This is a genomic window from Neisseria sp. 27098_8_112 (genome assembly GCF_041433235.1).
GTDB lineage: Bacteria > Pseudomonadota > Gammaproteobacteria > Burkholderiales > Neisseriaceae > Neisseria.
The window spans coordinates 1-56,777 of record NZ_JAPWBB010000015.1 but is presented as its reverse complement, the minus strand read 5'-3'; the positions used below and the strand labels follow the sequence as shown (position 1 = coordinate 56,777).

Sequence of the window (56,777 nt, the reverse complement as noted above, 5' to 3'; positions counted from 1 at the left end):
GCCTTCTTTATTTGGGGCAAACAACTTATGTTTGCCTCACTCCATGGCCGCGATGCAGACATGCTGTCTTTTCAAGCTCAACTCCAAGTCAGTAATGAACGGCTGGGTTTTAGACAGCCGGGGGAAGTTTTAACCTGTCCCCGACTGACAACCGCCGAGTATTGCTTAAATCTGAGTAAATACATGACGAAATATCAGACTCTTAATTATGGTCCGGTCACGCACATGTTTTTGCATTCAGATATTCTGATTCAACCTAACTTCGATAGTAAAACAGGTTGGGTTATGTTGGATGATGTTACAGCAGACTTGGATAAGGCAGCTTGGCAACTGGTGCAGCAACTCTCCGATATACCGTTATTGGAACATTGGCAGAATGCTGTTTTATCAGAACTTGAGGCTGATAAATCCATCATGCGGTTTACTCCTCGTATAGATGAAGAGTATGCAGCAGTTGGAGTTCAAGCTGTACGAGTAGATATTCCGGAAGATTTTGATGTTCGGTTGACCGCTATGCTACAAAGTGGTCGCTTGCATACTTAATCTGAAGCCCCTAGCGGGCTTTTTCAGACGGCCTTTCAAAGGCTCTCTAAAAAAGTCTGTTACACAAGAGTTTTACACAGATGACGGACTGTATATTCCGTTGATGGATACTGCTGCTGAGATTGTCCTCCCATATTCGTATGGTTGCAGCATTTTTTTAAACAAGCGGTATTACCGTATTTATTTAAACCCTGACGGGAACGTTTTCCCGTTTGGGGAAACTGTTTCCTGTCCTAATTGAAAGGAAACATAATGTCTCAACTGATCGAAATCATTGAAAATGCTTCGAAACACTTTAGTAGTATTGAAATATTTAACCCAAAGGGCAGAGATCTGATCTTTAAAGGAACTGAGTTGGTAAGGCTCACCAGTTCATCTGAAAATCCTATCCAAGGTTTGCCGGAAGGTGAATACATAAGCATTTATATGACTGACAAAAATAAGTTTATTGTTTTTGATAGTCGAAATAATGAAATGGAAGGACCTTTGGTCATTAATGATCGGCATAATTTAGAATTTGGGTTCTATGGATACGATCGTGTCGCCAAGGCCCTTTATCGCCTGCTTACGATTGATGCTTACAACTATGTCTAATTGATATTACCGTTTCAGGTAAGAATACTGCTAGAAAGTTGCTATTATTGAACCCGAAGGATGACCGTTTCCACGCGTTATCCTCTTTAGAAGGAAAACTTATGCTTGATTATGAAGAATACCCTGATTACGAATGGGAAGCCGAGCAGGATGCCAAAGCCGGTTACGTCCGACCGGACGAGTTGGAAGGGACGGAGCATGAAGACAACCCATATTTCGGTATGGCAAAGTCTTTTGTATTCCTGCAAATTTGGCTGGAGGATCTCAGAGGCTGGATACCGTCACAAAGTGATTTGAAACCCGCTTGGGATGGTAAGATGGCAGGTACGGATGATGATTTCGATATTGCCATGTCCGACGGCTCCAAGGTTTGCGTCCAGCGTTCGAAAGAGCAAATGGAAGCGGTTTCTCAAGCCGGCGAGGTGCTTGCAATCTTTTCAGTCGGTAGAGTAAAGGAAGAGCTGTGAATAATTTGACAATTGTGTTGATGATTGTTCTGGCATCGGCCTTTTAAGCAACCCATTATCCCACCTCAGTTTATTCTGCCGGTGGGATTCTTATCACTTCTCACTCAACCCTGTGGGGATACGTCTCCTGCTGGGGATGTTTTCCCCTGTTTTTGGAGACTGTCATGATAGTTTGCAACAACATTTACGAACAAACTGCTTATTCTCGCACATGTGATTTTCGTGCAGAATTTCTTTTTGAAGATGAGGAAACTCGTCGAGAAACTCGTGTTCTTTTACCCGAAGCTCGTTTTGGACGCTATGCTCATCTTTCAGGTAAATGGTTCTTAGAAGATGCCAGTGTGTCAACCAAGTTGACCATGGAACTCAGACTGCCCATTGCCTGGAAAGACCTCGGTTATGACGAATTTAGGCAAGCTGTAAGTCAAATGGCAACTGACTGGCTGGAACAACGTATTTGTGAATTGGAAAATGATTTTACAAAAGTCATTTACGATCCTGATACAGTGTTTCAACAGCAAGATGTCCGCCAAATACTGCTTGGATCGTGCAAATACGGTGACGCTTGGATTTTGCAAAATATAGTCCGTTCGTTCTATAAACGCGAACCTGTTGAGCTGTGCATGGTAATACAACTGGATCGGAAGCATTTTCAGATTTTCCAAGCCATACTTGCACATTGTCGCAAACACCGTGTAAGTGGAAAACTTCACGAGATAGTAGATGAAATGAACCAAGTCGAAGCTGAAAAGGCATCAGCTTATAAAGCTGCCAAATTATCTGATAATGATGTGCCTTTTTGAGTTTGAAAAAATGAATCTAATACCTTATACCTCTTCGAGGTACGATGTACCTTTTATTTTACCTGCCATTCGGCAGGTATTTTCAGGCGACTTTAGTAAGGCCGTCTGAAAATATCTGTCTTTACAGGCTGACAGACCTTATCTGTCTTGTGTCCTGCCGTTAAACATGACACGCATCCTTCGGGATGTACGGCATTTTCTTTTACTAACCCTATGGGGATACATCTCCAATAGGGGATATTCCCCTATTCTTGGAGATTGTTATGAAGTTTGATAAACACAATGCTTGTGCTGATGGTATTTATAGTCCTGATACTGTATTTCAACAGCAAGATGTACGCGAAATTTTGCTTGGCCAGTACAGTTATGGTGGTTCCCAGTTATTGCGAAATATAGTTAGATCACTCTATAAGGGAGTTCCAGTTGAGTTATACCAAGTTACTCAGCTTGATCAAAAACATTATGCAATTTTTGAAGCAATACTTGCTCATTACCGCAAATATCGCGAAAGCGAGCAATTGCGACAAATAGTGGTCGAGATGAACCGGAAAGCCAGCTAAAAAGGAGATAACTATGACTATCATGAGACCTGAGCAAGAAGACTTGCAAGCAGCGTTTGAGTTTGTAGGTATGATGACAGCAGTTGCTCGACATGAACTCAATCCACTTGAAAAAGATGAGTTTGATGAATTGAGATTTTTGGAAGACGAGGACAAAGCTAAGGTTTTAGATGCTTTGTGTGAGAAATTCAACAACTGTGATTTGGATTGGTTGATGATGGCCTTAGCCCATTTACTCTCTCCGGACAGAGGGGTAATTGATCAGGATTCGGACATTTTGACCATAAATCCAAATCTTCTTGGTGCCACTGATAAAAGTAGTTAGCTTTACAAGAGTAGCACTGTATTTTTAATCCTGCTGTTTGTACAGATGCAGACAGTTCAATCTACCCATGCAGGGATACCGTACCCTGCTATGGGAATGTGTACCCCTGCCCTTTATAGGAGTACACCAATGCAATATTTAAACGAAAAAACCCTAGAAATTAGAATCTTGGTAACAGATGGCTTATACGGCTGCGATGTATTCGATACAGAAGGTAAGCCTCTGGCCGGCGTGATGCCTGAATATAAAAGTCAGGTTGAGGCTGTTGCCGCTGCTTTAGATATACCCGAAGTCGGACTATTTACAGATACTAAACAACGGCCAAAACAAAAGTTGGTTGCAGTAACAGATGCACTGGCTTTGAAATATGGTTTGAATTTCAAGAATCATGGCGGTTTCTATCGTAAGCATGACAACAGTCACGCGTGTTTGAATAAAAACGGTAGAAAAGGATTTGTTCTTTTTTTTACAGCAAATGAAAAATTTCTGACTTTACAAGGTTCTACCGCTATCGAGCCAGAAATTCTCTATCAGTTTGATATTTATGTCGATAATGATTTTATTGTTGAGAAAGTGTCTATGCTGATAGGTTCTTAAACAATAAGTCCGATTATTTGGATATGTTTTACCTGCTTGCGAGCAGGTATTTTTAGACGACCTTCAAGAAAGGCCGCCTAAAAATACCTGTCTTTACAGGCTGACAGACCTTATCTGTCTTGTGTCCTGCCGTTAAACATGACACGCATCCTTCGGGATGTACGGCATTTTCTTTTATCAACCCCGTGGGGACCGTGCCCATGGGGAACGGTATCCCATTTTTTTTGGAGCAATACCGTGAATGCGTTGCCATTAATCCGAGAATATAGTGAAACCAAAGTTAAACCCTCTTTACAGGAGGGAAAAACTTTGGACATTGAAATGGTGTATAAAAAGGGTAGTAATACCGATGATAGAGGGTATTACTTATCTGTCAGAGAAGTAAAAAAGGAAGGATGTTTTGTAAGTTTTACATTATTCGGATCACCTAACTTACAGTTACAACTGAATACGGTAAAACGTAAATCAGTAAAAGCTGAAGAAGAGGCTTTCGGTATTTTGAAAAGCTTACTCAAAACAGATCAACTTGTGCCTCTTTTAGAAAAGAATGGATTTACCTGTTGATTATCCTTTTGGGAATCTACTCCCTATGTGTGTAGAGAAGCCTAAGCTTTGGAGATATACCATGTTTCTTTTGCCTCTTATGTCAGCTTCACTGACTGTTTATACTTACTCTTCTGAAACTCCTCTTAAACAAGTGGATATTAATCTACCTTGTTCAATTGGTACGGTTCGTATCACTGCGCAGGCAGAGATGGATGAAGAAGGTAATATTATTTCCGACTCTCTGCGAATTACAGACTTACAAACTTCTGAGCTGTTATCAGACACAGGAGAAGTAATAGAGCTACCTAGGCTTTGTAATAAAGACTATAACGAGGCTGTTTTTTTGGCCTCTAAATTGGTTGCCGAGTATGGTTTGGAAACTTTACCTATCGAATATCTGTAATAGATAGGCAATTTTAACCCCTGACGGGGCAATCCCCGTCATCGGGGTTTGCTCCGTCTTTTTTTAGGAGCATATGATGTATAACCCCGTATCAAAAATAGACGAACTCTTCCCGGATTTTGCAGAACTTGATCAAACTGTGGCCGAGATGCAGGAACGTCAGAATCAAATAATCACTGATTTCAACTTTATCATCCGTCAAGTGGCTGAGACTGCCAAAAAAAGTACGGAAGCTGCCGTATTGCCGGTGGAATCTCCGGAACCTGAGCTGCCGGATTCAGACATGCCTCTGACGCAGTTTCTTGCTGAGTTTGGGGACAGTCTCTTTAATGCAGTTACTGAGCAAAACCAGCCTGTCTATCAGGGACAAACTTACCCTAAACTTGAAGAAGTGCTGGATAACCTGGAACGTCCTTTGTTTACGGCACAGCGAGAAGTTGTACGCGCCGTATTACAGCAATTGGTGGTAGAGGACAAACCCGCAGCCATTATTAATGCCGAAATGGGTACTGGTAAGACCATGATGTCGATAGCAGTTGCTGCTGCCACGCATCAAGCAGGCTTGCACCGTACCTTGGTATTAAGCCCACCGCATTTAGTGTACAAATGGCGACGTGAAATCCTCAAAACAGTACCCAATGCCCGCGTATGGATCCTTAACGGAGCTGATACGTTGGCTAAGCTATTGCGAATCCGTGCCCTCGACCGAAAACCCGAAGTTCCGGAGTTTTTTGTGATGGGGCGTGTTCGGATGCGCATGGACTACCATTGGAGACCTTCGTATGCCGTTCGTCGCCGCTGGATACCTTCTGAAGGTGCTTCTAAGGGATTTGCCGTTTCCGAGTATTACTGTCCTAAATGTGGCTGTGAAATCTTGGATGAGGAAAACAAGCCTTATAACACTGAAGGTGGTCTGAAAAATGCCCTAGCTAAAAACCGCCGTTTTTGCAAAGGTAATCAACATGGCAAACCGTGTAAGGAACCGCTTTGGACCTTGTGCCGCAAGGAACAGAGTGAAGATAGGGTTGTGAGCACAGTGTACGACCGTGTACTTAAAACCATGACCACCCTACCCGGCATCGGTCCTAAAACCGCAGCAAAAATCATCGGGATGTATGGTGAGCAGTATCTGGCCGAAATCTTGGAAAACAACATTCAGGCGTTTTCCAATTTGATGGATGAAAACGGAGAATTTCTATTCGACGACCGTCAAGCGGCGCGTATCGACCGAGACTTAGGCAAAGCAGAATTTAGCCTGGGACGAGGCGGGTATCAGCCGACCGAGTTCATCAAACGCTATTTACCGAAGAATTTTTTTGGATTGTTGGTGGTAGATGAAGGTCACGAATACAAAAATTACGGAACTGCGCAAGGACAGGCGATGGGTGTTCTTGCTCGTTGCTGCAAAAAGATCCTGTGTCTAACCGGTACGCTGATGGGTGGCTATGCGGAAGACCTGTTCTTTCTATTGTGGCGACTTTGGCCGCAAATGATGATTGAAGACGGTTTCAGTTACAACAAAGGGAATACCTTGGGATCGGCGAGCATGGCGTTTATGCGTAAGCATGGCGTGTTGAAGGATATTGTCCGCCATCTTGGAACTGAATACAGCAATGGCGCATTCAGTAGCTCAAAAGCGGAGCGTAACAGCGTTCGTACCGCCAAAGCACCGGGATTTTCCCCTTTGGGCATCATGCGTTACGTTTTGCCTATTACCGTATTTCTAAAATTGCGTGATTTGGGTGAAGGCGTTTTGCCTGACTATAAAGAAGTTTTCCGGCCAGTTGAAATGACTGAAGATCAACATGCAGTCTATAAAAATATGGAGGGTGTCTTGAGACAGCATTTGAAAGCGGCATTAAGGAATCGTGACAATACCCTTACCGGCGTTGTTACGAGTGCCTTGCTGTCATGGCCGGATTGTTGTTACAAAGCTCAAGATGTTTACTGGCGCAGACAAAACAAGATCCTTTTCCATACCGAACCCCAGTTTGATGAGGAAGAAATCTCGTCTAGAGAAGCCGATATGCTGGAAGTTGTTAAAGACAGTCTGGCTAAAGGACGTAAATGTCTAGTCTATACCGTTTATACCGATACCCGTGATACGACAGGCCGTCTGAAAGAGATTTTCAAGCGGCACGGTATCAAGGCGGCGGTAATGAAGGCGACGGTAAAGGCTGATCAACGTGAAGATTGGGTTGAAGACCGGCTGGCAGAAGGAGTACAGGTGGTTATCTGTAATCCGGAGCTGGTCAAAACCGGTTTGGACTTGTTGGCATTTCCAACCATCTACTTTCTGCAAACAGGATATAACGTTTATACCCTGATGCAGGCCGCCCGCCGTTCTTGGCGTATTGGGCAGAAGGACGATGTGGAGGTGTATTTCTCCGGCTACAGCGATACAGCACAGCAAATTTGCCTTGAACTGATGGGGCAAAAAGTTGCTGTTACTCAGTCAACCTCCGGTGATATGCCCGATTCGGGCTTAGACATTCTGAACCAGGCTGAAGATTCAGTTGAAGTTCAGTTGGCCAAACGCTTGGTTGAACAACAAGATTGATGCAATTTCTGCATCTAACCCACGTTTAGTGGGTTTTTTCAGACAACACTCTGGAGAGGTTGTCTAAAAAAACCTATTTAACAGAAAAAAGGAAGGAAAATCATGAAAAACGATATTGGCTGTTATGTTTCGGATTTAAAAGTCATGCAATCCAACGCCGGTTACTATGTTGGTCGGGATTATTGGGAAAAAGCATACCCTGAAATTAAAATGCCCTATTCTCGCGAATCCGATTATTTCGCCACCCGCGAACAGGCTCATAACTGTCTGCAGATCATGAAACTGGAAATGTCCTTGGAAGGTTCCTGATTCAACTATTTATACGCTGACAGTCGTTTTACTGTCTGGATGCTGCCGTTAAACATCATCAACCGTAAATTTGCGGACACGGCTTTTTATTAACCCGGCCTCTGGCCAAATATCCCACTGTTTCGTATGTTCTATACGGCAGTGGTTTTTTTCTAAGGAAACGTTTATGAAATACAGTTCCAATAAAGATTTCCAAGTCTATATTGCCAGTTTGGTTGCGAGCAAAAAATGGATTTATAAAAAAAACAAACGTGGCAGACATGCCTCGCTGTTACATATCAACGGGCAGAAATTACCCGTGCCGAGTTCTCCCGGTGATTACCGTGCCCTTCGAAATTTCAAGACGGGAATCCGGAATATTGCCAGGCAAGAATAAACCATAATTTTTTAACCCCTTGGGGATACTGTCCCCTTTGGGCACGGTATCCACCTTACTTTTGGAGATTACCATGTCCATTAACCATCTGATGCACCCCCGTGTTGCGCATAACCACCGTGACAACGGATACTTCCCCACTGACCAAGCTACATTGGCCCGCATAGCCGCTTACCTTGATATTCCAGCATCCGCTGGAGGTTTGTTACGCATATTTGATCCTTGCTGTGGAACAGGAGAAGCCCTGGCTACTCTAGCTTCTACTTTGCAATCGGAAAAAATAAGTTGTCAAACTTACGGGATTGAACTGGAGAAAGACCGAGCTGAAGAGGCAATGAGTCGTCTGACCAGTGTCATTAAATCCGATGTGGAAAACTGCACCATGCAGGGTTCGGCAGTCGGCCTCCTGTTTCTGAATCCTCCTTACGGCTTTACCGCCAAAGACAATCTATCTAATCAAAGAACCAAACGGCTTGAAGAACTTTTCTTTGCGCGTACCTTCGGTACTTTGCAGCCTGGCGGAGTATTGGTGATGATTGTTCCGGAAGCCGCTCTGACGGAGCACCTAACCGGCGAAATCGCTTCCCACTGTACGGATGTCCGTATGATAAGGGCTGCGGTAGATACCTACAAACAACTGGTCATCTTCGGCATACGACCGAAAAACAAAGCCTCTATCAGCAAAAAACAGGCAGATGCCCAACAAAGGCTCCTACTTGATTTTGAAAATGCCCCTGAGACTTTACCGGCCGGTACGCCTGCATACTGTGTGCCTATTGCACCCAATAAGGTCTTTCGCCCAAGAAGCTTTAAATTGGAGCAGGATATATTGGAACGTGAACTGGGACAGCAGCAATCCCGCACGTTATGGCCATCATTTTCTCAACATTTCGGCACCAGTGCCGTTATAGCCGAAAAACGCCGGCCTTTATGTGCTCTGGGTCAGTGGCATGCTGCTTTAGCATTAGCCGCAGGCCAAGTTAATGGCGTTGTCACCTCAACCAATGGTCGAAAGCTGTTGGTTAAAGGTTCAACTCATAAAACCAAAGTAGAAACCAAATCGGAAGAGTACGACAACAAGGATAGACTTGTGGTCACGATTACCTCAACTGACCGGTTTTCTCCAAGCATACGGGCAATTGATTTGACCGAGGGATCGCCGGATTTTGGCCGAGTCCTGACAATCAAATAAATAGATTGGCCTATTCAATTTTTAAACCCTGCCGGGTACTTCCCGCAGGGGTGTATCCGGCTTTCTTTAAGGATACACCTAATGGAACAACTTGATCTGGCGGCTATGGCTGCATGTGATTCCCCTTCTTTGTTTTACCTTGGCCGAGTGTCTATGACGGCAACAGTAGATAACTGGGCAAAAGAGCACCTGCCTGCACAACTGTATGACAATAATCTTTATGCCCAAATATTGCTTGAGGCCCACCGCCGTGGCATATGGGGAGATCTTCCCCCTGAAGATGCAAAGTTGAATCAGCAGGCACTCAAGCCAGGTGAAGAAGGCAGAATAATGTCTTCTTACAAGATCGGGGACCAAAGAATTTGGGTCATTACAGAATGGGACAGAAGTCTTACCACACTCCTGTTCCCAGAAGATTACTGACCTTGCAATCGTTATATACCTCACCTGCCTTCGGGCAGGTATTTTCAGACGACTTTAGTAAGGCCGTCTGAAAATACCTGTCTTTACAGGCTGACAGACCTTATCTGTCTTGTGTCCTGCCGTTAAACATGACACGCATCCTTCGGGATGAACGGCATTTTCTTTTATCAACCCCGTGGGGACCGTACCCCTGGGGAACGGTATCCCAGTTTTTTAGGAGCAATACAGTGAATAATCAATACGAAACCTACATTGTCTGGTTTAAACAGGAGTATGAAGTTGCGGGTAAGGCCGCAGAGCTACTCAACGGCCAGACTATTCGTCAACCATGTAGCCGTGAAAACATCACAGATGTCATCGGTAGCAGACTGTCCGACTTTGGGTATTCCGCATCGATGATCAAAGGCGTGATTCCTGTAGACGAATACCTCAGATTGGAAAACCAAGCAGGTGCCGTACCCAATAAAGCCGATAATTACCATACCGCAGCAGTCTTCGTACCTACCATGTACGGTCATGAGGAATGGACAGAAATCTTGCATCAACCCGGCTTTATCGAAAGCCTGACTGATAACGAGGCAGAAGAGATTTTTGGCCGTGTTATGTGCGGGCGCAGTGTTGGATATGCTATGTTGGTCAAAGCATTGTCCGATTCAGGTATGGACGATAATGACAGTTTCTTGTTGGTTCCTGTTCCGAATATAGGAGGATATGACGACATCGCCTATCTTATGAAGGATATAGAATATGGATCAACCAACTTTCGTGAAAATTTAGAACGAGTTGTAACAGAGAAAACTGCTTCCTGGCTGTACGAACGTAATATGGGAACAATATCCTATTGGCTGTATTCTTCTGGTCTGATCTGGGAGGATTTTATCGATCCTGAATTGGATTATCCAGAATCAGAAGGCAGAATCATACAGAAAATTGTTAACTGTTGGGCTTGTTCTACCGTTGATCGGTACCTGAAATCATTGCCGAACGATTAATTCTAATCTTTTTGCTGGAATAAACCTTTATTTTTAACCCCAAGGGGCATTCGTCCTTTGGGGCGGGTTCCCTTTTTTAGGAGTAACTCAATGAAAACTTATATTATTAGTATGAATGTAGATGAAGAGCTTGCAGAAGATGCAGCCTTGGCTCTGAATGGTCAGGTTTTTACTTTAAGCAATAAGTGGTCAAACCTTTTAGCTCAGGTATCAGAATTTTTGTCTAATAAAGGCTTTCCGCTAGGGATTGCAGTCGAATTTTCTGAAGTATCAGAGTATTTCGCCCATAACCTTCTATCAGAAAATTGGCCTTATAGAGATGGTAATGTTTTTGCTGCTTCTGTAACAGTTAATGAGCCTGAGATCAACAAAGGATGTGCTGATTTGCTGCATCTTCTTAAAGAAAAAGTGTGTGTGGAGTCAAATTTCGGATTGTATGTCGACTATTTGACCGGCAAGGATCTGCAATGGCTTTATAGTCGTAACAAGGATGAAATCAATCTTTGGTTGGCAGAAAGTCGTACAGACTTATTTGAATTATTGGAGTCAGATAGAAATGTAGCCGATATTGTAACGGTGTCATGGGCCAAAGATGAACTGGGTAAATATTTTAAACAGTACGGAAGAAACCGCAAACCTGACAAACCAATTGTTCTTTAATTAATTTAGTCTTCTTTAAACCCCACGGGGATACGTTCCCCGACGGGCGCGTATCCCTCTTTTTATCCTGAAAGGAAATCTCGTGTCCGTTTCAAAATATTTCATGCTTCGCCCGTCCGCTTTGGACTGGGACTTTATCGAAAAACACTATCCCAATTACTACCGCAGCAACGCCATCCTCAAATCGGACGATATGAGTTACTGTCTTGGGGATATGGGGGATGTTCCCCGCGATACAGTAATTACAGAGGAAAGTTATAAGGCATTTGAAGAATATGCCGAAGACCTTGCCTATCGTGTCGAAAACGGCTTTGCCGACTTTATCGGCAGCGGTCTGACGTTTGGCCAGGCAGCCGATTATTTCGACGATTGGCTTTATGCCGTCGCCGTTCTCGAAGGAGAAGGCTGTATTCAGGTCAGCGAAGCGGTGCGCCTTTGGGCTGAAAAAGTCTTCAACACACCTGCAGAAAAGCGCAGGCAGTGGTACGCAGGCAGACTGTCGTCTGATCCCAAGCCGTCTGATGCCGAACGTCTGTTGATTGAAGTGGCAAACTATATTGCCCTGAAATACGGTTTGGTCTTTGGCGAAAACGGCGAATCGGTTTTGGATGTTTCCGAAAACATCCTTCAGGCTCATTTGTACCGTGACGCAGAGCCCGGCTTTTCCTTTTTCCTCAAACCCAATCAGTTTGGCCTGTCTGTGTTTGGCTCAAGCAGGTATTTTCCGTTGCAGAGTATCATGATCGGCAACGAGATACCCATTTCAGCTGCACAGACACTGATTGACATTCTGATTTCCGGAAGTGCCCCGAATACGGTGGATTCTGATTGAAATTGCACCTCTCACCTGCCTTCGGGCAGGTATTTTCAGACGACCTTCAATCAAGGTCGTCTGAAAATACCTGTTTACAGACCGGCAGACCTTATCTGCCACCCGCGTATTGCCGTTACCCATTGCGCACGTCCTTCGGGACGGACGGCTATTTTTATTAACCCCGTGGGGAACACAATCCCTTCGGACTGTGTTCCCCGTTTTCTTTTTAAGGAGCAACATAATGCAAAACTTTATTGTATGGATGAATCCCGATCGGGAAGAATCGGCAGCTGCGGCAGCTAAATTAAACGGTGCGGTTTTGACCGCCCACACGGATGGTGCCATGGCCGCTATTAGACGTGAACTGAAAATATTGGGATTAGGGGCTGATTTGGCCATCTTTGCCCAAACCTGTGAAGAGTTTGCCAAACAGGCTAATGCCGACATGGTTTGTATCAGCAGTAGCAATGGTGATGCTGTTGCAGCCGTCACTTACCTTGAGGACGGATACGCCGGTGAAGGCGTATCCGCCGTTGCCGACATGCGCTATCTGATGTCTGCCTATCGGCAGTATTTTAACCGTCCTGACAAAATGGTTATTTTTCAGGTGGCATTGCAGTATTTATCAGATGAAGACATCGCCTGGATTTTCCGCCGCCACAGCAATGCCATCATTGAGTGGCAGTCGAATGAAGGGCTAGGACTGTACGAGTTCGGTTTCAGTCTATCCGATGTTCTGCCTGATGGCTGCCGCCATGTGCTACGCGAAGTCGTCACCGGCTGGCTGCACCGTGAAATCCTGCCCGAACTGTACGCAGAGTCGGCATAACTTCCGTGCTTCTTTTCCAAACCAGCGGGACCGTCGTTCCGCTTCCTGAAGGCAAAGTTACCGTTTCGGTTTCTTTGCCTTTTATCTAAAGCACCTGTCGTCTGAAATGTGCTCCGGATTCCCGGTGGCGACTCTTTTATCAACCCGGGCGCATGCCCATTAACCTGCGGGTTTCCTTATCCGCAGGGATAGGGATTCCTGCTTAGGAGCTTTATATGCCTAATTGGTGTAGTAACAGCCTTCATTTTGAAGGCAATCCCCAACGTATCGCTGAAGTTGCGGAACAAATCTTGATCAAAACCGACGATGGGTATCAATTTAGCTTTCAGCATATTGTACCCATGCCGGAGGAGCTGATTCTTCCTGAAGTGCCTGATAGTTACATGCAGCTGACCTGGCTTCAAATTGCTCAACAACCTGAAAAGAAGTTGATCAATTTGGAACAGGAAATGCTGGAACAGAGCGATAAATCCTTTTGGTCCGTTCAATATAGATTGCCGGATGAACTTTTCTCCGAATTAAAGCAATATTTTTCGGAAAAATTTGATTGGGACAATCTGACTGTTGGTGAAGTATTTACCCATTTTGAAGATAACGCTGAAGTCGCATCTCGTTTTCGTTACGATCAACAATTTGCCAAGCGTATTGCGGAAAACATCCGCCAATACGGTCATAAGGATTGGTATGACTGGCGAATGGCTAACTGGGGCTGCAAATGGGACGTAGATCCCGACTGCACTTTTGTGACGGTTGGGAAAAGCGACATCTGGATCAGCTGTGACACTGCCTGGGGTCCTCCGGATAGGCTTTATGAAGAAATCGCCAAACGCTTTCCTGACCTTGTCTTTGAAGCCAAATACTTGGAGGAGGGAATGTGGTTTGCGGGATCTTATGAAGGTCATGAAGGCGCGTTATTCGAGTATCCTTGCAAAGAAGATGAAGTGCGAGCCTTCGCGATTGAGCATTTCGGTTGTGAGTACGACGAGGATGAAGATTCCGAGTAGTTATCATAACTTATAATTTTTGAATAAACCTACCCTTTCGGGAGCAACCCGAAAGGGTTGTCTCCCATTTTGGAGACTAGTATGTGTAATATCAAAACCGAAAGCAATGAAATTCCTGAAAAACCAAAATTCACACTTTCTAAAGAAGATGGGATGCAAAAATTGCAGATCGTCTTCCCGGAGGAAAGTGAAGAGCTTTTTAATATTCATCAGTCCGACGAATACGACTATTCAGTTCCAGATTTAGCAGTTAGCGTAGATGTCGAGTTACTCTATCACGCGATAAAGATTCTTGCTGAAAACCCTAACAAGCTTCATCACCTTGCAATACATTGTGGTGTGTGTTCTGAAGGATTCGAAGGCAAATTGAGATATGAGAGATTGGTTTTAACGACCTATACGTCGTCTATGACTTTTTTCTTGGAGTTTTTCAATGATTGGACAGGAACTCTCTACGAGATGGATTTGACAGGACAATTCAAAGAATTTATTGGATACACGTTTCCTGTTACTGAACCTTTGTCAAAACTGAAAAAACTGCTCGATCAAGATGATTGATGTATAAACCCAACGGCTGCCTAGGCAGCCTTTTTTTTTATTTCTCTGAAACCGAAAATCAGGTTTCAGACGGCCTGATGTTTACATAGATATACGGTTTCAGGTATTGCGCCTCAGAATCTCATCTTGTATATTTGTATTCAAATGAATACAAACTAAAGCAAACGAATATGAATGCAACGAACCGTATCCCAATTAGTGTGCGTATCACTCAGGAAGATGCTGATTTTATTGCCGAACTCAAAATCGAAGGTGCGAATACGCCGTCTGAAAAAATCCGCGAACTGCTCAAACTGGCGCGCTTGGCGCATACGCAGACACGCGATTACAGCTCCGCACTGACAGCGCAGGAGCAATTTTTCCAAGCGGCAAAACACGAAATCTTGCACGCTGAAAAACAGGCCGGAGTGCATTCGCATATCGTGGCGAGGTTGTTTGAACAGCTTCCCGACTTAGGCGCAACACTTGCCGCCGACCTGCCCGAAGAAGCCGACCTTGACGATTTGAAAAAATACGAGCGCGAACTGATGTGGCGCATCGTACGCCTCACCGACAGCATCTTGCAGCTCGCCGTAACCGGCAAAGGCGCAGCATACGACGATACCGTGTTGCAACAGCTTGAAAACACTTTGAAACTGGCAAAGATTGTGCAACAGGCAAATGAAGTTTAAGGCTGCCTCCATACCAAATGAAACTAACACATTTTAGTGAAAGGAAAATCCAAATGAGCGAAAACCTATCCCACCGAGTAGGCCGTCTGGTAAGCGGCAGTTTTCATGCCCTGAAAACGAAATCATAAGCTATATTGAGAAAATCACGGTTTCAGACGGCCTCTACCGTATCTGTATCTGTTCAACGGGTTTAGCCCATGCAATTCAATCCCGCATTTTTTATAGAGATAGCCGCTTCGGTAAACATCCGACAACAGATTTTGCGCCTCGCGATTCAGAATAATGGTATCGGCTGTCGGTACGGCCAGGATCTTATGGAATTTATGTTTTATGTTGCGAGTAAAATGGCCAAAACTTTTGGATTCATTGAAAATAAAAGCTTGCAATAGCTCGCAATATGAGCTATTATTTATATATAGTTCTTTTTAACTTGGATATATAAAATGACTCTATCTTCTCTCTTTATTGACTCAGATACATATTTTCATATATTGGTAATCATGTTTCTGCTTGTACTGGCTGCTGCCTCTTTGAGGTTCAGTGCTGAAAATGTAGTAGTCGAAGAATTTTCTACATTATTATTAATAGTTTCAGGTTTGTCATCAGTCGGTTTTTTCTACTATGTTCATAACGATATGATTATCTATAATGACCCAGAAACCATCAATATCCAAATGGAGGAACAACCCGCTAATATAAACGGCGCAGTTTTAACCACGAAAAAGAAGAGCAAAACTATAAGTGTATCATCTAACTGGCTGGATACACTTGATAGTAGGCTGCCTAAATTGGTAGGGAAATTGAATGATGAAGCAGAGAAACGCGATTTAATATTTTGTGTTAAAAGTTTCAAGGAGGATTTGTCCAAAGTGACAAGTATAGTTGGTGCTGATAATGAAAAAGAAATTAAACTGGAAAATAAGGTCATTTCCTGCTTGAGAAAAAAGGGATATAACTTAGATTAAGGTTATCTTACTTCAACTTAATAGGATTCTAATATGATTATGGAGATGTTATTAAAGATTTTTTATGATGAATATGGGGTTTTTAAATTTTACTATGTGTTTGCATTTCTGCCCATTCATTTCATTTTAATAATTGTACAAGATAAGTGGTTCAAAGGAAAATTCAACGTATCAATGTATTGGTTGGCAATAACATTCATTTGGTTTTATGCCATGTTGGCCATGAATCCGTATAAATATATTCCAAGCTACGGCACGGAGGCGCAGAAAAGCACCTTAGCCAAATGTACGCACGGGCAAACCGTAGCGGAGGACTCCATAAAGGAAGTGATGAAGGCATGCAGGAAGGCCGGCAAAGACCTGAAGTAGCACGCCGAAAGGCAAATGCACAAAGTTTGCCATGGCCGGTAATTTCAGCAGATAGCAACAAGAAAAGCCCAAAGTTTGTAAGCGTGTCAGCCCTTGCTGAATGGCTAGACCAAATCGAAAGCAAGGCAAAGGACGAATGGGCAAGAGTACGAAATTAAAATACCAACCAATCTATATTTTTTTGCCTTATTGAAAATATAAGATACTGATTTAAAAGGATTTGAGATGGATGAAGAGAAGGTCTTAGACAAAATCAAGAAATGTTTGGCTTTGGGTCAGTCGGCAAATGAACATGAAGCCGCACAGGCATTAAAGCAGGCACAGGCATTAATGGAAAAGTATGAAGTCAATGCAGTGGATATTGCCTTATCACGAGTTTCTGAACAGAAAGCCGATCGAAAAATGGCTTTTAAATTGGCAGACTGGCAATGGGGCATTGCAAATATGATTGCCGATATATTTGGGAGCCAATCTTACCAACGCGGGAAAACGATGATGTTTTACGGCATTGGAAATCGAGCAGAAATCTCAGCCTATGCCTTTGATGTAGTTTATCGTCAGATTTCCGCCGACCGCCGCAAATTTTTGAAAACCTGCCGAGCAAGAAAGCCCGCACACAGAACTTATCTTGCCGACCAATTTTGCGGCGGTTGGATTGTGGGTGCTTATGAGACAGTCAAAAAATTTGAGATGTCCGACGAAGAGAAAGCCATTATGGACGGATACGCAAAAAAAGAATATCCGTATATGACCGAAGCGAGAACAAGAGATGCGAAATCGTCAATCCTACAAGGATCAGAAATAGAATATGAGGCATTAGCCAAAGGAATGGAATCGGGTAAGCAAGTGCAGTTACACCATGCCATGAATGGTACGGACGGCGTGCAACAAATTGTAGAGCAAAAATGAATCAAAAAGAAATTAAGAATACATTGTAATGATGATTTTGGAGGAGATAAATAATGAATGGACTTGAATTTAAAGAAGCGTTCGAAAAAGAGAAGTACGAATTCAAACAGTTACATCCACTGGAGCGTTATGCTTTTATTTTATTGATTTTATTTACTCTTCCCGGGTTGTTTGGAATGTTTGGTGTTGCAATAGGAATATTCGCAACACCATCGGTGGGGGAGTCTATCGCTCAAAACGAAATTCCTTCAGCAATAATTGCAAAGTTTATTTCAATTGTTATCCTGTTGTTTATTAGAAATATTTTTAACTATTCTTTTGTTCGGAAATTTGTTTGGATCACCATTTTCTGGATTGTCCTGCATTATTGTATTGGCCTGCCTTCCCTTCTGGGTTCCGATGATGGTATAAGTTCTTTAGAACTTTGGAGTAAGCAAAATTTAAGATTGATCGGATTGTTTTCAATGGTTGGCTGTATCTTGTTCGGGGTGCCTTTACTCAATAAAAAGCGGTAGGATACTGTTTCTTTAAATATTTTGATTTTTGATACTAGTATTTGAGGGTATAAATGATAAATGAACCTGGATTTATGCTACTAATTTCTGCTACAGGTATGGTTTTGATATCTGGTCTATTTATTTTTTTCTCCCATAAATTCGGATTTGACAGAGCCGAAGCCTACCAGCTAATTTTGAGAATTTTTATTCCTCTTTTTGTAATTTTTGTAATAGCATTTTTACTTTACAGTTTTTCTATTATTCTAGAATTATAATTGTCGTTACTTCTATTTTTTTAGTTTATATAGATTTTGAAACCTCAAACTCTGCCTTATCCCAACGACTGCATCCAGCAGTCGTTTTTTTTATTTCAGCATTGCCTGCCCATAAATACTTTCTGATAAAATGATTTTGTTACGTAATCAAAATAGCCTATTATGGAAGAAGCTTCAAAAAAACGCGGTGGACGCAGAGATGGTGCAGGACGCAAAAGCAAAACAGGTGAAGCCACGGCAGTCAAACGTATCCCAGTGTCGCTGATACCAACAGTGGATGCCATGATCGCTTCTACAGCCATGCCTCAAGGTAGCCTTATACCCATCAATCGGACAACACTAAAAGTCCCATATGCACTCGAGAAAATACCCGCCGGTTTCCCCTCTCCGGCGGAGCCGTATGTTGCTGACTATCTCGATTTTAACGAGTACCTTATCACAAACCCGTCTGCCACCTTCGCCGCACGTTCCGGTGGATATTCCATGCTTGATGCGGGTATCGGTAAAGACGATATTATGATCATTGACCGCTCTAAAACACCGAAGCACGGCGATATTGTGATGGCGGATTTAGGTAACGAGTTTACGATCAAACGGCTATACAAAGTTCCCGGTCGTAAGCCTGAGCTGCACTCTGAAAATGCTTCCGGTGAGTACCCTGATTTTGTACCGACCGATGGAGATACATGGTCGGTTGTTGGGGTCGTGACTTTCGTCATCAAAGACGTGCGTCAGGGTGGCTGACATGTATGCACTGATAGATGGCAACAGCTTTTACTGTTCCTGTGAGCGGGTATTCCGGCCGGATTTGAAGAACGTCCCTGTCGTCGTCCTGTCAAACAACGACGGCTGCGTGGTTGCACGATCTGCTGAGGCAAAGGCTTTAGGCATTAAGATGGGGGAACCCTATTTCCGTGTGAAACACTTAGTTTCTCAAGGTCGTTTGAAAGCTTATTCGAGCAACTACGAACTCTACGCGGACCTGTCCCGGAGGATGATGGAAACTATCGCCGGTTGTGTCCCTGCGATTGAAGTCTATTCGATAGACGAATGTTTCGCCAGTATGGCCGGTATCGAGAACCTCGCCGAACTCGGCGGCCAAATCAGACATCGCGTATTGCAGTGGGTAGGCATACCAACCTGCGTCGGCATCGCACCGACCAAGACGCTGGCCAAGTTTTGCAACCATCTTGCCAAACGTTACCCCGATCACTTTGGAGGAGTGGTGGTTTGGTTAGATTGGAATGAGTCTGTCCGCCTTCGTGCCTTGCGCAGCCAGGGTGTCGATGAGATTTGGGGAATCGGGGGTAGAACAGCGGCCAAACTGGCGGCGCAAGGAATTTATACCGCATTGGACTTCGTTCGGGCGGATACCGCTACCCTACGCCGGCGATACGGCGTGACGGTCGAACGGACGCAGCGCGAAATGCAGGGTATTGCCTGTGATGGTTTGCACCCTGAACCGCAAACAAGGCAGAATCTTGTCCGCAGCCGCAGTTTTGGAACGTGTATCGAAACACCGGAGGCGTTGCAGGCGGCGATTACACATCACATCAGCTCGGGGGCAGAAGCCTTGCGTCGTGACGGACTGGCGGCTTCTGCCGTTACCGTATTCTTACACACGGATTTTTTCAGGGAAGAAGCCCCTCAATACCATAAGAGCCTGAGCCGTAATTTGGCCGTGCCGTCAGCCGATACCGTCATCCTGAACCGGGAGGCGCAAAATCTGTTGGAGAACGTTTACCGAGGTGGCTACCTCTATAAAAAATGCGGGATCGAATTGCATGGGCTGAAACCAGCCGGACATGTACAAACGGACCTATGGCAGCCGGAAGCCGTCAATCCAGTTATGGAGGCATGGGACAAAATCAATCGCCGGTACGGTAGAGGACGTCTAAAACTTGCCTCCGAACTGCTTGCGGATGACTGGAAAATGAACAGAGATAGGTTGAGCCTGTGCTATACCACACGGTTCGCGGATTTGCTCGTAGTCTAAGGATATGATTTCCCCAAAACATCCACAAAATCTGTGGATAATATTCCATAGAAAAAAGGTCGTCTGAACTTCAGACGACCTTTTTTAACTCTTCAAATATTAAACAAAATATGATGTCAAAGTTACAAATAAATGACACAATAATGTAGAAAAGCCCGGCCGCCTGTATAAGCTGAGGGCGTGGGAGGTTCAGGCTCAACGGTTGCCGGATGACTTGCTTGGTTTTAAAGACGGATTATTTCCAGGCGTGCTTTTATTATCACGGCGTCGCTGATCGGGTTTGCCTGTTGATTTTGCAATCGGTTTTGGTCCAGGTTTTAACGGCATATTTAGGCTCCTTGAGTAGAGATTATAGATACGGCATGTATATTGGTATGACAGGATTTTTTTCAAGAATCGAGTATTTAAAAATAATAATCTGCCTTACTATAAGTTTATATTTCACGCGGGCGGTGGCAGATCGAAATTACAAATGTGTTTTTGCGACAGTCTTCATTAATCCGGTAAATTTCCTGACATGCCCTGTGTAACAAAACATCTCTGAGTATAGGAATGTTTTTCAGCAGTCTGTATTTGCTATGGTAAATATTACGTCTGAGGCACCAAATTCGCAGTAGTTCATCCTCATCATCAATAACGACATGTTTGAGAATCAAGCCGGTAGAACCTACCGGGAGTAGGTAACGCGGATCGGGGTTGTCAAAGTGCTGTCCTGAACCGTTGAAATCATAAAGAATGTTTGGTTTCATTCCAACAATATCATAGGTATCTCGTGGTTCAGAGATTTCTCCCATCCATTCAAAGCACAATGTTGCTGAACGGTTAGTGAGTTCATGCACCGGAACTTCACCAAGGGTTCCCAAAAAATTCATCCCCCCGTCGTATTCTGTAATTTCCCATGAGGTATCAAACCTGCGATTTTCTATGATGGAAAACATCCTATCGATGTGATCGCGTCTGAGTAAAAGCATAACATAACCTTATATGTGGTTTTCCATCCACGTCCAAGCTAAACATCGCTCAAAATCGGCAATTGCTGCTATGGCGGCTAAATCATCAACGATCAGGTTGTTGGAATAGATCGTTGCTGCCACGAATGGAACAGGCGGTGGCGTTCCTTTGCCGCCGACAAATTCCCAAGAAGGCTTTGCTCGTTTGCTATGCCGGCAGACACTGAATTTGACAATTTCAGTTGCTTGCATTTCTGCGTCCATACGGCTGACCGTAAATCCAACCGATTTACTGTTGTGCCAGTCGCAACGGACGGCGTAATAGTCGTCTATGACACCCCGGAGTTTTCTGGCAAACAAATCTGGCAACCATGTTTTCAGTTGTTCTACTATTTCATCATCTACTTCGTTCCGGTAACTTCTTTTGCTATGGCCTGTATCAACACAAGCTTTTTATTTTAATGAATCCAAAAGTTTTTGCCATTTTACGAGCGGCATATCCGCGCGATTTTTGGCATCAATTGCTGCTTCCCACCTGCGGACGCTGTATCCGGTTTTTGTACCGGTAATTTCTGCTACCTGAGCTTGTGTAAGCCCAAATTGTTTTCTCAGTGCTTTAAGATTGGCAGGTGTATAGCCAATTTCAGGGGCTTCAAATTTCTTCATAGTTCAATAAACTCCCAACATGAGGCCATACCAACCGACGTATATGCGTACTGCTCCATTTCAAGAGCAGCTGCTTTGACGCGGCTGTCCGTTCCCCATCTCAGCCAATCCTCAGCTTTATCATCGCCATCGTAATCAGGACAAATGTCGCGTAAATACTTAACTTTGATAGCTTCATTTTCAGAAATGGCCGCAAGACAAAGACCGCAGCCATCATACCCGGCATTTTTTCCAATTCTATAAGTTTTATTCATAGTGTCCGGATTTCCTTTCGTAGTTTGATATAGTCTAGCACACAATGTAAGCTTTTATGGCTATGCCTGCTTTCTATAGAGCTGAAAGGCTGTCAATGGGGAAGCTTTGTAAACGTCCTACTAGGGCGTTTATGAATACCCCATTTACTGACTGGCAGCGATAACACGCTTAAGTGAGGGAGCAGGTGTAGGCCGAAGGCCATGCCCTGTTCCCGAGCAGTCGGCGGCGAGACCGGGGGCTTGGGGGCAGAGACCCTAAAATAGAAGAGTATGAGGACAAAAAAACGGCCACATTAGTGGCCTTTGGTTAAAATTGGTTATTTGAGACACAAATATTCTTCATCTATCTCTATTTCTTCAGCCTCAATAACCAAGTTAGAAGCAATATATTCGTCACACCCTTGAATTTGGGCTTCAAACCAGCTTAGATATTGGCTCAGTTCGTCATCATTCATTGCGGTAGAGAAGCCGTTGCTCATAGCCAAGCCGTTGATGTAGTCGGAGGCTTCGTGCGCTATGTCGGTTTTAGCGGCTAGATAGATGTTAGTTGCTTTCATTTCAATCCCTATATATCAGTTCTAAATTTTGGCGTTTAGTCTCATTAAAAGACTTCCAACCTTCTGTCATATCAGACATAATTTACTCCTGCTCCCATCCACCAAGATAAGTAACCAGTTCTTCCAACATGGTGCTGATGGCTTCGGTCATCAGGATTTGCGAGGCAAAGGCGAGGCTGGCGGCATCGTCGCCGTTGCTTTCGGCTTCTTCTTGCAAAACGTCCAGATACTGGATGCGTTTGAGCGTAAAGTCTTGGGTTAGGATGAACGCGATTTGTTCGCGCCATACCAAGCCCAGCTGGGTAACGGTTTTGCCGTTTTTGACGTGTTGTACCACTTCGTCGGCAGTCAGGTCTTGTTTGGAAACTTTGACGACCGGAACAACATCGCCGACGCCTTTGAGTTCGCAATCACTGTCCAATTCAAAGCCACCTTCGCAATGGCCTTGCAACAGCCAGCTGGTCATTAGGGAGGACGGCGATTGTTTGGTGTTGGGCATGGCGGCTTCCAAACCACCCAACGCTTCGCGCAGTTTGGTCAGGATATTTTCCGCTTTTGTCGTGGTAGCATTATTAATCAATAAAAAACCACGCCTTGTATCAAATACGGCTTCAGTCCGAGTGCTTTTTGTAAAAGCGCGAGGAAGCAAGTCATCGGTAATCTGTTCTTTCAGTTCTTGTTTTTCCTTGCGCCCAACATTTCGACCTTCACTATTTTGAATTTCCAAAACCTTCTCGTCCAAAATATCTCGAATAACGCCGGCAGGCAGAACTTTTTCTTCTTTTTTGAGGGCTACTCTCCATGTAAAATCGGCTGGGAAGACTAATTCAGAAGAAAATGGAACAGGAGAGGAAAAACCCTCTGAAAACCAATCCAAGCCTTGGCAAGGAGCAAACTCTGATTGTGCCAGCTTGTTCGCAAGATATTCGAAATCCGGTAATTTCTCTTTGCTGATGGGATAAAAACTTACTTGTTTGAACCACATATTTTTACCTTTATTTATGAGGAGAGTTTAGACAAGATGACAAACTTTAAAGCTTGGAGTAGCCGTTTTTTGTCACATATGATATGAATTATTTTGTTCCCAACATTGGTTCGAGTAAGGAACGTACAGATTCCACTACATCGTCAATTTCAAATTCAGGCTGATCGTTCATCGCTCCAGCCTCAACTAACATCGTATGAATTTTATGAATACCAGTTTCCCAACGGTCTTTTCTAACTATTTTTCCATCATGACGAAATTCATAATCTTCTGGATTTTTTCCTCGATATTCAGGGATGATGAAATCATCGAGCGTAACCTTCCTCATAACTGTTCTTACCTCATTGCTTGAGGCCACAATATCTAATGTAACTTTTTCAGCATTACTATTTTGGGAGTTATCCCCAATATTCCAGTTTTGAATATCAGAGACATTTAGATGGGTGAAACTTTCCATTATTTTGTCCTTTACTTACTTCTTTAAAGCTGGTTTAAATATATCGAATTGATCCTTGTCACCTGACTTATGTTTGCGGTTATAAGCTCGTCTAACCTTGCTTACCGTTGATGTACTACATTTAAGTGCGGATGCTATCCCTGTAATACTCACACCGTTTAATGTGAGTTGGATAATACTTTTGTGTAATTCATCATTTGCAGGCCGGCCTTTCATCCGCCCTTCTTTTTTGGCCCGTGCAATACCTTGGTTTGCACGCTCTCTTCTTGTCTTCCAATCCTCATGGGCAATACTTAAAGCCATACGCAAGAACATTTTTTGCAAGGCTTCCATCAGTGGTTCGGTTAAATATTTTGGAAGAGAATCACCCTCACCCATAAGTTCATCTAAGTTACCGAAAGAAAAAACGTCGGGCACATGCAGCTTGGCTCCTTTTTCGGTGATTCTTTGAATCAGTAATTCTGCCTCACGAGGTGGGAGGCGAGTGATTCGATCAATTCTTTCTGCAATAACCCAATCGCCCTCTTGAAGATCATCGATGAGTCGATTCAATTCGGGACGACTTGCATTTACCCCACTCGCCTTTTCCTCATAGATTCCAGCTATGTAAAATCCATTTTCCTTAGCCTCATCTATAATTTTGCGTTGACGCTCTAAATTTTGTTGTAGTGTACTTACTCTAAGATAAATCCGTGCGATTTTGAGGTTGCTCATGTATTTTAAATCCTGTAATTAATCCACTGGATTTTAAGTTATTGTATTTATATTTTACAGTAGTATAATGTGTACTGTAAATAACCTATGGTCAAAATACAGTATTCTACCGAATATTTCAACTTTGTAATAATAATTACCGTTATCTATAATTTTGGTTATGTCTGTATATAAACCGGTTGAATCCAAAAGGGAGAAGAAAAAGTTGCCCTATAGTGGTAAACAGGATATACAGAATTTGATTGTTGTCTTATTCCAATGATGCTTTTCTTCCCAAAGGATTTTGATCGTTTGAAAATTATTGCTTATACGAGTCCAGATGGTGATGAATGGTTAACTGCACTTGAAGCAAAGCTAAAACACCGAGAAGGAATGATCTACTACAGCCGTCATCGTCCCGGCACAAGAAAGAAAATGGTTTTGACCAGGAGGAAGGCGACCAATTTTTTTCGCTATTACAGTGAGGCTGACTCCGGTGGTGCTTCTGCTCCTGAATCGTTAACCCACTTGCTTTGCAAACAAGTGCTGAACGAACTATCCAACTTACCCGGCGGCCTGACGACTGTTCTAAATTACACTGAACACACCGAGCAACAACCGCCTGTTACTATTAGACTGAACCGTGCATTATCCGAATATCGGATAGAGATAGATGGCAAAACATTCTATATTGATGTTTTGCTTGAATTTGATCAACCAGGTAACTCTTCCCTACTCAGGCATGAGATAAGGTGGCAGAGGCAATTGGCGGTTGAGATTTGGCATACATCACGATTGGCTTCTAATGCACCTAAATGTTTAGCCTTATCGAAAATAGGGATACCGGTGGTGCAGATACGGGCAGATAAGGGTTCATTTTTGTATATTGATGAAGACGAGCTACTCAATTACGATAATGAAGAAATCAAAAACCGCATTGATCGCCATGTAGAGAAACTTCGGAACACCTTTCGGAAACAAATTCTCTGCACCCTACTCCGTAATCCTTTGAGTACGGATTTTCAGACGGCCTTGACACTACATAATCAAATAAAGGCCGATGAACAACAAGTAGAGCAAATAAAAGACGAGTTTGAGGTGCTGAAGAATAAACATGTTTTATTGGAAGCTGAATATTCGGCTTTGGCTGCTCAGTATGCAGCCTTATTAGAACATCAGAAATCCCAAAGTACTTCCGAGAAAAGGGAAATGCCGGAAAAACATGGGATTCTACGACGTATGGCCAATAAGCTGATCAAGTTGAAATGAGCTTTTGAGTCTGATACAAATTACCTAAAGGAGAACTATATTATGAAGAAATTGTTGATACCTACATTGCTGGCTACCGCCTTATTGACACAAGCTGCTTGCGGTAATATGGCTGGCAGCGTGGCTCAGGAATTGGTAAGTTCCTATTTGGTTGATCGTACTATTTATGGCCGGAATGTCGTCATGGGTACATCTTGGCCAAACCATGACAAAGATATTCGTGAAACACAAAGTACAGAAGTGCCTGGTGATTTGTTGAATTATGTGAAAGACGGAGGGTATCTGCGTGTTGATACTGATACAGGAAGTATTGTTCGGTTCACACCTGAAGAGTTCCAGGCTTTACGGACCAAAAATGGAATTATTGATCCGGCAACCAGTAATTATAAAGACAATCTGATTTTAATGAGTTTAAATCTCAAAAAAGAACATAACTATAAAGAAGTTATCAGGATTGCAAAGCGAGATAAGAGTATTATCGTATTGAAAGGTCTCCTTAATGATTCCATTTCTGAGACAGTGACAGAGGCTAAACGCTTTACCGATGAGGGCATTACCGTATTAATTGCACCGCAGTTGGTTAAACTCTTTAGAGGATATGCCGTTCCGACATTTGTTCAAGCCAATGTTATGCCAGATGGCAAATATGGCTGCGACAAAAATCCGGAGGTGAAATGTAAAACATATTTTGGGACAGTTGGTTTGAACCATAAGCCGCTGTTTTCATTTGGTGCGAAGTCCCAAGAATAAAAGGAGAATATTAAAATGAAAAAAATTATAATTGGATTATTACCAGTTATCGCCATTTCAAATGCCCTGGCTAAGGGAAATTTCTTAAATCTTGCATCAAAGCCGGCCAAAATTGACGGAGCATTAGAAGCTTCTTTGGATAAACCCTATCCCAAGTTTGTACAAGATTGGATGAAAGACAGTAAATTGGCGGGGCTTAGTCGGATTGTTCAAGGCAAGGTTTTTGAAAGTACGGGAACAATCGAACGAAAATTCTATGCAAGATCCGAATCTGAACATGAAAAAACAGTTGAGGATGCAGTAGGAACTTTCAAAGCATATTGCGAACATCACAAGGGGGCAGTTGAAACACTGACTTCCGATATTTTCTGTATCAACGGCAAACAAGTACAGTGGATGGGATGGTGGTACAACGAAAACTATACAAACTTTGCCTTTGCTGAGGGATATACAGGGGAACAAACCTACCGCAGCAAAGTTACGGATGTACAACCGGGTAAAAAAATCACTACTTCCTATGGGTCTGCTTTGGTCTTAGAAAAAGGTGAGAATGGCTTAATTAAAATTCAGCCAAACAGAGGCAATGAACGTTGGATTACAAGTGATAGTATCCAAGTAACCTATAAATAAAGGAGAAGTATCATGATCGGATTCGTAAAATGGTATAGCTATGAAAAAGATTTTGGCTTTATCTTCGGTGAAGATGGTCATGAATACTTTTTCCGTCATGCCACCGGTTCAGATATTCAAGGAAAAATAGTGAATTTCGAACCATTTGAGCATAGCCGTGGACTACGAGCTCGAAAGGTTGGTGATATACATAATCCTGATCCTGAACGGATCCATAAATTGAAGACCTTATGGAAAGACTTTCAGAAAGTTGAGAAACACCCCATGGCAAAAAAAGACAAATTACCTGAAGCGGCCATAGTATCGTTGTGTTTAACTATGTTCATGACGGCAGGTTTTTTCTACATTTTAAACGGCTTTTTTGATAGGACAACCAACATAGTTTTGCTGTTTGTCTTCCCGGCGATAACATTTTCCGTGCTGACAATCTTTCTCAATAAGATATTCAGGAATATGAAACTGGGGTCTGACACTGATGTTGTCACTAATGATGAGTGGTTAAACGATTTCTGGGAGGATACACTTCGGCACAATCCTTCTTATTCACATGATCCGAGAAATATTTGGCATTTATCTGATTAAAATAGGCAGCTTGAGCTGCCTATTTTTTCATCTAGTCTTCTTCTAAAACCCCCTCAATTGCTTCAAGGGTTTTATAAAACACGGTCTTTGCCTCGTCCGACTGCAACTCTGTACCACCACTGTAACTTAACCGTACATTGCAGTCATCTAAAGTCGCAGATTCCTCAATTTCAATGACAATATGGGCAATGCTCATAATCTATACCTTTCTCTATTTGATTTTACCGATTTCATTTAAGGTTTTTCCGCGATAGGCACTCACAGGTAAAATTTTACCCGATGGAGAGTACAGCATAGCATCAAGATGCGGGCCTGTTACCCCACCACTGGCACCAAGCTTACCAATTTGCTGCCCTTTGCTAACGACTTCACCAAAACGTAGCGGGCTGGCACTATTCATGTGAGAGGCTCGGTATCTTACGCCATTTGGAGCTTCAATTACGACAGTGTGTCCCCAGCCGACAGTTTTACCGTTGACTGTATTTGCTTGATAGCGACTTTCCACTACTCTGCCACTAAACGGTGCCAACAATGGCGTATTGATAGAGCCTCGATAGTCTTCACCTTTATGATTTTTGACTGTCTTCAAAATAGGGTGAACCCGTTTTCCAAATGGGCTGATGATAATGTGTGCACCAGGTAATAATGGACCCAAAGTTTCATTTCCTGAGCCATATGATTTTGCCCCATTGCCGCGATAGCCGATACCGGGCGGGGCTACTTCTTTGGGCGGTAGTTACGAGAGCCACTTCCTGGCCGCCCTTCAGTCTTACCATATTTATTTTTCGCTTGGTCATATGCTTTATCGGAATAGAAAGTTTGTGTAGCACCCATAGCAAAAGTGTTTACATGATTGAAGGTGTCTTGCCCTTGAGTATTCAGGTTGTTTTTATTTCTTCCGTATGCTCCCTTACCTTCATCAAAAACCTCCTGATTATAGTTCTGTGCGGCTTTACTTCCCTGCTCCAGAGTTTGTTGCCAACCGTCAATATTTGATCGGACCTCATTTCTATTGATACCTTTTCTGTCGGCTTCAGCCTGGATGCTGGCAAAAGTGCTAGATTTTTGGCCGTTTACCTCAGACACATAATTACTATAAGCAGCAGCTACGTTATTAGTAGGACGATCATCGGGGTTAACCTGTCCTGTGCTGTCAAACCGAGTACCTTCAGCTTGCTGTCTTAAAGTTGAAGCTTGAGAAACTGCTTCCTCCATTACCGCAGCTGTTACAAGAGACGGATTATTGTACATGTCGCTGTAGGCTATACCATTCTTATCAGCATATTCTCGAATGGCTTTTGCGTTATCAATACTAACAGTCGCCCCAGATTGTGCTGTACGGGAAGCAGCTTCACGATGACTTTGAGCCTCAGCATAGCTTTGTTGTTCGCTGATACTGGCCTGATGTGCTTTGTTATAGCTGGCTTGAGCTTGAGAAGCAAGGCTGCTACTGTCAGTTTGAGCCTGAGTAAACGCATTACTTTGCCCGATGTTTTCAAGAGTATTTCTTGTAATACTAACACCTTGAGATTCAAGAGTTTTGGCTGTTTCACTGATATCATGTGATAGTTTGTTTGAAGATCTACCTTCACCCCTAATAGATGCTCCTCCACTTACTGTGGCACTACCATGGAGACCTGTGCCAGGCGGCGTTGTTGCTCCGCCTGACAATCTTGCACCCAAATCAAGCGCAATAGAGCTGACTGTCTGTACATCATTGCCCATACCGTTTCTTTGAGCAATATCTTTTGCTGATTGCCAAATTTGATCCAAAGATTTAGCGGTAGAACTACTCATGCCGTTGGTAACTGAATAATTCACACCGTTTTGACCGACAGTTTGTAAGCCGAAAGCCAAAGTTTGTGTATTACCCAAGGTTGTTTGTTCAACTGAAGATGCGGCGTACTGTTTGGCTGCCGTCGTGCTTCGGTCGGCTGCTTGAGTGTAAACATCAGACATACTGACAGTAGAGGTAGATGAGACATTGCCAAAGCTGTCCGCCCTTCCCTGATAGCGATTTTCGCCAGTTGCCATATTCCGCCATGATGTACCGGCTGCTGATTGAGCAGTCATCATTTGAGGGTCGGTATATACGGGATTTAAGCTATGTTTGTTGGCATTGCTATTGTTGTAGTTCATATTGCCGGCAGAGTAATTCCCCGCCCCTGCTTGAGAACCCGCTGCCTCACCAGTTGTCTTGGCTGATGTAGTCATACCCATCATACCGTTTAATAGACTACGTCCGCCCATAGCAAGAGCACCGGCGATGACTGGGATTAGCCACATTGCAGCCCCAGCAGCTGCTTGTGCATCGGCTGCTGCCATCAATAACGTATCACCTGTTCCCGGTGTAATAACGCCGTTGGCTGCTTCCACGCTAAACAGACGCTTCGCATTCATAGTCATAATCATATTGATGATACTGGCCACAGGTGCCCAAAGCTGAATCCATAGCATACTCATCATGTAGAAGCTTAATAACCGGAATGCCATGATGCCACCTAACATGGCGAGAATCATTACAAAGGGGAATAAACCTATCAGAATGGCCTCAGCAGCAGAACGAATCAAGGGAAGATTCCAACTTGCCATTGATGAGCCGGTTTTTTGGGCTGCAATATACTGATTACGAGCTTGAACTTGAGCAAATGCCTGCTGTACAGCAGCCGAATTTCGGTTGCGTTGGCCATTGATAATGCCTGCTTGACGAATAACCTCAACCATCGCCGCCTGTTCGATATTTTTCAGAGTATCGAAGCGGGAATTGTCCAGCAGATACTGGAATGAGCTATTGCCTAACGTGGCCAGGGCATTTACCCGGTTTATTCCTGCCGAATTTGTACCCAAACCTGCAAAAACACGTTCGGCAATGTAGCTAGGCAAATAATTTTTGCTATAAAACTCCGTGCGTTCCTTCAGTAGTTTTGCTGCTTCATTGCAGGTCTTAGTTGTTGATTTTCCGTTGTACTTCAGCCTTCCGTTCTTTTCCGCTGTGGTTTGTGAAACATTAGTAAACAAAGCTTGGTTGGTATTTCCTAATGTTGCAAGAATATCTGTACTTTGTGCTAAATCTTGCACTGTGTAGAAGTGATACAGGTTCATATCAAAGAATGAACACTGATTCATGAACAGTGCCCAGTCTTGAGTCAATTGTGCATCTGGGATTCGTGCTTCACGGATATTTTCCATCAGGCGCGTTCCGAATAGCATGCCGGTGCGTGAGTAATTGAGGTCGTCCGGCAGGTGGTTAACTTGCTCGGCTTTGCGGGTAATACTTTGCCCAAAAGAACTCACAAAGTAACCCATATAAGCAAGGCCGACAGGTACATTGCCAACAGTATATTGACGGCCTGTATATCCATACCCACCTGATTCAGTAATAAGTACAGTGGTTTTAGGGACCATCATACCCATCCAACAAAATAACACGACAAACAAATAACTGAAGTTATCCCTCAAATCCAATTTGAAGACTGCAACAGCAAGAGTGACCAGGAATCCAAATAAGGCAGCAGCCTGCATTGCGCCACCCATCATCGTAGATCCTGATATTGTGGCAACGCCATTGAAAACCGCCCGTACAGCTTCTCCGTTGCCAGGGAAAGTAAAGTATTCGACAGCCATCATCTCTCCTTAGAAACGGTTCATCGAATCAAAAGTCATGGAGTTGTTGGTATCCACAAAGGCTGAACGCCATTGTGTTTCAAACTGCTCCATAGCCCTCATCATATTTTCTTCGATCTCGATTTTCTTCATTGAATCAATACGTTCTTTGTATATTTTGCTGCGCAATTCAGCTAGGTTAGCGAATAATTTTTTGATAGCTTCTCCGCTTACCTCGTCTGTTTTGTTGTACATACCCAAGGTTGAACGCACTTGGCGTTCAGATTGGTCCAAAATATTGGCCATAATATCAACGGCAATCGCATCTAAAACTGCTGTTTTTTTCAAATAGCCAGTTCCAAGGAAAGCATCTGATACAGCCATTTTTAGTATGGGCAATTTACTGTTATTGACAATGGCAGCAATTTGTTCACGCGTAGTCTCATTCCATCCTTGGTTATTCCGTATTGCAGTAGGTAAAGTCGAAATACGTTCATGAATCATGTAGCGTAAAGAAGGTATTTCTACATTATTTTTCTCTGAACAATTTTCCATTAATTTCTTAGAACCGTTTCTACATGTCCACATGTCTAATACGATTTTCTCCCGGATTTCTCCGCCGGCATTGTTTTTGCCGTTTAAAAGATCTTGTATGCTGAGAATTTTGGGTTCAAAACTTTGAACACCAACTTTATATTTGTCATCATCCTCTTCATGTTTTGTTAATGGAGTAAACACAACTGTTCCCAACATGCTGTAATAGAAGTCCATGTCGATACCCAATTTAGCGCGTTGACCTGTATAGTTCTTCATGGCCTCATAAGTCAAATTACCGCCGGTATAGCTAATCGTATCTTGGGGTTTTCCAGTGTTTCGTACCTTATCGGCTTCATGAACAAGGTTTCTAGCAGTTTGACAGTACCAAGTACCTTCTGCCGGATCATTTGACGAACCTGAATCTACTGATGCAGCCCGACAATTTGAACTGGCCAACGAACCCAGTTTACCCATTACGCCGCCGACAATATCCTGACTTAGTTTGCAACTGTTTAAACTGTTTTGATTAACATAATTGACTATATCGCGAATACCGCCAATTGCATCTTGGATCATCGGATCAAGGGCTTTAAGTGCAAGGTCAAAGGCTACACCTGCTGCGTTATTGCCAAGGTTTCGTGTAAATTGGATGAATTGTTCTTTATTGACAAACGAGAAAGAGCCTGCGAAGAAATCTATACCGCCACAACCTGCACTGATTGAAGGTAATTGAATATTCGCAAGGCTGACATCTGACACCGGATTGCGAACGTTAAGACCGCCACCGGTATAAAGACTGCCACTTTGGCCGTGGAATGCACCTGCCTCAGAATAATTGGCTTCTGCACCCATTGAGTTGAACATGTCAGCCATATTCTTCTCAATGCCGGCACTACTATTGATTGGGAGAGACAGTGATGCTGCCAAGCATAGATATTTTGTAGAGGAAACACAAACAGCCAGCACTTTGGCCGGCTTTGGTAATCGAAAGATGTGAAATTTCATAACCGCTCCGATGAAGCGGTTATAGTAGGGGAATCCTTACTATAACCGAGATGAGTTACAGTAAAGACTTGAGATTAAGGAAGCTTTATTTTACCTAAATTATCTGCATTGTCAACCAGTTAATACATTGAAATATAAATACTAAAGGCCCTATATAGGGCCTTTAATTTGATTAATATAATGTTCCGACAGGGCGCGAATACGCTAAGAAACGATCCTCAAGCGTGGTTTGCGCCATTACCCCAAATCCAATAGGTGTAAATTGCTTGGTTTTTGTGTCCATGACGTACATTGCAGGTACAGTAGTAACATTCAACCTTTGTGCAATACCATTGTTCGGTAAAGCGCGTGGGAAATGATTGATACCTCCACCATCTAGACTGACCGGCATAACCTTAATACCGTATTGGTCGGCAAAATTTTTCAAAATTGGGGCCATGGTATGACAGTAAGGGCAATCTGATTTGAAAACAAACAGAATACCGTTCTCTCCTGCAAGTTTTCTAATTGCCTCAGCCTTTTGTTGCTGACGGTTATGATCATATTGTTGCTGGGCCAGTTGATTATTCGGACGACCACGTTGGCTGTAATCCAAATCTGGGTTCTGCCAAATTACCCTTTGCCATTGGTCAGTAAACGCCGCAGATTTATTCATAACGACCTCTTGAAGTTCAATATATCGCTTCAAATTTTGAGGTGTGGGATTCATGACGGCAATTTTACGAGACTCATCCAAATTTTTTTGCAGCATTTCAAATTCTGCAAGTTCATTGCGAACCGGGGTATTCTGGGGTTGGCTTTGTCTGGCTTGTTTGGGCTTTTTGGCATCCGGATACCATAAGAAAGCACGGTTTTCATTTTTCCAAATATCTTGGTCATACCACCCCATACCCTCGGCTGCAGCCTGTAAAAAAGAGGCAGACATGATAATTGAAAGGATAGTTAGGATTATATTTTTCATGATTTTTATCGCTTATTAGGACAAACTTCCATATCGACTGATTGTGTTGGTGCAAGGCTTTCATATTGCGGTGTCGTTTTGAAAGTCAGACGTACTTTATTACAGCCCGGCTTGTTTTTTAATGCCTCTTGCCTGACTGCCTCAATGTAGATAGGCACTTCTTTCTTGAACTGTTTGTGCACCGCAGCAGCAGCCTTCCCACTAAAATGCCCTCTGGCTGAACCATGGCGCATAGCCAAAGCTAGAAGCACGTCCGGCTTGCCATCAGGCAGTGGGATAGACGATTTCACCAACTTCTCGGTTTTGTCTAATGAAATACCGCCATTAAATGTTTCTGCAGCATGCAATGGCCCTACTACCATGCTCATGCAGACTGCAATCAACGTAGTTTTTGATTTATTGATCATAGTAGTTTTTTACCTCGTTTGAACCTTTTTTGATATTTTCAACCGCACCTTCGATAGCATGGTTTGATTGCTTGGAAACATTGGCCATATTTGCGTAAACGTCATCATAGAAACCGGCAAGGTCCATTTTGGAAAAATCGATTTTCTCCAAATCTTGAGCGGTGAAACCTTCACAGCTTGGATTTTCTGGAGTACCCCACCCTCTTCCTAATTGGGCTTTACCTTGCACGTTTACGATTTTGGTTAATTTGGAGATATAACAGCACTGAGTCTCCATTTTAGTCACACATCCGCCCAGGGCTTTGGAACTACAATATGAACCGATGTAGTGGCACAAATCGGCTTTGCGCTTCATTGCGACCAAGATTTCTTTTTGATCGCATTTCAACCATTGCTGTAATGCCATGATTGCAATGGCAATCGCAAAACTCACCGGGTCGAAAGTAACTACCAACTGACCGCCCTGAATACCGGCTGTAAAACCAAAAGCACTCAGCCCGGTAGGTCCGCCTGCCGCCGCCCCACCTGCTGCTGCCGAAGCACCGGAACCACCAAGACCGGCAGCACTCAACGCAGTCGTCAAAAACTGAGGCGCATTGGTTTGCAACAAAGTATAGGTATAGTGGCTGGCTACGCTGGACAACAGTTGTTTCGCAGCATATTCAGTACCTGCTTGAACGACAAAGTCGATCATTTTTGCTGGGTCAGCGTCTGTTTTACAACAATCACCACCGAAAACACCGTCTAAAGCACCACCTAATTTAATAGAGCATTTATCAGGCTCACCTTTGAAAAACTGCTGTTTCTCTGAATCATAGAACCTTTGGCTTTCCCGAGCCATTTCCATGGCACTTATGGTTCTTGCAAAATCTTGGTCTTTACAGCTTGAGACCTCTCTTGTTGTTTCAGGAGAATCTATACATTCGTACTGTTTATCACGTGCCTGGCATGTACCGTCAGGCAATTTGTGTGTACATTTATCTTCAATTAACTTACAGTTTTTATTACGGTCATAGGCACTGCATTCGTCGGCATCGTCACCGGTCATGCACTGCATGGTGCGCTGTTCCTTCCAACATTCGCGTGTGACAGGAACGCCATTAATTACTTTTGTGCTACCCGGTTCTACGCACTCCTTGGAAACGACCTTGCATTTTTTATCCTTGGCGTGACAAGATGATTCATCCCATTCAGTCGTTATCGCATGGGTATGCTCCAACTCTTCCACTTTTTCGGGCAGACGGCCATTGTGAAGTGTCTTCAGATTCACATCACAGGAATATTGGTGCGTGTATCGCAAACATTCGCCGGCCTCAGATTTCTCAAGACAGTTCTGACCCTGAACCTCACATTTTGCTTCTGGTTTTTTCAATGGTGCACAATAATCAGCCGGGTCTTTTTCTAAGCACTGATATTCAGCCTTATATTCCCAACAGTCTTTTGTAATCTCTACGCCATTGATATTCTTTGTTGATGGACCATCCACGCAAACATAGGATAGCTTACGACAAACTGCTTCTTCACGAATAGCAGCTGCCGCTGGTGCCGTTACCAACATGAAATGGCTGATAATTACCATAAGAGAAATCAAACGTTTCATCATTTGACCTTCTCCTCATACTCTTTGCAGCCATCCTCCCAAGATTCTGTACAAATCGGATCGCAATATTGATGTACGCTGAAAATCGAAGCACTTTCACCACCGCCACCTGCAATAGTACGCGTCCAAATAATGTTATTGCCCTCTTTCAGGTATGGACGGATGTCAATGTTCAAGTCTTTCTTCCATGAGGTTTTTCGTTCTGCAATACCAATTTTATTGCCATTTTCATCATATACAGGAGCGATTGTTCTCCACATGCTATGCTTGTAATCTGCATAAAACATTTTATTGTTGTAACTACTATAGACGATAGTGTCATTCACCTTCACAATCAGCCAGTCATCATATTCAACACGTCTAAGCGTAAATTCAGAAAGTTTCTTCAGATTTTTGATTTTTACGATAAGTTCACGGTCATATTGGTTATCTCGAAAATAGTCGTCACCAATCGAACCAAAGGTTAGTTTATGTGTATGTTCGCCCGGAGTTTTAATAAAGCTGACTTGCATATCCCCCTGTAATGTCCCTGCTTCAACACCTGCTGTTGTACAATCAGGAGCCTGTTCACATACAACTTTCAATTTCTTACTGCACTGATATTGGTTATTTTGATATTTAGTCTCCAAACATGAGTAATTCCAGTTTGGATCTACTTTAACCTTCAAAGCGGCCTCACATAAGAAGAGTTCTGCACCAGTATATTCGCTGCAATGCTTCACGCTTTTAATTGCTGGCACAGTTATTTTTTCTGTCGGACATGCTGTTGATGGAACAGTACCGATACTGCCATCTGCATTGACCGGATATTTCCATTTGTACTTTTCCAGCGTTTCTGCCGGATCACCGGCGATTTTCTGTGTTCCTGTAACTAGTTTCTCATTTGCAGATACCGTTACATCAGGTCGTTTGGTACGATTGCCTGCAATCAGATTTACACCTTCACATTCTTGGCGCAAATACAGATCAGGATTGGCCGGTAGATTCTTACAGTCATTGAATTTTGCATCGCCGAACTGGGTGGGAAGCGACACCCCCCCACCATAATATTGCTCGGCCATAGGCACATTGTCCGTATAGCGCGGAGTATATTGGGCAGGTTGCATCATATTATTGACCGTGCCCGAACCCAAACTGCCTCCCAACTCACTGGCGTATTTGCCAAAGTCTTCTGCATGGGCCGATTGATACAAACAGAGCAAGGACAAAATAATTACGGAATACTTCATTTTCTGCCTTCCAGAACGGCTAATTTCGCATTTGCAATATCGGAAATTTTTTTGTCTTTAGACTCACGGATCAAGTGTTCTAACGCTGCATGCAACGACACATCACCCTTTACAGCAGCATGTTCTGTACACATACCTAATTCTGAATTTACAGCACAACCGTCTAAACCATCTTCGCCATTTCGGGCTATTACCGTAACAGGGACTTCGGTAATACCGTAATGGTCGAAGAGTTCAGGATGAATCAGCATATCGCCTTGTAAAGCCGCAAGTTCTTCAGCCGCCTTAACCGTGGCTTTCAGTGAGTCATCTTTAAAACCACGGATAACCATTACCCCCCCCGCTTTTGCCGTTTCATGGGCAATACGTTTCAAGCTGGCTTCAGGCATTGAAAATGATACAAATACCAACAAATCGGCCTTTTCCGCAGCTTGTCGAGCTTCTTGCGAGGCAGGACGGTATTTTTGTGCAATAGACATTGGATCAGCCTTGATTTTTGCATTACCGTAGTCACGAACATCGGGCACACGGTGCTTGATACCTTCCAACTCCGGGACTTCTGGTTGTTGCCGATTGTCACCGACATTCGGGTTTTGGCCTTGTGTAACTTTACCCATGGTTGTACGCAAACGGTTTCTCGCCGCCTCTACATCAGCATCGGCGTAAGCACTACCTACTCCGGCCAAACCACCTAAAAGACTGAGGACGACACCTCCGGCTACGATTACATTGCGTAAAGACTTGTCCATCACTCTATCTCCTGTCAATCACTCTTAAATTTATATGCACCGCAGCAGTCGCGCTTACGGAAAAGTTGGAAGGCAAACTGATTGCCTTTGTAAGGAAAGGCTTTGCCACTGTCTCTGACTAATGTTGAACGTCCAATAGGGTCACAACATCGACCTTTATATTTTCGTGCAGCTACGGGATAGGTCATGGCCATTTTGTAGTTCTGCTTATCCATTACAGGATTAAGTTTGTACCCGCATAAGGCATCCTTGCCTGATGCTCTCCAAGCTACCAAATCCCTGTGCATTTTTGCCTGCATTCTTGCCACCATTAATTTGGCAGCCTGTACTTCAGAGAAATGGCCGGACATCCATCCTGATAATGGGTAAATAGATCCGTGACAACCTGCACACCAATACAATTTACTAAATGGAAAGCCAGTTGCAGCTTTTACACAGTCAGCTGCACAAGCTGCTTGTGCAACCACATTGGCAAAGAGCGCGGAATCAGGAGCTTGATAGACGGCCAGTGACGGATATTTCCAAGTAGGATCCAGTTCTGTCATCCAACCAATATCCAAAGTACCCTCTTCTATACAATCGTTATCCAATAAGGCTTCTAACCAAAACACAACCGGATTCTTGTACCAATGAACTTGGTAAAAGGCATTATGTTGCTCATGTTCTTCATTTCGGCCACGCTTATGCGCACCGCCAAAAAGTTTTTGAATCTTATTCGATGTATCTGCCTTACCCGCTGTTTCAGTGGCATCCACTTTTTGCTTTTTAAGAGAGATACCACCCAGGCTCACCATACAGAACGGTGTACGCACGACTTCTACCAAGTGTGTCGGCTCCCAAAAGGAAACCGTTACGCCTGCACGGGTAGGCTTACTACACGCACAAAACCAATCATTTGGGGTGGATTTATTGTCTTCCTGATTTGAGTAATTTAGGTTGATACTTCCGCCAATTTTGATTGGGAACATGCAACTCCAACAAATATCGTTTATCGGGTTTAGCATCTTCCCTTGGCAGGTTAATTTATTTGAATTTGAAGTAGTAGATACAGCCTCAGCGGCGTGAGACAAAGAGAATGTGGGAAGTAGCAATAATGGAAGCAGTAATTTCAGTGGGGATAAAAAATTTTTCACGGTTTCATGGCCTCTACGCGGAGCCGGTTCCCTTCTTGGGAAACCAAACTTGGAACTTCAGACAGCTGAAAACTTTTGGACATACGTCCTTGTTGGTCGTAATAAACTGCCTGGTCCATTTCTGCTGATAACTCATACCAATCTCCTGCAGTCAGAATAGGCATAAATGATTCACCATATTCTGCTGCAAGTTTCTTGGCTAGATCGATTTGATCAGGTTCTCGGCCATCAAAGAAAAACATTTTGAATGGGATCGGGGCTACTTCCAAAGGTTTAACCACGGTACCGGCAGGAGCAATAATTTGGCCGTCTTGGTCATAAATTGTTTCAGTCAGGGTATAACTTGGATCAAAGTAACGAACAGAGCCTTTGGTTGCCTTCGTTAAACCTTCTACCGGCGGTAAATTTAAGGCAGAGCGATTTATTCTATCTTGAACTTCTTTCTGCATTGCAGCCAATTGGCCACTGTCTTGTTTAGCCTTTAAACGTGCTTCAATTTCGCGAATTGCATGTTTTTCAGCTATTGGGTATGTTGGACCAATTTTGGCACCGGCTTTCTCACCGGAGTGTGTCGATGCGATTACCCATGATGAAATGCCTGTTGCGAGTATTGCAACCAGTGTTACCGAAGCTATCTTTTTTTTATGGGACATACTCACTCCTAAAAAATTGGGACTGCCTTACCAATAATTTGCCCTGAATGGATTAAACCGGATAACTCGTAGCGACTGTCCAAGCTGTCTTTGTGTCCTGTTTTAACCCACATGTACCGTTGGGGAATTTCCCCTTCAAATGGATTGATTGCCAGCTTCATGCCATCTAGGGAGTATTCTTTTGCAGTACCTACCTCTTTACCATCAATGAAAAAAGTACGATTCGTCTTCGCTACATGATTTCCGGGAAGTCCGGCAACCTCTTTAATGACCTGCGTCCCGATAGGGTAAAAACCGCCTTGCCATGCAAAGGCCACATAATCGCCCTGCTTCAGGTCACTTAGCTTGTTCACATCTTTTTTGATGAGGTAAAGATGATGAGGCAATGAATAGGAAAGATTTAATGCCAAAGCATAATGTTGATTGAATACCAATAAGCAGACGACAACGGCTAAAAAAGGAGTTGCATATTTTTGACAAAATTCCTGATAAAGACGTTTCAGAACTGCTTTGTTGCTTTCTTTTTGTGCCATTTTCATTGCTGTTCCAAATATCAACGCGCCGCTTCTTCTTCGGTGACTGGAGTACCTTGACCCTCTTTCATCATCGGTGCCGGAGCAGTCTGTTCAACTTGTGGGTGTGCCGGTGCCGCAACTACAGCTGTGGCAGGAATACGTTTATCCAGCTCTTTCATGATGTCAGCCGTAATATCAACAACCTCTGTATTCCGTCCGACCAATGCAGATTTGACAAAGATGTTACAGCCGCACTGGATTACCTTTTCTTCGATAACCTGTTGCAAGGTATTCATTTTTGCTTGATAGTTTTGGAGAATGGCGGCTCGTTGCTGGTCGGAAATTCCATTCTGCAGCCCTTGGTTTTTTGCCTGTTCCTGGTAAGTCATGGAGATACCGGCTAAATCAACAATATGGACAGGTTTCTCATTGTTTTTCATGAAATTCCATATACCCAAACCCAATGCAGCAATAGAAATTGCGCCGATTACAAGGCTGCCCAATGAAACCTCTACACCGTTATCCTCCGGATTCTTTTCCGGAGCGGTATTTGCTGTGTTTTCTTTCTTTTCTTTCGCTTCAGTCATCTTAAAATCCTATTCTCTGCATAATTAATGGGTTGCAGCCCGGTCCCTTAAAACTGCTTCAATGGCCTCGGCTGTATTCAATCCCTGATTTCTGTAATAGTTCACGGCTTCAACGTCTTCTGCTTTTGAGCTTGAGGCAAGAACGTTGAATGGGTCCGAATACAACCTACCTACTCCATAACCTATCGGGGTAGAGACAAATATTTCACTGTAGTAGTCAGTTTTGCTCAAAGTTCGGAGAATCTGCATAATTCCATCATTGACTTCAAAAGGTTCTTTCTCTTGAATGGTTTTGAGCGATTTAGCCCCGGTACGCAATTGGAAAACAAAGTCGGCGTTCTCTAACGCTGCTTCAGCCGCCTTGGTCTTGTAATAGTCATTGGCACCTTGCGTCAGCGTACCGCATGCGCCTTTGTACTTACGGACTCGGCGGTAGCCTTCCTCAATAAAACGAGCAGCTGTACCTGTATCACCCAACAAGGCCCAAGCCTCGTCAATCATCATGATTTTGTACTGACTTCGTGACAGGTACATACCCTGCATGATGCGGTACATAATCAGCTGCATGATGATCTGTTGCAGATCCGGCTTGGTTTTTAACTCTTCGAGTTCCAGTACAACCAAGTCATTTTTAAATTCGACATTCAATTTCCCATTGAAGTAACTGCCATAGATACCTTCTGAACAGTATGTGTACAGTTGGTCGGCAACGGCCACCATAGACAGATCTCGGTCGCCAGGTTGTCCTCCTTCATTACTGCCGGTAATCAAACACTTGAGACAGCGTTCTCTTACATGATCAACCGTACCTTCTTGTCCAAATTCGTACCATACTTCTTCGATAATTCGTTGAAGCTTGGCTTCCTGCTGTTCAGTGAGGGAGTCTGACGGAGAGGCCATCAATGAAAAGATCAGTTTTAACATTTCAATATCTTCATTGATGTCTGTCACCATTTGAAATGGTGGAAAACACAGCCCTGCTTCATAGGTAAATTCGATATATTGACCGCCAATCATTTGGCAGAATTTTTCATACGAACGGCCAACGTCGATAATCCATACCTGAGTTCCCAGCCCCATGTAATTGCGCACAATTTCATTGGCAAAAAATGATTTACCGGAACCGGAAGCACCAATAATGGCAAAGTTATAGTTGCCGGCAGGGTTGGCAAATAAGTCGATTCCCATGGCTTGGCCACGCTTACCAAACAAACCGATGACAGGTCTTCCTAAACCGTGCCACTCACCGATAATGGGAGACATACAGACAGCATTGGTCATGGTTTTGGTTGACCATCTTTTCTTACTGTCCAAATATTTTTCAACCTCTTTGTCGATAGCCATTGGGAGGGCAGTCAAATATGATCCCAGTTGAAGATATTGGTCACGATAAAGACCAAACCCTTGAGACTGCCAAATTGATACTGCTTGGCTTTCTGCTAAGTTGATGTTTTCAGGTCTTTCCCAAATAACAACTTGGTGCAACAAACTCACCAGACCACCCCCGCCTTTACCGAACGCGTCAAGGCAGATGTCGTAATCACGTTTGATTTTTGCAGCCTCCGGCATAACTGCGGCCATCTTGGATTCCGCTGTTTGTTTGGCACGAGCAGCCTTTAGTTTCACGGTATTACTGGAAGTATCATAATCACGCTTGAACATCGCCATGGAAATCAGAAATGGTGATGTGTAATTCATGTTTGCTTCAATGGCGTCACCGATCAATGCGCCCATATTGGACAGATGAAACTCTTCAGGGTAGCGATTGGCCGAATAGCATTGAGCAATCACGCAATCCCCCGCAGCACGGTTGCCAAAACGCAGCCCCGATCCACTATCAAGAACCTTGATAGATGTGCGGGTCTCAATCATTTGTTCACTCAAAAATTTAGTTTCGTCCCAAACAGGATCGATTTCATCTTGTTGGCCAGTAAACATCCTATTAGGGTTGAGTAGGAGTGTTGTCCAACCCAATAAATCATTTGCATCCCAAGTGTGGTGATAAATCTTCATGGAGATGAGTGCATCGCGCATACGGGCAAGGAGCGAAACGGCCTTACTGACTTCAGCACCGTTGTCAGGCGAAATATTCAAATTTACACTGAGGATACAGCGCAGATTTCGCAAACGAATGGCCGTATTTTCTACTAAGACCTTCTGTGTGCCCTTATTCCAAAATTCAGTACGTTTCTTGGCCAAAGTTTCAAAAGTGCTTCGCATCGGGTCGTCGATAGGACGTGATGCTTGTACTTTCTCATATTCATTGAAGTAGTTTCTCAGATCAGGGGAGCCGAAAATCTGAACTTGTATCGGCGTTTTTTCAGGAAGCAGCGCATACAGGTTGCCCCATTTACTGATCAGGTCATCACTGCCACCTAAAAATGGGTTGAGTTCAAAAACAAAGCCCATACCCAACGGTTTGTCGCCTTTAACGGACATCAGAGTAAACAACTCTGTTTTGGTATCGTATGCACCAAAATTGAGATAGTCGCTCAAATGGTCAAAGTCAGGATCAACAGGGTTGTTGTGTAAGGCTTCCATCGGTTGATCGACATCATCCGAACCAGCTAACCAATTTTTAAATTTTGACAGGACACTCATTACATACCTCTAGCGAGTGGTACCGGGAATACCCGATGTTTCCTGTAGATTAAGATTCACACCAACATCGGGGATACGGTCATTTGTGTTATTTGAATTGGTTGAAGAAGTATCAACCGTACTGTCTGAAGTTTTGGCTCCATTCCCCAATAAGCGGATAGGACGGTACTCGTCTATAATCTGTTGCTGATTGTGGGCTATTAACCAATCACCCTGATTCAGAACGACATATGTGAAACTTTGATCATTTAAATCGCCATCCGTATCAAGATATGGAGCAACCCAAATACGAGCAATTTCACTTTGAGAGCGAATGGGCGTACCGGAGGAATAAGCTTGCGTTAACATCAATGTTCGGGCACTTTGATCTGTGTAAGGTTGTCCAACCTGTCTTTTCATGCCGTCTTGTAAAACACCTGCAACAGATGCTTTATAGTTACTGCTTATGGATGCGCAATAAGGATCATCACTGTTCCAAGCATTTGAGCATCGGAATTTTTCACTACCGCCGATACCGGACATGGTTAAGGTTGAACATCCGCTAAGAATCAAAATTGCCGCAGTAATTGATAAGGCTTTCAATCGCATCATTCCGCTCCATTCAACCATTTTTCCAATTCAGCACGCGGCATAGCACCGGATGTACGCCGACCATCTTTATGAATCATGCTTGGAGTACCGCGAACTTTAAGCTGCTCTGCGAGTGCAATATTTTCTGATACAGGGTTTTTACAGTTACCGGCAGCCGGTTCTTTATCCATCAGCATGTAGTTATTCCATGCTTTTTCACGATCTTTACTGCACCAGATATGTTCTGCTTTTGAAATTGCATCAGGGTGGAGGGATTTAATCGGGAACATGAAAACGTATGCGGTATAGTCTGTCATGCCGGCCAATGTTTCTTCCAAACGACGACAGAACGGGCAATCTGGGTCAGAAAAAAGTGCAAATTCACGCTTGCCTTTGCCGCCATTACCTTTAACGATTTTGATGGCATTTTTGAATGGCAGTTGGGAATAACTTTTTTGTGTTACCGCTGAACGAGCCATCTCGGTCAAGTCTTTCTGCTCTTGCATATCGTACAACGCGCCAAAAATGAAATAGCGACCGTTTTCTTGTACATAGGCAATGTTGTCACCCATTGTCACTTCATAAATTGAAGCCATGGGGGTGGCCTTTACTGAAGAAAACGTGGTATTTGGGTACAACTTGTGCAGAGTGCTTTCAACAGTTTTGACATCGGCAAAGGCCGTCTGAAAAGCTGTGATTGCTGCAATAGTGGCCAAGATTTTCTTTTTCATTGAATCCATCCTATTTAGTTTCGCCGGTATCAATTTCGATACCTTGAGTCAGTACGACATCCACTTGACGGCCTGCATTGACTTCGACCACAGGGAATACCTTGTCGGCAAGTTTGATATAGTAGTCAGCCAGTCTGTCAGCTGCACCACCGATTCCGGAAGCAATTCCTGCACGGTATTGATCACTGCCTCGAACGGAGGTCGTGCTTCCAAATGCAGTATCACTTGTCACTTTGAATGCTTCGGATACGCCTTTACCCATACCGCTAATAACGCCCGACATCAGTGCATTCGCCAAGAGTTGACCTTGTTTCGTTACAAGATTGCCTCTAACACCTGTTTTTCCGTCTTCACCGGCAACGTAACCTTTTACTGGCATATCAATGGCTCGGCCATCGGTACCTACACAGCTGAGATTCTGCAATCTGATGTATGCGCGTTCTGAAGATATATCGCCGTAAGCCTGACCGGTAACGAAGCACTCTCTAAAGTTGTATTTAAACCGGTTGGGCAGTTGCGCAAAATCAGTTACGCGCATTAAAACTGGGTGGGGGCTGGCATTTTGTGCTTCACCCCCGGTCGGTGCATCAACCCCACCTAACAGTACAGATCGGAAAAAAGTACCGCTTGGTATATACGAGTCACGCGCCCGAAACTTGCCTTGAGAGACGGAAACTTTTCCGCCGTCTTCAACTACTTCTATATTCATACGCGGAGTTTTTGATTTAACCCACTCCGCTTCTTTTAATTGTGGGGAAACCCGTACATTTTCATTCGGATTTCCGGTATTTACTGCTCCAGTCGTTCCAGGTTGCAGCTCTGCTTCATTCATACTTCCTGAAACAATTCTTCGTTCAATGGGTCTGTCTGCTGCAGGAGGTGTCCCATTTGGCAATGTACCTGCCGGAGGTGCTGGAGGGAGTTGGCCGTTATCGCCAATGCCGCTTATTGCCGGAGGTTTGCCTAAACCATCGGGCCCCAGTCCCTTACTTGAGTCAGGATTACTACCGTTCTTTTCCTGTAACTGCTGAACCATGGTTTCTAATTCGCTGATTTTTCGATTTGCATCTTCAATCTTCGAACTTTCCGTGTTCATCCATAAAGAGTTGTCAGTAATGCCTGCTTGTGGACTTGTAAAATCAGTTTTGAGGATCTGCTGTTTGTTTTGAACCTGTGTAACTTCGGCAGATTTCTTTTTATTGCCTTCAATGACATAAACTGCACTGCCTACAATGGCTGCCATACCGCCTGCAACCATACCTGCAATGGCCAACTGCCGTTTTCGTGCAGCTGAAAGGTTAAATTTGTTTACTTTCACCCTCATCTCAACCTCCCAGACGACTAATAATAAATACGTCGGTAATTTCTCCGGGTTGTAGAATCTGTTTCCGTACCGCTACCGCCAAAACGCCTTGTCGGTAAAATTCCTGCTCTCTAATTTCAAGTTGTTTGGAACCCAAATTAGTTAATGTAAAAGAAAAACCCTGCATATCGGCGGCGGTGTAACTTCCGGTTTGAACAAACAGCGTGTTTTCCCACAATGGGATGGTTTGGTATTCACGACTGTGATTGATGCCCATATCGCCGCTTGTGCCACTCATCATGGAGGCCATCATTTTTTTGATGGCTCGCACATATTCGGTACTATTCATCGTCACAGGCATAGGACCGCTTTTCGCAGCCAATACTGCTGCTTCATGACGATTCGCACCTGCCACATCGATTACGATGTTGTCACCTTGTTTCGATGTAGGCTTAAGAACCAGCAAGTAGGTCTTACCCTCCTCGCTTACAACAAAAAGATTTGTAGGATTTGAGGTCAAACTGCGAACAAACAGTTGACCTGTTGTCGTATCTTTCTGAAGCTCAAGATCGCCATCCATAAATTTCCATGAGGCAATTCGACCGCCTTCAATAGCGATTCTGCTCAAGTTACGTTTACTTACTGAAACAACGTGAGGTGTATTTTCTGTTGCAGCCACACGTTGCTCGGCAAAACTAGTGATGGGTCCAGCTACCAATAAGGCAGTAAAGACAATTTTTTTTAATGGTGAACACATATCAATTACCGCCTTTAAATTCTGATGCCGTTCTACTGATTTCTACATCCTCGGTTTTTACTTCGGATTCTTCCTGATTTGCGGGTTCTGCTTTAGTGACGCGCTTTTGAACTTCTTTAATCGATAGTAATTGCAGCGTTCCATAATTATTTATGAAAGAAATGAGTAGCTCGCGGTCTTTTTGCTCTACTACTGTATTGTTGCGTTTAACCTCAAAAACGCCACGAATGGAAACTGTATTGTCTGAAGTGTCTGCCGTTGCTTCTGTCGCACTAAATGTGGTGCTGACATTATTTTTCTTAACCCATAAGGCATTTAAAGACAGTTCCTTTTCCAAGGCATCTTTATAATCAGGAGCAACGATTTTTAATAATTGGCTGTTTTGATAATCAACTGTTTTAGGAGTCACATTTAAAAGAAGATAGGCTGTATAGGGAGCCATCTCTTCAAGATATTCTTTTGAAAAAGCGATGTTTGATACAGTCATTGAACGCCGGATTTCCGGAGGAGTCAGCGTTGTTTGAACAACAGTACCTTTGAAGAGTACCGTCGCAGACAAAAATAGATTGGCAGTTATAGACATACCTAAAACTACCCAAAAAAAGACCTTGATGCCGGTTCTTACCGCTAATTCACTCAACATATACTCAGTCTTCAATTTAGAAACTCCCGTTTATTTGTTTCAGGTATCCGTTTGTTTTTTTCATTAATGGGTAGGTACCAATAAAGAACATGCAAAAAGAACCATTGATGCTTGCCCGACTTCAACTTTCCCCATCGCCATGCGATAAAAAGACTAAGCGACATGGAAATGAAAAAGTGACGAGAGACAATACCTATACCGAATCCGGACATAAATAAGATGAATACGTCCAAATCCCAAATAAATGCTTTTTTGGGATCGTCTATCGATACTGGAACTCGAAAATCTCTCATCACTTCCCTTTTTCGGTTTGATTAAACAATCAAGGTGAACATACCTTTAATGATGCCCGGGCCCAATGTTGCAGCCAGGCCTACACCCAAGCCGACGATACATGGCATGATGGTTTGTTTCATCAGACCTACGGCCAAACCGATCAAGAATGCAGTCAAGCCCAAAGCCATACCCAGATAGCCTTCAGACCAGCCTGATACCATGTCGGCCAAGCCTTTAAATTCAGCGCCGGTTGTAGCGGCCATTGCCAAGTTAGCGGTCAAAGCCAATGCAACCACGGCTGCGTATTTTGCTACTTTAGTTTGTTTGATATTCATAAAGAACCTCATATATAGAGCTTGTATCGCCAAGCTTTTGCGTCCGATCATTCTTTACCAAGTGATTACAACATTTCGTGTGTCATCACTATTGCAGCAGGCAGGGGAACTGGCAGTTCGAATTTTGGCGGAGACATTATGTTTCCTTAGCCATTTACCGATTACTGCTGCCCGTTGTTTAGCCAAACGTCTATTAATTGCAGTATTTCGGCCTCCGATACTGTCAGCCCATCCGCGTAAATAAACCGTCTGAGTTTTTTTCAATTTAGGCAGAACACGTTTGAGCGTTCTCACGCCCTCCGCACCGAGGTGTGAACTACCTAAATTGAAAAACACTCTGATCTCATCTTGCTTAAAATTGGTTTCTGTTTGAGCATAAACTGGTTGTTCCGCCAAAACTTTGCGTTCAAATCCTGAACACTCTTCATTACGGCAAAATACAAATTCGCCCAGTTGATTTTGTTCCACTGTATAAGTTGCGTCTTGAGGCTGCTCGACCACCGCTTGTTTTGGGGCGGCACAGGCTGTCAGAATCATTGTGGAAGCTACGAAGAGTGTGTTTTTAATCGTTTCCAATTTTGATATACCTTATTTGCGTACGTCATTCTTGCGCGGTAGCATGCCCGACCTTTAAGTTTGGTACATGCAGCGTTATAAGCACCAACCGCCTCCCAAGATTTGCCATGTTGACGATAACTATTTGCCAATATCCATGCACCAATGTGTACATTTGTGCATGGATTCCATACATCTGCTTCTGTTAAACCGAATTTTTTGTGAAGTACGGGTAGCCATGAACGGTTGATACCCATCAAGCCAATATCGGCGGTATGACTTTCAATATTCGGTCTGAAAGAGCTTTCTGTTAATGCGATCGATTCCAACATATCGGGATCGATACCATATTTGTTGCCGGCTTCCCGATAACAAAAAGCATCTGCTCTTGTAGATGCGAGTACCAAAACACCTGGTACGACGAACTGTAAAAGTATGGCCCTTAATCTCATGTCTTTACTGTCGTTGTATGTAGGCACTGATTTTTACCTAGAATCGACAAGTTTTGTTAAATCAAAAGAAATTAACTAAATTATTTAGAAATGTTTTTTTATAAAATAATTGTGATATAATTAGAGATTACGCTCAAAATAATAGAAATTACCATACTGCAACCTATTGATATTAAAAGGAATGCTACAAGGGTAAAGGCTCTTATCCAAAAGCCAAAAGGCCGTCTGCTAAAAAAATCGCAGCCGGCCTTTTTTAAAAGCTGTAACGGTAAAACAACAGCCTTAATGGTTAAAGGAAAAGGTTTAAGGGAAAAGGAAAAAAGTTAAAGGTAAAACAAAGACCTGCATGTCAAAATGTAGGTCTTTGTTTATTAAAAGGGGCATTATTATACTCTATAAATTATGTTTTGTGACAATTCTAATTAAAATAACCTTTTTTACTTTGATTTTTGACATAGTAACGTTTTTTGATTATATGAATGGTTTAACAACTCTGACTTTTTAATCAAAATGAATGAAACAGATCTTTCCAAGCTTCTTGGTGTCGTAAATCGCTTTACAAATATCGATAAAAACTGGTCTTGCGTATTGTTGTTCTGGATGCAGCGTGCTACCGGTTATCTGGAAATGATGACTCTCGATGACGATGAAAATACGGCAACCTTCCTTATCGAGAAGCTGGAGAAACTTTTAGAGCCATTGCCGGAAGAAATTAATGACACGGTTTTTGCAAACGCATTGGCCGATGACTTTGAAATCTTATTTCTCATGGCTCAATACGGTTCAGAATACTGGAATTCGCTAAAAGAAAGTTTCGGTGAATTTTGTATTAGACATACTACGTTACCCAATCAATTGATTGCTGATATACCACATGCCAAAAAAGAAGAAGTCAGCATGTGGCTAAAATCTTTGCTTAAAGCATCATGAAAACAAGCCTCATCACATTAGCATCCTCACTAATGCTTATCGGTGGCTCAATGCTATACCTGATAAATACGAAAAAAAGTGCTGAACCCACATCACATAATGATGAGGGTTCCCATCGCGATCAGAACATAGTCAATGACCGGTTTCGCATTTTAAAAGCGCATGAACTGATTCAGGTGCTCGACTTAAGCCCTCAAATATCCGGTATAAAGATGAATTTAGGGTTGTCGGATGAAAACTGGAGTAAGGATGCCCTTCCCTTTTTGGAAAAATATATAGCCTTTGTTCAAAGGCTTCCCGCCAGTGAGTCTCATCACCATGCAGGTGATGGTGGTTTAGTCCGCCATACACTCGATGTAGCTGCACTGGCCCTAGTCGCATCGACATCTCAATCATGGCCGCCTAATGCCAAAACAGAGGAAATAGCAAAGAAAACTGCGGCCTGGCGTTATGGCATCATGTGTGCAGCCCTACTCCATGACGTTGGTAAAACTGTGACTGGATTTCAAGTTGAGCTGTTTGATTCGGCTACCAGCCTAGAAAAATTGCTATGGTTGCCTGATGCAGGTTCGATGGCTGAAAGCGGTAAGCTTTATTATCGTGTCGAATTTCCTGATGCAAAGTCTGCTTACAGCACACATGCTGAAATTGCTTGGACATTCTTTCAAGCTTTGGTTCCTTCGCATGTCAGACAATGGCTTGCCACGACAGATCCAAATTTAATGATTACCTTGAGAAATTATCTGAGTGGGAAAAAAGATGGTAGTCCTCTTGAGCAGTTAATAAAGAATGCTGATATGACTTCGGTTTCTCGGGATTTACGAAGTGGTAGCCGTCAACGCTTCTCAACTGCCAAGCGTAAACCATTTATTGAAACGATTATGGAAACATTGAAGGAAATGTTATCCGACAGAGGGGTCCATTTCAGCATCGCAACGACTGCCGGTGGTGACCTGTTCCGCAAGGGTGATCGTATCTATTTGATGTCAAAAAATGTACCTGACTACATCCGGCAGTATTTGAGAAAAAATCAACATCCTGCTGCAGGGTCATTTCCAACTGATAACCAAAGGATATTTGACACATTATTTGAGTACCGTGCCGTCACTCCGCCGGAAAACGATCCTCACAGGGCAATTACCCATATAGAGGTTGAGTTTACCCGCATGGACGGTGAAAAGATTCGCAATGTATTCAGTGTACTTTGTTTCAATGCCAAAACCTTGTATCCGGATGGAGATTATCCGGCAGAGTTCTTAGGTAATCTTTCTGAAGTAGCCGCTAAAAAAGAAATAGCATATGTTGTAGCTTCGGAGGATAAAACATCAATTCAAGCACAAGATATTGAAATTAAGTCAGCCAACACCAAAGACAAAATGGATTTTCTGTCTATTCAACCGGAAATAACAGAACAGCCTTCCCTACCCGAAAAAAATCAAACTGAGACAGTGAACTCTGCTTTTGACAACAGTAAGAATACACCTGCTCCAGAGGAAAATAGATCCAGTAAGGTAGAAAAAGCAGAAAACCCGAATAAACGGAATTACAGCTCAATAGATAACCTAATCGAAAACTTTAACCTGATAGAACCTGATTCAGAACAAACAGAACCAACCAATTCAGAAGCTGAGACAGCAGTAAATGCCGTTAGCCCAATTCAGGAAAATATAAGCGTGGAAGTTGAAACTGAGACAGTAGCCAAACCTCACACTGAGGTTAAAGACACTGAGACAGATAAAACTCCAAAAACAATTAAATCGGGTACCAAAGCAGGTCGTAAAAAACTTGCCGACCTTTTCTCTGACGATCGTAAACCTGTTGAGAAAGCAGCTGATCCTGAATCAGAACATGGACAGATTAAAACAACTGAGACAGTGAACCATCAAATTAATACTGAAGCAGTTTCATTGCCTGAATCTGAATCAGCACAAAATGGTATGCGTGAACTGGAGCAGCTAAGACTAAAAGAACCTACATCTAGTCCACGCCCAGTTCAAGTCATGGATGACTCTCAAAGTTTAGATAGCCTTGCAAGCGGAGCGAAGAATATGGCAGAACTTGAAGCCTTAGTTTCTGAACGTAATTTGAAAAAGCAATCAGAAACAGAGTCAACCGAAATAGTCGAGGATTCAGTCAAAGCCAAACATATGGAAGCCAGAGACCGTGGTATGCAATTTTTACGATGGCTGGCAGATGGATTAGGAGACGGCAGCATAGCTGTCAATAGAAGCGGTGCAACAGTCCACTTTATTGAACAGGGAATGTTGTTGGTTACGCCAGCTGTATTTAGAGATTACGCCGGCGGCGTGTTCAATAAATCTGATACGGAAAGTCTAGGCCCTCTTACACAAAAAGGCTTTGAGGCTTTGAGGTTGCATGCAAGGACGAAAAAAAGCTCATTGCATAGGGTTCTAACGACAAATGGTAGCAATCGCAGACTCTTCTATTGCTACCTTATCCCTGAACATAATATCAAACATATCATACAGCCAGGTTCAAGACCTCAGAATAATACCGATATTAAATTGGACGAATCCGACTTATTAGTAATGGAACAAAAATGAGTGCCCACTTCCCTGAAAATGTTTATCGATCACCCTATGAATGGATCAGTGTAGCCGCATACTCCTCCACAGCGATTTCAGTAGCACATTTGCCTGTACCGGCGGTAATTGCTTATGGCAGTTTAGCCATTTTTTCGGTGGTTTCAGTCAAACGCGCGTTATCAGCATTGCGCATTATGCGTTTCCGTAAAAATATCCGGAAGTTGCCCTATTATGCCCTTACCGCTGATGAAATTCCTTCTTCTGATAAAGCACTTTTTCTAGGAAAAGGGTTTAGATGGACACAGACACATACCCAACGTCTTTTTATGGTACGCCAGCCTGAGAATGACGGACTTCGTAATCCCTCAAAACTCTATAAGGCAGCAAGAAAACATGAGATTGAGACAATGGGTACAGACTGGATTTCACGCATAACTCGAAAATCGGCATGGTGGAACCCAGTTGCTCCTTTACCTCCGGTCGGAGGTTCTCCTGAATTACATGGCATTGAAATTGATGAAGATGATATTTGGGAAGATTTAGGGGAGCGCGTTGGCCACAAGGTTGTATTGGGCACAACCCGCGTAGGTAAAACCCGACTATGTGAAACCATGATTGTTCAGGATATTCGGCGGGGTGATGTAACGATCGCATTTGATCCGAAGGGTGATGCAGACCTGATGACTAGAATGTATGTCGAATCGCAAAAATCAAACAGGCCATTTTATATGTTCCATTTGGGTTTTCCCGAGTACAGTTGTCGGTACAACCCTATCGGGGATTATGGTCGTATTACCGAGGTTGCGACAAGGATTGCAAACCAACTGCCATCTGAAGGTCAGTCTGCTGCCTTCCGAGATTTTGTATGGCGTTTCGTCAACGTTTTAACGAAAACCATGGAAGGTTTATCCATTAAACCAAGCTATGAAAATATCTATAAGTCTGCTGCAAATGTAGATGAACTTGCGGGGGATTACTTTAAAAAGATATTGGATAAGCACCACCCTGATTGGGAGAAAGACTTCGACAATTTTGATATGCCGGAGTCGGAAGCAAAAAGCGCAGTCAAGACAGGGCGTAACTTGGACACAATGAAGCTCGGTTCTTTCTTGAAAGCCAAAAAGCACAACGAACCTCTTATTGACGCATTGGGTGGTATTTTGTCCAATGACAGATCCTATTTTGAAAAGCTAGTCAGCTCTCTGTATCCATTGCTGGAAAAACTGACGACTGGCGAAGTTGCCAAGCTTATCAGCCCGGATACAGAAGATTTGTCAGATCCAAGGATCATTATGGACTGGCGCAAAGTCATGGAATCGAATGCTGTTGTCTATATTGGATTGGATTCCCTATCTGATGCCGAAGTAGCAGCAGCCGTAGGTAATGCGATGTTTGCTGACTTAACCTCTCTTGCAGGTCAGATCTATAAATTTGGCCATGGGGTTGGACAGAGTGGAAAAACTCAGAAAAGAAAAGTCTCAATTCATGCAGACGAATTCAATGAATTAATCGGTGACGAATTTATTCCGTTATTGAATAAGGCCGGTGGTGCCGGCTATCAAGTGACGGTTTATACGCAAACATGGAAAGACGTAGAAGCCAAAATTGGTTCCCCGGCCAAAGCAGGTCAAATTGGTGGCAACTTGAATACGATGATTATGCTTAGGGTGAAAACCGTCGAAACAGCAGAGATGCTGACCAATCAGTTACCGGAAGTCAAAATTATGACCAGCACCTTGGTATCAAGGGCTGGAGATGTTGCTTATCCGGATAGTCACGAAGATTTCAGCAGTGGAAACGAAGACAGGATTGGTGCTGAGACAGTTCCTATGTTAACGCCTGCTGATTTAACCCAATTGCCAAAGGGTCAAGCTTTCGCTCTTATTGAAGGTGGCCAGTTATATAAAATACGGCTTCCTTTACCCAAAAAGGACAAGCTGGAGAAAATCCCTGCCCATATTGGAGAAATGGCGGCAGATATGCGCGTAGTTTACAGACTAAGCCAGCCTTCGGCTGAAGAAAACGCATTTACGGAGGGAAGTAGTTATGCCGTCTAATACAAGCGCATGGTACATGAACTCATTGCCTTTAAAGTTCTTATTCCTCCCGTTTAAAGCTGCTTATACCTTATTCTTAATTGTGCTGCTTATCTTTGGTAGTTCGATGTTGACACAAAATTATTTTGGCACCGGTAATCTCTTGGAAGATGAAATCAAATGGTCTGAGTCTGTTGGCCATGATGCGTTCCCAGCTAAAGAGGTTGGCGATACTATTAATCTGAAAATTGCCAGACTAAGTTACAAGGGGCTGAAAACCGTATTTTTTGACCTGACATTAGTCAATGAGTCTCTGAAAGCTAAGTCAGAGGCCGATTTCGGCTATAAATTCAAAAATTACTTAGCTCCCCGTATGAAATACCTACAACAATTTGATGCTACATTGAAGGTTATATCCTTACGTTTAGGAAACTTGGCATTGTTTGTAGGTATTGCGGCAGTCTTTGCAATCCCGGTTTTAATAGATGGATTAGTGATGAGAGCTATCAGACAGGAAAATGCCTCACGGGAGAGTGCCGGAATTTATCACCGGGCAAAATACTGGAGAACAGGAATTATTTGGTTGGGGTGCATGATTTATATGTGTATTCCTATATCAATTTCGCCCTACTTACTCTCTTTGCCTTTAATAGCGGCAATTTGGATGATTTTCATGCAGGCCAAATATCTTAAAAAGTATCTTTAGGATTCCAGTGGAACCTATGTGGTGCCTTTTTAAGTTCATTGCGCATAGGGTTAACATCGTGGCTAAAGTATTTTTGAACTGAAGTTACGTTCTTATACCCCATCAGAATTTGAACTGCCCTAACGTCTTTGGAAGCAATCAAATAATTAAATACACAGATTTTTCTCAACGTACCAGGCGATAAGGGGTGCCCCAAATCTGCAGTTATTAAGGTTGTAACTATTTTAGTAATTTCATTCCGTGTAATTGCAGTACCATTTTTCTTCGTAAACAAGGGAAATTTTGCATTTAAACCATTTGGCATACCATAATGATGTGATAATAATTTTAGATATTTTTTTAGATAATGGGTAGTTACCTGGTCAAGATACACAATTCTTGGCCTCTTGAATCTATTATCAAGATGCAGTGCTTGTTCGTGTTGAACGAAATTGCGGATTTGTAATCGGGATAATTCACAATTCCTTAAACCGGCATGATATATCAGATCAATAATGCACCAGTCTCTTATCTGTTTGATGTCATGCTCATCTTTGGGAATTCGTACAGAAATTTGGTACATGGGAATTGAATTTGCCATGCTATCAGGTTTCTTAAAATATCTTACTTTTTGAGAAGAAACCTTTAAATTTCTAGTAAAACAATACCAATTTCTAAAACAGTGCCAACTTGCAATATACTGATTTAAAGATGATACTTCTTTACGTTTAATTGAACTTTTATTGAGTGAGCGATGATACAGAATTAGTGTCTTTTTAAACACATTAGGATCACTAAGTACAAAAGAATCGTAGTAACCCATTGATTGTACGATTTGTCCGTATATTTGAAGTTTGTGTTGATACACCTTGATGGTTGATGTGGAATATTTTTGAGATTGTAAGTAGCTCGTAAATTCTGAAAAGATCAAATTATATTGGTTACTGCTTATAGAGAACATCTATTATTAACCCACGTTACCTGTCAAAGCTGATGCTCTCTTAGTGTTATAATGTATAAAGAAGTTGCTAATATTTGAAAAGTATTTGCAAAATACTTAAATTTAGAGTATTATGAGAATGAGCTATTTTAAGATTAACTAATAGTTAACAAACTGGAACAAACAACGGCGATTGTTAGGTGTAGGGAAAAACTACATAATTTATATTATGTTAAATTCATAGTACTAGTATTTTAGTCTATCAATTCCTGTTTCTCCTAGCTATACAATCACTTACACAAAAAGCCTATCTGAAATTTTTCAGTACGCTTTTCTTTTCATATCCAAATAAAGTAAGATTCAGTCAACGGATATCAATCTTCATATTACCATCCAATCTCTGGAGTA

General features: G+C 43.0%; 67 protein-coding genes (1 of these 67 running past the window's edge). 35 read left to right on the top strand and 32 right to left on the bottom strand.

Annotated features, from left to right (window positions below; translation table 11 throughout):
* The 27 genes from O3682_RS09895 to O3682_RS09765 all read left to right on the top strand — a co-directional run.
* Positions 1 to 543 carry the 3' portion of a hypothetical protein gene (locus O3682_RS09895; protein WP_049360323.1) on the top strand. 39 nt of this gene lie to the left of the window's left edge, so only the last 543 of its 582 coding nucleotides appear in the window; the start codon falls outside the window, past its left edge; its stop codon occupies positions 541 to 543.
* Positions 544 to 795: 252 nt separating this feature from the next.
* A complete protein-coding gene (locus O3682_RS09890; protein ID WP_049360320.1) occupies positions 796 to 1,137 on the top strand; it encodes a hypothetical protein in 342 nt (113 codons plus the stop codon).
* 101 nt (positions 1,138 to 1,238) lie between these two features.
* Positions 1,239 to 1,604: a hypothetical protein gene (locus O3682_RS09885; protein WP_049360318.1), complete on the top strand. Its 366-nt coding sequence runs from the start codon at positions 1,239 to 1,241 to the stop codon at positions 1,602 to 1,604.
* A 164-nt stretch (positions 1,605 to 1,768) separates the two neighbouring features.
* Positions 1,769 to 2,407, top strand: a complete 639-nt coding sequence (locus O3682_RS09880; protein WP_239665085.1) for a hypothetical protein — start codon at positions 1,769 to 1,771, stop codon at positions 2,405 to 2,407.
* Positions 2,408 to 2,670: 263 nt separating this feature from the next.
* Positions 2,671 to 2,967, top strand: coding sequence for a hypothetical protein (locus O3682_RS09875; RefSeq protein ID WP_049359370.1), 297 nt, complete (start codon positions 2,671 to 2,673; stop codon positions 2,965 to 2,967).
* Between the two features lie 13 nt (positions 2,968 to 2,980).
* Positions 2,981 to 3,292: a hypothetical protein gene (locus O3682_RS09870; protein WP_049359372.1), complete on the top strand. Its 312-nt coding sequence runs from the start codon at positions 2,981 to 2,983 to the stop codon at positions 3,290 to 3,292.
* A gap of 129 nt (positions 3,293 to 3,421) precedes the next feature.
* Entirely contained in the window at positions 3,422 to 3,889 is a 468-nt protein-coding gene (locus O3682_RS09865; protein WP_049359375.1) for a hypothetical protein, read from the top strand.
* Positions 3,890 to 4,126: 237 nt separating this feature from the next.
* Positions 4,127 to 4,453: a hypothetical protein gene (locus tag O3682_RS09860; protein WP_152901092.1), complete on the top strand. Its 327-nt coding sequence runs from the start codon at positions 4,127 to 4,129 to the stop codon at positions 4,451 to 4,453.
* Positions 4,437 to 4,838, top strand: a complete 402-nt coding sequence (locus O3682_RS09855) for a hypothetical protein (RefSeq protein WP_049360201.1) — start codon at positions 4,437 to 4,439, stop codon at positions 4,836 to 4,838. Before O3682_RS09860 ends, O3682_RS09855 begins: the two co-directional genes overlap by 17 nt.
* Before the next feature lie 76 nt (positions 4,839 to 4,914).
* Positions 4,915 to 7,398, top strand: a complete 2,484-nt coding sequence (locus O3682_RS09850) for an SNF2-related protein (protein WP_371509888.1) — start codon at positions 4,915 to 4,917, stop codon at positions 7,396 to 7,398.
* 102 nt (positions 7,399 to 7,500) lie between these two features.
* Positions 7,501 to 7,707, top strand: a complete 207-nt coding sequence (locus tag O3682_RS09845; RefSeq protein WP_049360208.1) for a hypothetical protein — start codon at positions 7,501 to 7,503, stop codon at positions 7,705 to 7,707.
* Between the two features lie 166 nt (positions 7,708 to 7,873).
* Positions 7,874 to 8,083 carry a hypothetical protein gene (locus tag O3682_RS09840; RefSeq protein WP_049360213.1) on the top strand — a complete coding sequence of 70 codons (210 nt, stop codon included), beginning with the start codon at positions 7,874 to 7,876 and terminating at the stop codon, positions 8,081 to 8,083.
* A 73-nt stretch (positions 8,084 to 8,156) separates the two neighbouring features.
* A complete protein-coding gene (locus tag O3682_RS09835; protein ID WP_049360215.1) occupies positions 8,157 to 9,275 on the top strand; it encodes a DUF6094 domain-containing protein in 1,119 nt (372 codons plus the stop codon).
* A gap of 81 nt (positions 9,276 to 9,356) precedes the next feature.
* Positions 9,357 to 9,698 (top strand): hypothetical protein, encoded by a 342-nt coding sequence (locus tag O3682_RS09830; RefSeq protein WP_053088395.1) that lies wholly within the window; start codon positions 9,357 to 9,359, stop codon positions 9,696 to 9,698.
* 227 nt (positions 9,699 to 9,925) lie between these two features.
* Positions 9,926 to 10,690 carry a hypothetical protein gene (locus O3682_RS09825; protein ID WP_283119028.1) on the top strand — a complete coding sequence of 255 codons (765 nt, stop codon included), beginning with the start codon at positions 9,926 to 9,928 and terminating at the stop codon, positions 10,688 to 10,690.
* A gap of 90 nt (positions 10,691 to 10,780) precedes the next feature.
* Entirely contained in the window at positions 10,781 to 11,350 is a 570-nt protein-coding gene (locus tag O3682_RS09820) for a hypothetical protein (protein ID WP_222571552.1), read from the top strand.
* Between the two features lie 82 nt (positions 11,351 to 11,432).
* Positions 11,433 to 12,182, top strand: coding sequence for a hypothetical protein (locus O3682_RS09815; RefSeq protein WP_371509872.1), 750 nt, complete (start codon positions 11,433 to 11,435; stop codon positions 12,180 to 12,182).
* Positions 12,183 to 12,405: 223 nt separating this feature from the next.
* Positions 12,406 to 12,993 (top strand): hypothetical protein, encoded by a 588-nt coding sequence (locus tag O3682_RS09810; protein ID WP_049323170.1) that lies wholly within the window; start codon positions 12,406 to 12,408, stop codon positions 12,991 to 12,993.
* Between the two features lie 215 nt (positions 12,994 to 13,208).
* On the top strand, positions 13,209 to 13,997 hold the full coding sequence (locus O3682_RS09805; protein ID WP_049360108.1) for a DUF1281 family ferredoxin-like fold protein: 789 nt from the start codon (positions 13,209 to 13,211) through the stop codon (positions 13,995 to 13,997).
* Positions 13,998 to 14,078: 81 nt separating this feature from the next.
* A complete protein-coding gene (locus O3682_RS09800) occupies positions 14,079 to 14,555 on the top strand; it encodes a hypothetical protein (RefSeq protein WP_053091023.1) in 477 nt (158 codons plus the stop codon).
* A 170-nt stretch (positions 14,556 to 14,725) separates the two neighbouring features.
* The gene (locus O3682_RS09795) at positions 14,726 to 15,226 is read left to right on the top strand and encodes a hypothetical protein (RefSeq protein WP_049344991.1); all 501 of its coding nucleotides are present in this window, start codon (positions 14,726 to 14,728) and stop codon (positions 15,224 to 15,226) included.
* A 443-nt stretch (positions 15,227 to 15,669) separates the two neighbouring features.
* Complete coding sequence (locus tag O3682_RS09790) at positions 15,670 to 16,191, top strand: hypothetical protein (RefSeq protein ID WP_049360122.1); 522 nt, start codon at positions 15,670 to 15,672, stop codon at positions 16,189 to 16,191.
* A gap of 284 nt (positions 16,192 to 16,475) precedes the next feature.
* Complete coding sequence (locus O3682_RS09785) at positions 16,476 to 16,718, top strand: pyocin activator PrtN family protein (protein WP_371509869.1); 243 nt, start codon at positions 16,476 to 16,478, stop codon at positions 16,716 to 16,718.
* A 67-nt stretch (positions 16,719 to 16,785) separates the two neighbouring features.
* Positions 16,786 to 17,469, top strand: a complete 684-nt coding sequence (locus tag O3682_RS09780) for a DUF7168 domain-containing protein (protein ID WP_371509867.1) — start codon at positions 16,786 to 16,788, stop codon at positions 17,467 to 17,469.
* 53 nt (positions 17,470 to 17,522) lie between these two features.
* Positions 17,523 to 17,984, top strand: a complete 462-nt coding sequence (locus O3682_RS09775; RefSeq protein ID WP_049360065.1) for a hypothetical protein — start codon at positions 17,523 to 17,525, stop codon at positions 17,982 to 17,984.
* A 419-nt stretch (positions 17,985 to 18,403) separates the two neighbouring features.
* Positions 18,404 to 18,985, top strand: a complete 582-nt coding sequence (locus O3682_RS09770) for a LexA family protein (RefSeq protein WP_049360067.1) — start codon at positions 18,404 to 18,406, stop codon at positions 18,983 to 18,985.
* A 1-nt stretch (position 18,986) separates the two neighbouring features.
* Entirely contained in the window at positions 18,987 to 20,237 is a 1,251-nt protein-coding gene (locus O3682_RS09765; RefSeq protein WP_049360070.1) for a Y-family DNA polymerase, read from the top strand.
* 434 nt (positions 20,238 to 20,671) lie between these two features.
* Here the strand turns inward: O3682_RS09765 and O3682_RS09760 are convergent, their stop codons facing one another.
* The 8 genes from O3682_RS09760 to O3682_RS09725 all read right to left on the bottom strand — a co-directional run bounded on the left by O3682_RS09760 (position 20,672) and on the right by O3682_RS09725 (position 24,820).
* On the bottom strand, positions 20,672 to 21,208 hold the full coding sequence (locus O3682_RS09760) for a hypothetical protein (RefSeq protein ID WP_371509863.1): 537 nt from the start codon (positions 21,206 to 21,208) through the stop codon (positions 20,672 to 20,674).
* 9 nt (positions 21,209 to 21,217) lie between these two features.
* The gene (locus O3682_RS09755; RefSeq protein ID WP_371509861.1) at positions 21,218 to 21,439 is read right to left on the bottom strand and encodes a hypothetical protein; all 222 of its coding nucleotides are present in this window, start codon (positions 21,437 to 21,439) and stop codon (positions 21,218 to 21,220) included.
* Between the two features lie 201 nt (positions 21,440 to 21,640).
* Positions 21,641 to 21,853, bottom strand: a complete 213-nt coding sequence (locus tag O3682_RS09750) for a helix-turn-helix domain-containing protein (protein WP_049360086.1) — start codon at positions 21,851 to 21,853, stop codon at positions 21,641 to 21,643.
* Positions 21,850 to 22,107, bottom strand: coding sequence for an anti-CRISPR protein AcrIIC1 (acrIIC1, locus tag O3682_RS09745; protein WP_371509859.1), 258 nt, complete (start codon positions 22,105 to 22,107; stop codon positions 21,850 to 21,852). The genes O3682_RS09750 and acrIIC1 overlap by 4 nt, the downstream gene beginning before the upstream one ends.
* A gap of 317 nt (positions 22,108 to 22,424) precedes the next feature.
* A complete protein-coding gene (locus O3682_RS09740) occupies positions 22,425 to 22,664 on the bottom strand; it encodes a hypothetical protein (protein ID WP_371509857.1) in 240 nt (79 codons plus the stop codon).
* An 82-nt stretch (positions 22,665 to 22,746) separates the two neighbouring features.
* A complete protein-coding gene (locus tag O3682_RS09735; RefSeq protein WP_371509855.1) occupies positions 22,747 to 23,649 on the bottom strand; it encodes a recombination-associated protein RdgC in 903 nt (300 codons plus the stop codon).
* Between the two features lie 88 nt (positions 23,650 to 23,737).
* A complete protein-coding gene (locus tag O3682_RS09730) occupies positions 23,738 to 24,106 on the bottom strand; it encodes a hypothetical protein (protein WP_371509854.1) in 369 nt (122 codons plus the stop codon).
* Between the two features lie 15 nt (positions 24,107 to 24,121).
* Complete coding sequence (locus O3682_RS09725; protein WP_371509853.1) at positions 24,122 to 24,820, bottom strand: recombinase family protein; 699 nt, start codon at positions 24,818 to 24,820, stop codon at positions 24,122 to 24,124.
* A 258-nt stretch (positions 24,821 to 25,078) separates the two neighbouring features.
* On the opposite strand from O3682_RS09725, the gene O3682_RS09720 reads away from it, so the two are divergent.
* The 4 genes from O3682_RS09720 to O3682_RS09705 are packed head-to-tail and all read left to right on the top strand — an operon-like array spanning position 25,079 to position 28,030.
* On the top strand, positions 25,079 to 26,068 hold the full coding sequence (locus O3682_RS09720; protein ID WP_371509851.1) for a hypothetical protein: 990 nt from the start codon (positions 25,079 to 25,081) through the stop codon (positions 26,066 to 26,068).
* Between the two features lie 42 nt (positions 26,069 to 26,110).
* On the top strand, positions 26,111 to 26,818 hold the full coding sequence (locus O3682_RS09715; protein WP_371509849.1) for a TrbC family F-type conjugative pilus assembly protein: 708 nt from the start codon (positions 26,111 to 26,113) through the stop codon (positions 26,816 to 26,818).
* 15 nt (positions 26,819 to 26,833) lie between these two features.
* Positions 26,834 to 27,448, top strand: a complete 615-nt coding sequence (locus O3682_RS09710; protein ID WP_371509847.1) for a hypothetical protein — start codon at positions 26,834 to 26,836, stop codon at positions 27,446 to 27,448.
* 12 nt (positions 27,449 to 27,460) lie between these two features.
* A complete protein-coding gene (locus tag O3682_RS09705) occupies positions 27,461 to 28,030 on the top strand; it encodes a cold shock domain-containing protein (protein ID WP_371509845.1) in 570 nt (189 codons plus the stop codon).
* Between the two features lie 31 nt (positions 28,031 to 28,061).
* On the opposite strand, the gene O3682_RS09700 is transcribed toward O3682_RS09705, so the two are convergent.
* From O3682_RS09700 to O3682_RS09590, 23 genes are all read right to left on the bottom strand, one after another.
* Positions 28,062 to 28,226, bottom strand: coding sequence for a hypothetical protein (locus O3682_RS09700; RefSeq protein ID WP_371509843.1), 165 nt, complete (start codon positions 28,224 to 28,226; stop codon positions 28,062 to 28,064).
* 15 nt (positions 28,227 to 28,241) lie between these two features.
* Positions 28,242 to 28,685 (bottom strand): M23 family metallopeptidase, encoded by a 444-nt coding sequence (locus tag O3682_RS09695; protein ID WP_371509841.1) that lies wholly within the window; start codon positions 28,683 to 28,685, stop codon positions 28,242 to 28,244.
* 62 nt (positions 28,686 to 28,747) lie between these two features.
* Positions 28,748 to 31,657, bottom strand: a complete 2,910-nt coding sequence (locus O3682_RS09690; RefSeq protein WP_371509840.1) for a conjugal transfer protein TraG N-terminal domain-containing protein — start codon at positions 31,655 to 31,657, stop codon at positions 28,748 to 28,750.
* Positions 31,658 to 31,663: 6 nt separating this feature from the next.
* Entirely contained in the window at positions 31,664 to 33,175 is a 1,512-nt protein-coding gene (locus O3682_RS09685) for a conjugal transfer protein TraH (protein WP_371509839.1), read from the bottom strand.
* A 172-nt stretch (positions 33,176 to 33,347) separates the two neighbouring features.
* Positions 33,348 to 34,136, bottom strand: a complete 789-nt coding sequence (locus O3682_RS09680; RefSeq protein ID WP_371509838.1) for a thioredoxin family protein — start codon at positions 34,134 to 34,136, stop codon at positions 33,348 to 33,350.
* A gap of 5 nt (positions 34,137 to 34,141) precedes the next feature.
* Positions 34,142 to 34,504, bottom strand: coding sequence for a hypothetical protein (locus O3682_RS09675; protein WP_141759986.1), 363 nt, complete (start codon positions 34,502 to 34,504; stop codon positions 34,142 to 34,144).
* A 28-nt stretch (positions 34,505 to 34,532) separates the two neighbouring features.
* Positions 34,533 to 36,146: a conjugal transfer protein TraN gene (gene traN / locus O3682_RS09670; RefSeq protein ID WP_371509837.1), complete on the bottom strand. Its 1,614-nt coding sequence runs from the start codon at positions 36,144 to 36,146 to the stop codon at positions 34,533 to 34,535.
* The gene (locus O3682_RS09665; protein WP_371509836.1) at positions 36,143 to 37,372 is read right to left on the bottom strand and encodes a DUF3991 domain-containing protein; all 1,230 of its coding nucleotides are present in this window, start codon (positions 37,370 to 37,372) and stop codon (positions 36,143 to 36,145) included. Before O3682_RS09665 ends, traN begins: the two co-directional genes overlap by 4 nt.
* On the bottom strand, positions 37,369 to 38,121 hold the full coding sequence (gene trbC, locus O3682_RS09660) for a type-F conjugative transfer system pilin assembly protein TrbC (protein ID WP_371509835.1): 753 nt from the start codon (positions 38,119 to 38,121) through the stop codon (positions 37,369 to 37,371). The genes O3682_RS09665 and trbC overlap by 4 nt, the downstream gene beginning before the upstream one ends.
* Positions 38,122 to 38,135: 14 nt before the next feature.
* A complete protein-coding gene (locus tag O3682_RS09655) occupies positions 38,136 to 39,254 on the bottom strand; it encodes a TraU family protein (protein ID WP_371509833.1) in 1,119 nt (372 codons plus the stop codon).
* Positions 39,251 to 39,907, bottom strand: coding sequence for a conjugal transfer protein TraW (locus tag O3682_RS09650; protein WP_371509831.1), 657 nt, complete (start codon positions 39,905 to 39,907; stop codon positions 39,251 to 39,253). The genes O3682_RS09655 and O3682_RS09650 overlap by 4 nt, the downstream gene beginning before the upstream one ends.
* 8 nt (positions 39,908 to 39,915) lie before the next feature.
* A complete protein-coding gene (locus O3682_RS09645) occupies positions 39,916 to 40,440 on the bottom strand; it encodes a S26 family signal peptidase (protein WP_079453779.1) in 525 nt (174 codons plus the stop codon).
* 20 nt (positions 40,441 to 40,460) lie between these two features.
* Positions 40,461 to 41,009, bottom strand: a complete 549-nt coding sequence (locus O3682_RS09640) for a hypothetical protein (protein ID WP_371509829.1) — start codon at positions 41,007 to 41,009, stop codon at positions 40,461 to 40,463.
* Positions 41,010 to 41,033: 24 nt separating this feature from the next.
* Positions 41,034 to 43,610, bottom strand: coding sequence for a type IV secretion system protein TraC (gene traC / locus O3682_RS09635; protein ID WP_371509827.1), 2,577 nt, complete (start codon positions 43,608 to 43,610; stop codon positions 41,034 to 41,036).
* A 9-nt stretch (positions 43,611 to 43,619) separates the two neighbouring features.
* Positions 43,620 to 44,201, bottom strand: coding sequence for a TraV family lipoprotein (locus O3682_RS09630; RefSeq protein WP_152691290.1), 582 nt, complete (start codon positions 44,199 to 44,201; stop codon positions 43,620 to 43,622).
* On the bottom strand, positions 44,198 to 44,911 hold the full coding sequence (locus O3682_RS09625) for a DsbC family protein (protein WP_049323361.1): 714 nt from the start codon (positions 44,909 to 44,911) through the stop codon (positions 44,198 to 44,200). The genes O3682_RS09630 and O3682_RS09625 overlap by 4 nt, the downstream gene beginning before the upstream one ends.
* 10 nt (positions 44,912 to 44,921) lie before the next feature.
* Positions 44,922 to 46,235: a TraB/TrbI/VirB10 family type IV secretion system protein gene (locus O3682_RS09620; protein ID WP_371509823.1), complete on the bottom strand. Its 1,314-nt coding sequence runs from the start codon at positions 46,233 to 46,235 to the stop codon at positions 44,922 to 44,924.
* A gap of 1 nt (position 46,236) precedes the next feature.
* A complete protein-coding gene (locus tag O3682_RS09615; protein ID WP_049323363.1) occupies positions 46,237 to 46,971 on the bottom strand; it encodes a TraK domain-containing protein in 735 nt (244 codons plus the stop codon).
* 1 nt (position 46,972) lies between these two features.
* Entirely contained in the window at positions 46,973 to 47,614 is a 642-nt protein-coding gene (locus O3682_RS09610) for a TraE/TraK family type IV conjugative transfer system protein (RefSeq protein WP_049323387.1), read from the bottom strand.
* Positions 47,615 to 47,625: 11 nt separating this feature from the next.
* Entirely contained in the window at positions 47,626 to 47,907 is a 282-nt protein-coding gene (gene traL / locus O3682_RS09605) for a type IV conjugative transfer system protein TraL (protein ID WP_049323364.1), read from the bottom strand.
* A 21-nt stretch (positions 47,908 to 47,928) separates the two neighbouring features.
* Positions 47,929 to 48,225, bottom strand: coding sequence for a TraA family conjugative transfer protein (gene traA, locus O3682_RS09600; RefSeq protein WP_049323366.1), 297 nt, complete (start codon positions 48,223 to 48,225; stop codon positions 47,929 to 47,931).
* Between the two features lie 54 nt (positions 48,226 to 48,279).
* Positions 48,280 to 48,801, bottom strand: coding sequence for an OmpA family protein (locus O3682_RS09595; RefSeq protein ID WP_049323368.1), 522 nt, complete (start codon positions 48,799 to 48,801; stop codon positions 48,280 to 48,282).
* Positions 48,771 to 49,259 (bottom strand): lytic transglycosylase domain-containing protein, encoded by a 489-nt coding sequence (locus O3682_RS09590; RefSeq protein ID WP_239662114.1) that lies wholly within the window; start codon positions 49,257 to 49,259, stop codon positions 48,771 to 48,773. The genes O3682_RS09595 and O3682_RS09590 overlap by 31 nt, the downstream gene beginning before the upstream one ends.
* Before the next feature lie 483 nt (positions 49,260 to 49,742).
* Between O3682_RS09590 and O3682_RS09585 the strand changes: the two genes are divergently transcribed.
* From O3682_RS09585 to O3682_RS09570, 4 genes are read left to right on the top strand one after another with little or no spacing between them, the layout of a single operon-like run.
* Entirely contained in the window at positions 49,743 to 50,162 is a 420-nt protein-coding gene (locus O3682_RS09585; protein ID WP_070765329.1) for a hypothetical protein, read from the top strand.
* Entirely contained in the window at positions 50,159 to 52,726 is a 2,568-nt protein-coding gene (gene mobH, locus O3682_RS09580; protein ID WP_371509819.1) for a MobH family relaxase, read from the top strand. The genes O3682_RS09585 and mobH overlap by 4 nt, the downstream gene beginning before the upstream one ends.
* Entirely contained in the window at positions 52,723 to 54,765 is a 2,043-nt protein-coding gene (traD, locus tag O3682_RS09575) for a type IV conjugative transfer system coupling protein TraD (protein ID WP_371509817.1), read from the top strand. Before mobH ends, traD begins: the two co-directional genes overlap by 4 nt.
* Positions 54,755 to 55,450, top strand: a complete 696-nt coding sequence (locus O3682_RS09570) for an IncC plasmid conjugative DNA transfer DtrJ family protein (RefSeq protein WP_371509816.1) — start codon at positions 54,755 to 54,757, stop codon at positions 55,448 to 55,450. Before traD ends, O3682_RS09570 begins: the two co-directional genes overlap by 11 nt.
* Here the strand turns inward: O3682_RS09570 and O3682_RS09565 are convergent.
* Positions 55,434 to 56,252 (bottom strand): tyrosine-type recombinase/integrase, encoded by an 819-nt coding sequence (locus tag O3682_RS09565; protein ID WP_371509814.1) that lies wholly within the window; start codon positions 56,250 to 56,252, stop codon positions 55,434 to 55,436. The two genes, O3682_RS09570 and O3682_RS09565, sit on opposite strands and share 17 nt — an antisense overlap.
* Positions 56,253 to 56,777 lie beyond the last annotated feature (525 nt).

What these genes read in the sequence shown, in the direction of transcription:
- O3682_RS09890 (WP_049360320.1), top strand. Translation starts at nt 796, where the DNA reads ATGTCTCAACTGATCGAAATCATTGAAAATGCTTCGAAACACTTTAGT.
- O3682_RS09885 (WP_049360318.1), top strand. Translation starts at nt 1,239, where the DNA reads ATGCTTGATTATGAAGAATACCCTGATTACGAATGGGAAGCCGAGCAG.
- O3682_RS09880 (WP_239665085.1), top strand. Translation starts at nt 1,769, where the DNA reads ATGATAGTTTGCAACAACATTTACGAACAAACTGCTTATTCTCGCACA.
- O3682_RS09875 (WP_049359370.1), top strand. Translation starts at nt 2,671, where the DNA reads ATGAAGTTTGATAAACACAATGCTTGTGCTGATGGTATTTATAGTCCT.
- O3682_RS09870 (WP_049359372.1), top strand. Translation starts at nt 2,981, where the DNA reads ATGACTATCATGAGACCTGAGCAAGAAGACTTGCAAGCAGCGTTTGAG.
- O3682_RS09865 (WP_049359375.1), top strand. Translation starts at nt 3,422, where the DNA reads ATGCAATATTTAAACGAAAAAACCCTAGAAATTAGAATCTTGGTAACA.
- O3682_RS09855 (WP_049360201.1), top strand. Translation starts at nt 4,437, where the DNA reads ATGGATTTACCTGTTGATTATCCTTTTGGGAATCTACTCCCTATGTGT.
- O3682_RS09850 (WP_371509888.1), top strand. Translation starts at nt 4,915, where the DNA reads ATGTATAACCCCGTATCAAAAATAGACGAACTCTTCCCGGATTTTGCA.
- O3682_RS09845 (WP_049360208.1), top strand. Translation starts at nt 7,501, where the DNA reads ATGAAAAACGATATTGGCTGTTATGTTTCGGATTTAAAAGTCATGCAA.
- O3682_RS09840 (WP_049360213.1), top strand. Translation starts at nt 7,874, where the DNA reads ATGAAATACAGTTCCAATAAAGATTTCCAAGTCTATATTGCCAGTTTG.
- O3682_RS09835 (WP_049360215.1), top strand. Translation starts at nt 8,157, where the DNA reads ATGTCCATTAACCATCTGATGCACCCCCGTGTTGCGCATAACCACCGT.
- O3682_RS09830 (WP_053088395.1), top strand. Translation starts at nt 9,357, where the DNA reads ATGGAACAACTTGATCTGGCGGCTATGGCTGCATGTGATTCCCCTTCT.
- O3682_RS09820 (WP_222571552.1), top strand. Translation starts at nt 10,781, where the DNA reads ATGAAAACTTATATTATTAGTATGAATGTAGATGAAGAGCTTGCAGAA.
- O3682_RS09810 (WP_049323170.1), top strand. Translation starts at nt 12,406, where the DNA reads ATGCAAAACTTTATTGTATGGATGAATCCCGATCGGGAAGAATCGGCA.
- O3682_RS09805 (WP_049360108.1), top strand. Translation starts at nt 13,209, where the DNA reads ATGCCTAATTGGTGTAGTAACAGCCTTCATTTTGAAGGCAATCCCCAA.
- O3682_RS09800 (WP_053091023.1), top strand. Translation starts at nt 14,079, where the DNA reads ATGTGTAATATCAAAACCGAAAGCAATGAAATTCCTGAAAAACCAAAA.
- O3682_RS09795 (WP_049344991.1), top strand. Translation starts at nt 14,726, where the DNA reads ATGAATGCAACGAACCGTATCCCAATTAGTGTGCGTATCACTCAGGAA.
- O3682_RS09790 (WP_049360122.1), top strand. Translation starts at nt 15,670, where the DNA reads ATGACTCTATCTTCTCTCTTTATTGACTCAGATACATATTTTCATATA.
- O3682_RS09785 (WP_371509869.1), top strand. Translation starts at nt 16,476, where the DNA reads ATGTACGCACGGGCAAACCGTAGCGGAGGACTCCATAAAGGAAGTGAT.
- O3682_RS09780 (WP_371509867.1), top strand. Translation starts at nt 16,786, where the DNA reads ATGGATGAAGAGAAGGTCTTAGACAAAATCAAGAAATGTTTGGCTTTG.
- O3682_RS09775 (WP_049360065.1), top strand. Translation starts at nt 17,523, where the DNA reads ATGAATGGACTTGAATTTAAAGAAGCGTTCGAAAAAGAGAAGTACGAA.
- O3682_RS09770 (WP_049360067.1), top strand. Translation starts at nt 18,404, where the DNA reads ATGGAAGAAGCTTCAAAAAAACGCGGTGGACGCAGAGATGGTGCAGGA.
- O3682_RS09765 (WP_049360070.1), top strand. Translation starts at nt 18,987, where the DNA reads ATGTATGCACTGATAGATGGCAACAGCTTTTACTGTTCCTGTGAGCGG.
- O3682_RS09760 (WP_371509863.1), bottom strand. Translation starts at nt 21,208, where the DNA reads ATGCTTTTACTCAGACGCGATCACATCGATAGGATGTTTTCCATCATA.
- O3682_RS09755 (WP_371509861.1), bottom strand. Translation starts at nt 21,439, where the DNA reads ATGCAAGCAACTGAAATTGTCAAATTCAGTGTCTGCCGGCATAGCAAA.
- O3682_RS09750 (WP_049360086.1), bottom strand. Translation starts at nt 21,853, where the DNA reads ATGAAGAAATTTGAAGCCCCTGAAATTGGCTATACACCTGCCAATCTT.
- acrIIC1 (WP_371509859.1), bottom strand. Translation starts at nt 22,107, where the DNA reads ATGAATAAAACTTATAGAATTGGAAAAAATGCCGGGTATGATGGCTGC.
- O3682_RS09740 (WP_371509857.1), bottom strand. Translation starts at nt 22,664, where the DNA reads ATGAAAGCAACTAACATCTATCTAGCCGCTAAAACCGACATAGCGCAC.
- O3682_RS09735 (WP_371509855.1), bottom strand. Translation starts at nt 23,649, where the DNA reads ATGTGGTTCAAACAAGTAAGTTTTTATCCCATCAGCAAAGAGAAATTA.
- O3682_RS09730 (WP_371509854.1), bottom strand. Translation starts at nt 24,106, where the DNA reads ATGGAAAGTTTCACCCATCTAAATGTCTCTGATATTCAAAACTGGAAT.
- O3682_RS09725 (WP_371509853.1), bottom strand. Translation starts at nt 24,820, where the DNA reads ATGAGCAACCTCAAAATCGCACGGATTTATCTTAGAGTAAGTACACTA.
- O3682_RS09720 (WP_371509851.1), top strand. Translation starts at nt 25,079, where the DNA reads ATGATGCTTTTCTTCCCAAAGGATTTTGATCGTTTGAAAATTATTGCT.
- O3682_RS09715 (WP_371509849.1), top strand. Translation starts at nt 26,111, where the DNA reads ATGAAGAAATTGTTGATACCTACATTGCTGGCTACCGCCTTATTGACA.
- O3682_RS09710 (WP_371509847.1), top strand. Translation starts at nt 26,834, where the DNA reads ATGAAAAAAATTATAATTGGATTATTACCAGTTATCGCCATTTCAAAT.
- O3682_RS09705 (WP_371509845.1), top strand. Translation starts at nt 27,461, where the DNA reads ATGATCGGATTCGTAAAATGGTATAGCTATGAAAAAGATTTTGGCTTT.
- O3682_RS09700 (WP_371509843.1), bottom strand. Translation starts at nt 28,226, where the DNA reads ATGAGCATTGCCCATATTGTCATTGAAATTGAGGAATCTGCGACTTTA.
- O3682_RS09690 (WP_371509840.1), bottom strand. Translation starts at nt 31,657, where the DNA reads ATGATGGCTGTCGAATACTTTACTTTCCCTGGCAACGGAGAAGCTGTA.
- O3682_RS09685 (WP_371509839.1), bottom strand. Translation starts at nt 33,175, where the DNA reads ATGAAATTTCACATCTTTCGATTACCAAAGCCGGCCAAAGTGCTGGCT.
- O3682_RS09680 (WP_371509838.1), bottom strand. Translation starts at nt 34,136, where the DNA reads ATGAAAAATATAATCCTAACTATCCTTTCAATTATCATGTCTGCCTCT.
- O3682_RS09675 (WP_141759986.1), bottom strand. Translation starts at nt 34,504, where the DNA reads ATGAGCATGGTAGTAGGGCCATTGCATGCTGCAGAAACATTTAATGGC.
- traN (WP_371509837.1), bottom strand. Translation starts at nt 36,146, where the DNA reads ATGATGAAACGTTTGATTTCTCTTATGGTAATTATCAGCCATTTCATG.
- O3682_RS09665 (WP_371509836.1), bottom strand. Translation starts at nt 37,372, where the DNA reads ATGAAGTATTCCGTAATTATTTTGTCCTTGCTCTGTTTGTATCAATCG.
- trbC (WP_371509835.1), bottom strand. Translation starts at nt 38,121, where the DNA reads ATGGACAAGTCTTTACGCAATGTAATCGTAGCCGGAGGTGTCGTCCTC.
- O3682_RS09650 (WP_371509831.1), bottom strand. Translation starts at nt 39,907, where the DNA reads ATGTCCCATAAAAAAAAGATAGCTTCGGTAACACTGGTTGCAATACTC.
- O3682_RS09645 (WP_079453779.1), bottom strand. Translation starts at nt 40,440, where the DNA reads ATGGCACAAAAAGAAAGCAACAAAGCAGTTCTGAAACGTCTTTATCAG.
- O3682_RS09640 (WP_371509829.1), bottom strand. Translation starts at nt 41,009, where the DNA reads ATGACTGAAGCGAAAGAAAAGAAAGAAAACACAGCAAATACCGCTCCG.
- traC (WP_371509827.1), bottom strand. Translation starts at nt 43,610, where the DNA reads ATGAGTGTCCTGTCAAAATTTAAAAATTGGTTAGCTGGTTCGGATGAT.
- O3682_RS09630 (WP_152691290.1), bottom strand. Translation starts at nt 44,201, where the DNA reads ATGATGCGATTGAAAGCCTTATCAATTACTGCGGCAATTTTGATTCTT.
- O3682_RS09625 (WP_049323361.1), bottom strand. Translation starts at nt 44,911, where the DNA reads ATGAAAAAGAAAATCTTGGCCACTATTGCAGCAATCACAGCTTTTCAG.
- O3682_RS09620 (WP_371509823.1), bottom strand. Translation starts at nt 46,235, where the DNA reads ATGAGGGTGAAAGTAAACAAATTTAACCTTTCAGCTGCACGAAAACGG.
- O3682_RS09615 (WP_049323363.1), bottom strand. Translation starts at nt 46,971, where the DNA reads ATGTGTTCACCATTAAAAAAAATTGTCTTTACTGCCTTATTGGTAGCT.
- O3682_RS09610 (WP_049323387.1), bottom strand. Translation starts at nt 47,614, where the DNA reads ATGTTGAGTGAATTAGCGGTAAGAACCGGCATCAAGGTCTTTTTTTGG.
- traL (WP_049323364.1), bottom strand. Translation starts at nt 47,907, where the DNA reads ATGAGAGATTTTCGAGTTCCAGTATCGATAGACGATCCCAAAAAAGCA.
- traA (WP_049323366.1), bottom strand. Translation starts at nt 48,225, where the DNA reads ATGAATATCAAACAAACTAAAGTAGCAAAATACGCAGCCGTGGTTGCA.
- O3682_RS09585 (WP_070765329.1), top strand. Translation starts at nt 49,743, where the DNA reads ATGAATGAAACAGATCTTTCCAAGCTTCTTGGTGTCGTAAATCGCTTT.
- mobH (WP_371509819.1), top strand. Translation starts at nt 50,159, where the DNA reads ATGAAAACAAGCCTCATCACATTAGCATCCTCACTAATGCTTATCGGT.
- traD (WP_371509817.1), top strand. Translation starts at nt 52,723, where the DNA reads ATGAGTGCCCACTTCCCTGAAAATGTTTATCGATCACCCTATGAATGG.
- O3682_RS09570 (WP_371509816.1), top strand. Translation starts at nt 54,755, where the DNA reads ATGCCGTCTAATACAAGCGCATGGTACATGAACTCATTGCCTTTAAAG.
- O3682_RS09565 (WP_371509814.1), bottom strand. Translation starts at nt 56,252, where the DNA reads ATGGGTTACTACGATTCTTTTGTACTTAGTGATCCTAATGTGTTTAAA.